This window comes from Streptomyces sp. STAM6 (assembly GCF_054963715.1).
On the sequence record NZ_JBUEFZ010000006.1, the window covers coordinates 1 to 56,180 of the forward strand.

General features: G+C 72.5%; 54 protein-coding genes (1 of these 54 running past the window's edge). 17 read left to right on the forward strand and 37 right to left on the reverse strand.

All coding sequences use genetic code 11. From position 1 onward, the window contains the following. The 9 genes from ACY34K_RS10335 to ACY34K_RS10375 form a co-directional block, all read right to left on the reverse strand. Positions 1–1,485 (reverse strand): condensation domain-containing protein (locus ACY34K_RS10335; protein ID WP_462745857.1); only part of this gene is annotated, 1,485 nt, incomplete at its 3' end. Between the two features lie 123 nt (positions 1,486–1,608). Further along, entirely contained in the window at positions 1,609–1,827 is a 219-nt protein-coding gene (locus ACY34K_RS10340; RefSeq protein ID WP_462745858.1) for an MbtH family protein, read from the reverse strand. Positions 1,828–2,064: 237 nt separating this feature from the next. Beyond that, positions 2,065–4,455, reverse strand: a complete 2,391-nt coding sequence (locus ACY34K_RS10345; protein WP_462745859.1) for an MMPL family transporter — start codon at positions 4,453–4,455, stop codon at positions 2,065–2,067. Between the two features lie 118 nt (positions 4,456–4,573). Continuing rightward, complete coding sequence (locus ACY34K_RS10350) at positions 4,574–4,843, reverse strand: hypothetical protein (protein ID WP_462745860.1); 270 nt, start codon at positions 4,841–4,843, stop codon at positions 4,574–4,576. Then, on the reverse strand, positions 4,840–5,160 hold the full coding sequence (locus ACY34K_RS10355) for an ArsR/SmtB family transcription factor (RefSeq protein WP_462745861.1): 321 nt from the start codon (positions 5,158–5,160) through the stop codon (positions 4,840–4,842). The genes ACY34K_RS10350 and ACY34K_RS10355 overlap by 4 nt, the downstream gene beginning before the upstream one ends. Positions 5,161–5,282: 122 nt before the next feature. Continuing rightward, the gene (locus ACY34K_RS10360) at positions 5,283–5,885 is read right to left on the reverse strand and encodes a DedA family protein (protein ID WP_462745862.1); all 603 of its coding nucleotides are present in this window, start codon (positions 5,883–5,885) and stop codon (positions 5,283–5,285) included. Positions 5,886–6,037: 152 nt separating this feature from the next. Beyond that, positions 6,038–6,793, reverse strand: coding sequence for a thioesterase II family protein (locus ACY34K_RS10365; RefSeq protein ID WP_462745863.1), 756 nt, complete (start codon positions 6,791–6,793; stop codon positions 6,038–6,040). Positions 6,794–6,842: 49 nt separating this feature from the next. Continuing rightward, positions 6,843–8,753, reverse strand: coding sequence for an acyl-CoA dehydrogenase family protein (locus tag ACY34K_RS10370; RefSeq protein WP_462745865.1), 1,911 nt, complete (start codon positions 8,751–8,753; stop codon positions 6,843–6,845). After that, positions 8,750–10,543, reverse strand: coding sequence for an acyl-CoA dehydrogenase (locus ACY34K_RS10375; protein WP_462745866.1), 1,794 nt, complete (start codon positions 10,541–10,543; stop codon positions 8,750–8,752). The genes ACY34K_RS10370 and ACY34K_RS10375 overlap by 4 nt, the downstream gene beginning before the upstream one ends. A gap of 273 nt (positions 10,544–10,816) precedes the next feature. Here ACY34K_RS10375 and ACY34K_RS10380 point away from each other — a divergent pair, with 273 nt between their 5' ends. The 8 genes from ACY34K_RS10380 to ACY34K_RS10415 all read left to right on the forward strand — a co-directional run bounded on the left by ACY34K_RS10380 (position 10,817) and on the right by ACY34K_RS10415 (position 17,923). After that, on the forward strand, positions 10,817–12,661 hold the full coding sequence (locus ACY34K_RS10380; protein ID WP_462745867.1) for an asparagine synthase-related protein: 1,845 nt from the start codon (positions 10,817–10,819) through the stop codon (positions 12,659–12,661). Then, entirely contained in the window at positions 12,642–12,899 is a 258-nt protein-coding gene (locus ACY34K_RS10385; RefSeq protein ID WP_462745868.1) for a lasso peptide biosynthesis PqqD family chaperone, read from the forward strand. The genes ACY34K_RS10380 and ACY34K_RS10385 overlap by 20 nt, the downstream gene beginning before the upstream one ends. Then, the gene (locus ACY34K_RS10390) at positions 12,896–13,360 is read left to right on the forward strand and encodes a lasso peptide biosynthesis B2 protein (RefSeq protein WP_462745869.1); all 465 of its coding nucleotides are present in this window, start codon (positions 12,896–12,898) and stop codon (positions 13,358–13,360) included. Before ACY34K_RS10385 ends, ACY34K_RS10390 begins: the two co-directional genes overlap by 4 nt. A 5-nt stretch (positions 13,361–13,365) precedes the next feature. Continuing rightward, positions 13,366–13,488: a lasso RiPP family leader peptide-containing protein gene (locus tag ACY34K_RS10395; RefSeq protein WP_462745870.1), complete on the forward strand. Its 123-nt coding sequence runs from the start codon at positions 13,366–13,368 to the stop codon at positions 13,486–13,488. A 60-nt stretch (positions 13,489–13,548) separates the two neighbouring features. Beyond that, a complete protein-coding gene (locus tag ACY34K_RS10400) occupies positions 13,549–13,671 on the forward strand; it encodes a keywimysin-related RiPP (RefSeq protein ID WP_462745871.1) in 123 nt (40 codons plus the stop codon). 92 nt (positions 13,672–13,763) lie between these two features. Beyond that, on the forward strand, positions 13,764–15,461 hold the full coding sequence (locus ACY34K_RS10405) for an ABC transporter ATP-binding protein (protein WP_462745872.1): 1,698 nt from the start codon (positions 13,764–13,766) through the stop codon (positions 15,459–15,461). Position 15,462: 1 nt separating this feature from the next. Beyond that, entirely contained in the window at positions 15,463–17,214 is a 1,752-nt protein-coding gene (locus ACY34K_RS10410; protein WP_462745873.1) for an ATP-binding cassette domain-containing protein, read from the forward strand. Positions 17,215–17,281: 67 nt separating this feature from the next. Next, entirely contained in the window at positions 17,282–17,923 is a 642-nt protein-coding gene (locus ACY34K_RS10415) for a response regulator transcription factor (protein WP_462745874.1), read from the forward strand. On the opposite strand, the gene ACY34K_RS10420 is transcribed toward ACY34K_RS10415, so the two are convergent. After that, positions 17,890–19,068 (reverse strand): hypothetical protein, encoded by a 1,179-nt coding sequence (locus tag ACY34K_RS10420; RefSeq protein ID WP_462745875.1) that lies wholly within the window; start codon positions 19,066–19,068, stop codon positions 17,890–17,892. The genes ACY34K_RS10415 and ACY34K_RS10420 overlap by 34 nt on opposite strands. Beyond that, positions 19,061–20,254 (reverse strand): sensor histidine kinase, encoded by a 1,194-nt coding sequence (locus ACY34K_RS10425; RefSeq protein ID WP_462745876.1) that lies wholly within the window; start codon positions 20,252–20,254, stop codon positions 19,061–19,063. The genes ACY34K_RS10420 and ACY34K_RS10425 overlap by 8 nt, the downstream gene beginning before the upstream one ends. A gap of 201 nt (positions 20,255–20,455) precedes the next feature. On the opposite strand from ACY34K_RS10425, the gene ACY34K_RS10430 reads away from it, so the two are divergent. Next, positions 20,456–22,279 carry an AfsR/SARP family transcriptional regulator gene (locus ACY34K_RS10430; protein ID WP_462745877.1) on the forward strand — a complete coding sequence of 608 codons (1,824 nt, stop codon included), beginning with the start codon at positions 20,456–20,458 and terminating at the stop codon, positions 22,277–22,279. Positions 22,280–22,382: 103 nt separating this feature from the next. After that, complete coding sequence (locus ACY34K_RS10435) at positions 22,383–23,669, forward strand: heparan-alpha-glucosaminide N-acetyltransferase domain-containing protein (protein ID WP_462745878.1); 1,287 nt, start codon at positions 22,383–22,385, stop codon at positions 23,667–23,669. On the opposite strand, the gene ACY34K_RS10440 is transcribed toward ACY34K_RS10435, so the two are convergent. From ACY34K_RS10440 to ACY34K_RS10545, 22 genes are all read right to left on the reverse strand, one after another. Further along, the gene (locus tag ACY34K_RS10440) at positions 23,659–25,194 is read right to left on the reverse strand and encodes a pyridoxal phosphate-dependent decarboxylase family protein (protein ID WP_462745879.1); all 1,536 of its coding nucleotides are present in this window, start codon (positions 25,192–25,194) and stop codon (positions 23,659–23,661) included. The two genes, ACY34K_RS10435 and ACY34K_RS10440, sit on opposite strands and share 11 nt — an antisense overlap. Before the next feature lie 56 nt (positions 25,195–25,250). Continuing rightward, positions 25,251–26,159 carry an EamA family transporter gene (locus ACY34K_RS10445; RefSeq protein WP_462745880.1) on the reverse strand — a complete coding sequence of 303 codons (909 nt, stop codon included), beginning with the start codon at positions 26,157–26,159 and terminating at the stop codon, positions 25,251–25,253. 40 nt (positions 26,160–26,199) lie between these two features. After that, a complete protein-coding gene (locus tag ACY34K_RS10450; protein WP_462745881.1) occupies positions 26,200–27,162 on the reverse strand; it encodes a quinone oxidoreductase family protein in 963 nt (320 codons plus the stop codon). Positions 27,163–27,169: 7 nt separating this feature from the next. Then, positions 27,170–28,633, reverse strand: a complete 1,464-nt coding sequence (locus ACY34K_RS10455; RefSeq protein WP_462745882.1) for a methylaspartate mutase — start codon at positions 28,631–28,633, stop codon at positions 27,170–27,172. Continuing rightward, complete coding sequence (locus ACY34K_RS10460) at positions 28,630–29,085, reverse strand: cobalamin-dependent protein (protein WP_462745883.1); 456 nt, start codon at positions 29,083–29,085, stop codon at positions 28,630–28,632. Before ACY34K_RS10460 ends, ACY34K_RS10455 begins: the two co-directional genes overlap by 4 nt. Before the next feature lie 22 nt (positions 29,086–29,107). After that, the gene (locus tag ACY34K_RS10465) at positions 29,108–30,253 is read right to left on the reverse strand and encodes a fatty acid desaturase (protein ID WP_462745884.1); all 1,146 of its coding nucleotides are present in this window, start codon (positions 30,251–30,253) and stop codon (positions 29,108–29,110) included. Positions 30,254–30,386: 133 nt separating this feature from the next. Next, positions 30,387–30,686, reverse strand: coding sequence for a hypothetical protein (locus ACY34K_RS10470; RefSeq protein WP_462745885.1), 300 nt, complete (start codon positions 30,684–30,686; stop codon positions 30,387–30,389). Continuing rightward, on the reverse strand, positions 30,683–31,582 hold the full coding sequence (locus ACY34K_RS10475) for an EamA family transporter (RefSeq protein ID WP_462745886.1): 900 nt from the start codon (positions 31,580–31,582) through the stop codon (positions 30,683–30,685). Before ACY34K_RS10475 ends, ACY34K_RS10470 begins: the two co-directional genes overlap by 4 nt. 48 nt (positions 31,583–31,630) lie before the next feature. Next, a complete protein-coding gene (locus ACY34K_RS10480) occupies positions 31,631–32,152 on the reverse strand; it encodes a flavin reductase family protein (protein WP_462745887.1) in 522 nt (173 codons plus the stop codon). 26 nt (positions 32,153–32,178) lie between these two features. Beyond that, the gene (locus ACY34K_RS10485) at positions 32,179–33,432 is read right to left on the reverse strand and encodes an MFS transporter (RefSeq protein WP_462745888.1); all 1,254 of its coding nucleotides are present in this window, start codon (positions 33,430–33,432) and stop codon (positions 32,179–32,181) included. Continuing rightward, positions 33,432–34,508 (reverse strand): LLM class flavin-dependent oxidoreductase, encoded by a 1,077-nt coding sequence (locus tag ACY34K_RS10490; protein ID WP_462745889.1) that lies wholly within the window; start codon positions 34,506–34,508, stop codon positions 33,432–33,434. Before ACY34K_RS10490 ends, ACY34K_RS10485 begins: the two co-directional genes overlap by 1 nt. A gap of 23 nt (positions 34,509–34,531) precedes the next feature. Then, complete coding sequence (locus ACY34K_RS10495; RefSeq protein WP_462745890.1) at positions 34,532–35,806, reverse strand: ATP-grasp domain-containing protein; 1,275 nt, start codon at positions 35,804–35,806, stop codon at positions 34,532–34,534. Then, on the reverse strand, positions 35,803–37,170 hold the full coding sequence (locus ACY34K_RS10500; RefSeq protein ID WP_462745891.1) for an ATP-grasp domain-containing protein: 1,368 nt from the start codon (positions 37,168–37,170) through the stop codon (positions 35,803–35,805). Before ACY34K_RS10500 ends, ACY34K_RS10495 begins: the two co-directional genes overlap by 4 nt. Before the next feature lie 20 nt (positions 37,171–37,190). Further along, positions 37,191–38,558: an ATP-grasp domain-containing protein gene (locus ACY34K_RS10505; RefSeq protein WP_462745892.1), complete on the reverse strand. Its 1,368-nt coding sequence runs from the start codon at positions 38,556–38,558 to the stop codon at positions 37,191–37,193. A 101-nt stretch (positions 38,559–38,659) separates the two neighbouring features. After that, positions 38,660–39,412: a hypothetical protein gene (locus tag ACY34K_RS10510; RefSeq protein WP_462745893.1), complete on the reverse strand. Its 753-nt coding sequence runs from the start codon at positions 39,410–39,412 to the stop codon at positions 38,660–38,662. A 25-nt stretch (positions 39,413–39,437) separates the two neighbouring features. Next, complete coding sequence (locus ACY34K_RS10515) at positions 39,438–39,737, reverse strand: 2Fe-2S iron-sulfur cluster-binding protein (protein ID WP_462745894.1); 300 nt, start codon at positions 39,735–39,737, stop codon at positions 39,438–39,440. 288 nt (positions 39,738–40,025) lie between these two features. Then, positions 40,026–41,051, reverse strand: a complete 1,026-nt coding sequence (locus tag ACY34K_RS10520; RefSeq protein ID WP_462745895.1) for an NAD(P)/FAD-dependent oxidoreductase — start codon at positions 41,049–41,051, stop codon at positions 40,026–40,028. 1 nt (position 41,052) lies between these two features. Then, the gene (locus tag ACY34K_RS10525) at positions 41,053–42,000 is read right to left on the reverse strand and encodes a 2-dehydropantoate 2-reductase (RefSeq protein WP_462745896.1); all 948 of its coding nucleotides are present in this window, start codon (positions 41,998–42,000) and stop codon (positions 41,053–41,055) included. Between the two features lie 183 nt (positions 42,001–42,183). Continuing rightward, the gene (locus tag ACY34K_RS10530; protein ID WP_462745897.1) at positions 42,184–42,792 is read right to left on the reverse strand and encodes a TetR family transcriptional regulator; all 609 of its coding nucleotides are present in this window, start codon (positions 42,790–42,792) and stop codon (positions 42,184–42,186) included. A gap of 256 nt (positions 42,793–43,048) precedes the next feature. Continuing rightward, on the reverse strand, positions 43,049–43,804 hold the full coding sequence (locus ACY34K_RS10535) for an SDR family NAD(P)-dependent oxidoreductase (protein ID WP_462745898.1): 756 nt from the start codon (positions 43,802–43,804) through the stop codon (positions 43,049–43,051). Position 43,805: 1 nt separating this feature from the next. Then, the gene (locus ACY34K_RS10540; protein WP_462745899.1) at positions 43,806–44,507 is read right to left on the reverse strand and encodes an HAD family hydrolase; all 702 of its coding nucleotides are present in this window, start codon (positions 44,505–44,507) and stop codon (positions 43,806–43,808) included. A 143-nt stretch (positions 44,508–44,650) separates the two neighbouring features. Then, positions 44,651–45,316, reverse strand: a complete 666-nt coding sequence (locus tag ACY34K_RS10545) for a ScbR family autoregulator-binding transcription factor (protein WP_462745900.1) — start codon at positions 45,314–45,316, stop codon at positions 44,651–44,653. A gap of 266 nt (positions 45,317–45,582) precedes the next feature. On the opposite strand from ACY34K_RS10545, the gene ACY34K_RS10550 reads away from it, so the two are divergent. Then, positions 45,583–46,530: a ScbA/BarX family gamma-butyrolactone biosynthesis protein gene (locus tag ACY34K_RS10550; protein WP_462745901.1), complete on the forward strand. Its 948-nt coding sequence runs from the start codon at positions 45,583–45,585 to the stop codon at positions 46,528–46,530. A 28-nt stretch (positions 46,531–46,558) separates the two neighbouring features. On the opposite strand, the gene ACY34K_RS10555 is transcribed toward ACY34K_RS10550, so the two are convergent. The 4 genes from ACY34K_RS10555 to ACY34K_RS10570 all read right to left on the reverse strand — a co-directional run bounded on the left by ACY34K_RS10555 (position 46,559) and on the right by ACY34K_RS10570 (position 49,618). Continuing rightward, positions 46,559–47,323 (reverse strand): SDR family NAD(P)-dependent oxidoreductase, encoded by a 765-nt coding sequence (locus ACY34K_RS10555; RefSeq protein WP_462745902.1) that lies wholly within the window; start codon positions 47,321–47,323, stop codon positions 46,559–46,561. Positions 47,324–47,329: 6 nt separating this feature from the next. Continuing rightward, on the reverse strand, positions 47,330–48,505 hold the full coding sequence (locus ACY34K_RS10560) for an MAB_1171c family putative transporter (protein WP_462745904.1): 1,176 nt from the start codon (positions 48,503–48,505) through the stop codon (positions 47,330–47,332). Beyond that, positions 48,498–49,022, reverse strand: coding sequence for a hypothetical protein (locus ACY34K_RS10565; RefSeq protein ID WP_462745905.1), 525 nt, complete (start codon positions 49,020–49,022; stop codon positions 48,498–48,500). Before ACY34K_RS10565 ends, ACY34K_RS10560 begins: the two co-directional genes overlap by 8 nt. Before the next feature lie 116 nt (positions 49,023–49,138). Then, the gene (locus tag ACY34K_RS10570) at positions 49,139–49,618 is read right to left on the reverse strand and encodes a hypothetical protein (protein ID WP_462745906.1); all 480 of its coding nucleotides are present in this window, start codon (positions 49,616–49,618) and stop codon (positions 49,139–49,141) included. Positions 49,619–50,095: 477 nt separating this feature from the next. Between ACY34K_RS10570 and ACY34K_RS10575 the strand changes: the two genes are divergently transcribed. The 6 genes in view from ACY34K_RS10575 to ACY34K_RS10600 are tightly spaced (at most 54 nt apart) and all read left to right on the forward strand, a layout consistent with a single transcriptional unit that may run on beyond the window. Further along, positions 50,096–51,559 (forward strand): MFS transporter, encoded by a 1,464-nt coding sequence (locus ACY34K_RS10575; protein WP_462745907.1) that lies wholly within the window; start codon positions 50,096–50,098, stop codon positions 51,557–51,559. Positions 51,560–51,613: 54 nt separating this feature from the next. Beyond that, positions 51,614–52,450: a nucleotidyltransferase domain-containing protein gene (locus tag ACY34K_RS10580; RefSeq protein WP_462745908.1), complete on the forward strand. Its 837-nt coding sequence runs from the start codon at positions 51,614–51,616 to the stop codon at positions 52,448–52,450. A gap of 44 nt (positions 52,451–52,494) precedes the next feature. Continuing rightward, positions 52,495–54,018, forward strand: a complete 1,524-nt coding sequence (locus ACY34K_RS10585) for a nucleotidyltransferase family protein (protein ID WP_462745909.1) — start codon at positions 52,495–52,497, stop codon at positions 54,016–54,018. Further along, entirely contained in the window at positions 54,015–55,253 is a 1,239-nt protein-coding gene (locus ACY34K_RS10590) for a class-II aminoacyl-tRNA synthetase family protein (protein ID WP_462745910.1), read from the forward strand. The genes ACY34K_RS10585 and ACY34K_RS10590 overlap by 4 nt, the downstream gene beginning before the upstream one ends. Next, positions 55,250–56,131: a YqcI/YcgG family protein gene (locus ACY34K_RS10595; RefSeq protein ID WP_462745911.1), complete on the forward strand. Its 882-nt coding sequence runs from the start codon at positions 55,250–55,252 to the stop codon at positions 56,129–56,131. The genes ACY34K_RS10590 and ACY34K_RS10595 overlap by 4 nt, the downstream gene beginning before the upstream one ends. Beyond that, positions 56,124–56,180, forward strand: partial view of a nucleoside-diphosphate kinase gene (locus tag ACY34K_RS10600; RefSeq protein ID WP_462745912.1) — the 5' portion only. 834 nt of this gene lie beyond the right edge of the window; the window shows 57 of its 891 coding nt (coding positions 1–57); the start codon lies at positions 56,124–56,126; its stop codon lies off the right edge, out of view. Before ACY34K_RS10595 ends, ACY34K_RS10600 begins: the two co-directional genes overlap by 8 nt.

The following is a 56,180-nucleotide window of genomic DNA, read 5'->3' on the forward strand; positions in this document are numbered from 1 at the left end:
ACGGGAGGTCCGCGGGCCGGCCGTGACGAGGGCCCGCTCGGTGTCGTCCAGGATGTCCAGCCGGGACAGCGGGGTGGTCTCGTCCTCGACGGCCTGCTGGAGGAGGCGCACGAAGTGCAGGGTCATGCGCCGCACGGTGTCCTGCTCGAAGAGCGAGGTGGCGTACACCAACTGGCCGTGGAAGGTGCCGTCGGCCGCGGAGTTGATCTGGAGTTCGAGGTCGCACTTGGCGACGGAGCCGGTCGCCGCGTGGGGCTCGATGGTCAGGCCCGGCAGCTCGACGCGGTCGGCGCCGCGCTCGTGCAGGGTGAACGCCACCTGGTAGAGCGGGGTGCGGGACATGTCCCGCTCGGGCTGGAGCTCGTCGACCAGGCGGGCGAAGGGCACGGACTGGTGGTCGTAGGCCTCGATCAGGTGGTCGCGGGCCTGCTCGATCAGCTCGGCGAACCGCGGGTCGCCGCGCCAGCTGCCACGCATCACGAGGTTGTTGATGCCGTAGCCGATCAGTCCCTGGAGTTCGGGACGGGTGCGGCCGGAGGCGACGGTGCCGACCGGGATGTCGCTCTGGCCGGTGTAGCGGGCGAGGAGCGCCTGGAAGGCGGGGAGCAGCACGGCGAAGGGCGTCGCGTTGTGTTTCAGCGCCAGTTTGTGGATCTTCTCCGAGAGCCCGTCGGGGAGGACGAAGGAGACGTCGGCGCCCTCGTGGGAGCGGTGGGCGGGGCGGGGCCGGTCGGCCGGCAGGTCGAGCGGGCCGATGCCGGCGAGCCGCTCGCGCCAGTGGTCCAGGTGCTTGTCGAAGGCCCCGTCGGCCTCCTGCGCGCGCTGCCAGGCGGCGTAGTCGGCGTACTGCACGGGCAGGGCGGGCAGCGACGGTTCACGTCCGGCGGTGAACGCCTCGTACAGGGCGCCGAGTTCGGTGACGAGGACGCGGGTGGACCAGGCGTCGAAGGCGATGTGGTGGAAGACGAGGCCGAGGATGTGGTCGTCGTCCCCGACCTTCAGCAGACGAGCCCGGACGGGCGTTTCGCGCTCCAGGTCGAAGGGGGTGCGGGCGGCCTCGGCGACGAGGGCCTCGGCACGCCGTTCCCGTTCGCCGGCGGGGATGTCGCGCTGATCGTCGAGGGGCAGCGGGACGGTCCGGGACGGGTCGACGACCTGGGCCGGCTCGCCGCCGGAGAGGGTGTAGCGGGTGCGCAGGATCTCGTGGCGCGCGAGCAGGGCGTTCCAGGCGTGCTCCAGGGCCTGGACGTCGAGCGTGCCGCGTATCCGGAAGGCGAGCGGCACCAGGTACTCGGCGCTGTCGGGGTCCAGCCGGTTGAGGAACCACATCTGCTGCTGCCCGAAGGACAGTCGCAAGGGTCCGGACCGGTCGGCGGGGGTGATGGCCGGGCGGCGGCCGCGTGAGCGTCCGCCGCCGAGCCGGTGCCGGAGGAGTTTCTCCTGAAGGGCGTCGACTTCGGTCTTCTTCTGCTTTTCGACGCTCATCTCTTCCAGTCCTCCTGCTGCCGCCGCTGTTGAAGTGACCCAAGGGTTTCCGACGATTCGTCGGCTGTTAGCGCAGTCGTGCCGGGACGGCGGGCCCGCCTTTCACGGGTCAGGCCCCCGCGGTCAGTTCGCCGCGGCCTGTTCCATGCGGCGGCGCAGGCTCAGGGGCCGCATGTCCGTCCATACCTCACCGATATGTGCAAGACATTCCGCGCGCTTGCCCTCGGTGCCCTCGGCTCGCCAGCCGGCGGGCAGTTCCCGGTCCGCCCACCAAATCGAGTACTGCTCCTCGTCGTTGACCACGACGCGGTAGATCTGGTCGTCGTCCAGCTCGTCAGCCATGAGAATTCCTTTGTCGAGAAACCGTCGATCAGCGGGAGTTCTGGTATTCCCCAATCTGTTCGAGCAGTTTTCTCGGCGACCCGATACTCCGTCTATACCGGAGCTATCCGGACGACGGGAGGCCCTCCGGCCCGCCCCCGATGCCGGTCGGGGGAGGTCCGGAGGGCCTCGTGGCGCGGGGCCGGGCGTCGGGCCCGTCCTGGGGGAAGGGACGGGCCCTCCCCGCGCCCGCGGCGGCTACCGCTGGTGTGCCGACCAGTCGGTGCGCGCGTGTTCGGCGGTTCCGGTGGTGTGCCTCGCGGCCTGGGCGCCGGTGGCGGCGGGCGCGGGGGGAACGGTCACGGGCTCGCCCTTGCCGGGCAGCCAGGAGAGCCAGTGCGGCAGGGTCCAGGCCCGCTCACCGAGCAGGGCCACGGCGGCGGGCAGCAGCACGCCGCGCACGAGGGTGGCGTCGATGAGGATGGCCACGGCCATGCCCACGCCCATCATCTTGTTCTCGATGGCGGACAGGGTGATGAAGACGGTGAACACCGCGGTCATGATGACGGCCGCGCTGGTGACGACGCCCGCGCTGGCGGCGATGCCTCCGACGACGGCCTCGCGGGAGGTGGCGCCGGCCAGCTTCCGCTCCCTGATCCGGCTGAGGATGAAGATGTGGTAGTCCATGCTCAGCCCGAACAGGACGACGAACATGAACAGCGGGAGCCAGCCGGCGACGCCTCCGTACGGGGTGAAGCCGAGCAGGGAGCTGAAGGCGCCGTCCTGGAACACCCAGGTCAGCACTCCGTACGCGGCTCCCATCGAGAGCAGGTTGAGGGCGATCGAGACCAGGGGGATGGCCACAGAGCGAAAGACCACCAGCAGCAGCCCGAGCGCCAGCACGAGCACGAATCCGATGACGAGCGCCGTGCGGCCACCGAGCTGTTCCTTGAAGTCCTCGGCGAACGCGGTGCGTCCGCCGACTGCGAAGTCGACGCCCTCGACGGTGCCGAGGGTCTGGGGCAGGGCGATCTCGCGCAGGGTCTCCAGGGCGTCGTTGGACACCTCGTCCGTGCCGGTGCCGGCGAGCGGGACGCGCACCATCAGCACGTCGTCGACGCGGACGGTCGAGACGGGGCCGGCGAGCCGGCCGCCGCTCTCGGTGATCTGTCCGTGCAGTTTGTCGACCGCCGCCAGTACCTCGGGGCTGTCCGGGCGTCCGCCGTCCTTGTTCCAGACGGCGACGCGGGCCGGCGTCGGGGCGCCGGGGAAGGACTCCTGCATGCGGATCGCGGCGTCCACCGTGGGGGCGCTGCGCGGCAGGCTGTTGACGACGGCGGCGTCCTGCAGGCGCATGTCGGTCATCGGAATCGCCATCACGAGCAGGACGAGGACGGCGGCGCCGCCCCACGCCTTCGGGCGGCGGACGACGGCGCCGGCGAGCCTGTGCCAGCCGCGGGACTCGGTGACGGTGGTGCGGCGCTTGCCGAGCCAGGGGATGCGGCCCTTGTCGACACGGTGGCCGAGGGCGGCGAGGACGGCCGGCAGGACGGTCACGGAGGCCAGCATGGACAGGCCGACCACGAGGGCGGTGCCGAGGGTGAGGCCGCGGAAGACGTCGAGGCCGCTGAAGAGGAGACCGCTGACGCAGACGATGACGGTGAGGCCGGAGACGGCGACGACATGACCGGAGGTGCGTGAGGCGATGTGCAGGGCCTCGGTGACGCTGCGGCCGGCGGCCCGCTCCTCGCGTTCCCTGCGCAGGTAGAACAGCGAGTAGTCGACACTGACGGCGACGCCGATCAGCAGGATCATCGAGGTGACGGCGCTGTTGACGGCGACCCACTGTTCGAGGACGGCGATGAGGCCGAAGGTGCCGGCGACGGTGGTGGCGGCCAGCAGCAGCGGGATCGACGCGGCGACGAGGGCGCCGAAGACGACGAGCAGGATGATGAGGGTGATCGGCAGCGAAGTGGTCTCCGCGCTGGCGAAGTCCTCCTTGATGGCGTCGTCGACGGCACGGGAGAGGCTCACGTCGCCGGCCTGGACGACGCGCACGTCCTTGTGGCGTTCGGCGACGGCGTGCACGGCCGCCACGACCGCGTCGAAGTGCGCGGTCATCTCCTCGTTGGGCCCGGCGACGAAGAAGGTGACCAGGCCCGAGCGGCCGTCGGCCGAGATCTGCCGCTCGGTGCCGGGCTTCGTCGGGGTGCGCAGTCCGGTGACCGCTCCGGGGGTCTTGCCGAATTCGGCCACGAGGTCCTCGGTGGCCGTGACGAGTGCCGGATTGTCCAGGAACCTGCCGCCGCTGTCGTCGAGCGGCTGGATGAGCACGTTCTCCAGGATCGGCTCGTAGTTCTTCTGGGCGTTCAGTACGCGCTTGACGGTGCCGGACTCGCCGGGGTCGTCGGTGTTGGCGCTGGGGCCGGAGACGAGGGAACTCGCGAGGACGGCGATGACGACGAGGGCCAGCCAGCCGCCGATCGCCAGACCGCGGTGGCGGATGGACCAGCCGGCGATCCGTTCGACGATCGCCCCCTGGCCGGCGCGGGCCGAGCCGCTTCGCTCTGTTTGGGAGCTTTCGGGCGTTGCGGAGGATAACGATGCGGTGCGGCCCTGTGTACGACGCTGCCTGCTTTTGCGCAGCATGAACTAAAGTCCTTCCCTGAAGGAGCGATCCGGTGAAAACTCGCCATCGGCGAGGGTGTTGCTTCTTCTCACCGGGCCGTCGAGTTGCCGCTCGACGGCCCGGTACTACCGCATCCGGCTACTCGACCTCCTTGAGGATTCGCTCGACCGAATGCATGCGGGTCTGGACGTCCGCCAGACGCCCGTCGATCCCGGCCAGCTGCTGCTCGATCACGTCCTGGTTGCGGATCGCCTTCTCGGCGAGGGTCCGGTATTCGTAATCACGCGCCAAGATCGCCCGGGCCCGCCAGGTCGCGGCCATGTTCCAGACGACAATGGTGACCACCACGATAACCATGCCGAAAATACCGACGGCGCCTACGACTTCCTGCCAGCCGTGGTAAGTCATGACGGGGGTCCTTTCTCACCGTCCTGCTGGACGGTGTCGTGCGAGCTGAGTGTCAGCACCGCAGCCGCGATCGTTTCCGGTGTCAGGTGAAGCACGAAGGGAGTCACTTCGTAGAACTTCATCGCCTTCCCGTCACTTGAGATCTCCAACTGTGCCGAGACCAGTCCGGCGGTCTCCAGCTTTCTCAAGTGGGCCTGCAGCAAAGCCCGGCTGATACCCAGCTCCCGAGCCAATTGGCTCACATAGTTGCGCCGGCGGGACAGTGCGGCCACCACCCGCAGGCGGTGCGGGTTGGCCAGCGTGGCCAGCACGTGCACCAGCTCGTCCCCGTCATGCGAAGGGATCCTCACAGCACCACACCGCACATGCAATGAGACGTTAGCAGGTGCCCAAACCCTTTTCCACCTGACTCGATCAAGCACATCCCCCGCCAACTCCCTCACTGCACCGTTCTGTTGAGGCGACGGCCGGCCAGACGCTGCACGGCCAGAGTGACCCCGGCGACCAGGAACGAGATCGCCGGACCGATGAGCAGCGACGCCGGTCCACCGTGGTTGAGCAACCGCCCGCCCAGGTATCCGAGCCCGATGGTGTACGAGACGAAGAGGGTCTCGGCGATGCCCGCCCCGAGGAGATACCTGCGGACGGGATAGCCGACCACCCCCGCGGTGAGGCCGCCGACGCCGCGCCCGGTGGGCACGAACCGCACGGCTATCACCGACGGCACTCCGTACCGCTGTAACCGGTCCGCGACCCACTCCAGCATCGAGCGCCGCCGGGCGTCGCGCGAAAGCCATTCCAGCGCACGCCCGCTCGACCTGCGCCCCACCCAGAAGACGGCGAGGTCGCCCAGGATCGCGCTGGTCAGGGGGATGAGCACCAGAAGGGGGAGGCTCAGGCTGCCCGTCGCTGCGAGCGCGCCCGCACCTGCCAGCACGGCCGAGTTGGGCACCATGGGAGGCGCGGTGACCAGGACGAGCAGCGCGTAGAACCAGTACGCGCAGTCCATGCCGACCAACTCCCTCGGGTTTGCTCGCGTCATCACCTGCATACAAACGCTGGCAGGTGCCACTCCGCAGTGCAATGCCCGGCGGACGAGCCCAGGGGTATCTACGAGCTAACCCCTAGGGGTGCGGAGGGACGGCCTCAGGGTGCCCCCGGACACCGGCGGGCGGGCCTGGCCGGGCGACTCAACTACCGCGTGGGCAAGCCGAGTTGTCGTAGGGTTCCGGTGAGGACGGAAATCAGCGCGGGCAGTGAGCGGTCGAAGTGGAAATGCCCTCCGGCGAGGGTGTGCACCTCGGCGCCGCCGATGGCGTAGTCCCTCCAGAGGGCGAGGTCCTCCGGCGTGACCGAGGGGTCCTCCTCGCCGCCGATCGCGATCAGCGGGCAGGTCAGTGGCGCGCCCGGCGCGTAGCGGTACTTCTCGACGAGCCGCAGGTCCCCGGAGAGCACGGGATAGGCGAGTTGCCACAGCTCCTCGTCGGCCTCCAGGGCCCGCGCGCCCTCGCCCCCCAGCTCGCGGAGGTACGCCCGCACCTCGTCCTCCTCGAACGTCAGGCCGCGGGGGCCGCGCGCGCCGGGCGCCTTGCAGGCGGAGACGAACAGGGCGGTCAGCGGGGAGGGGAAGCGCGGCCGGAGCCGCCGGGCCGTCTCGAAGGCCACGACACCGCCCATGCTGTGCCCGAAGAAGGCGGTGGGCCGGTCGAGGGGCGTCCCGATGTCCGCCGCGATCGCCTCGGCGAGCCCGGTGAGCGAACCGGGCGCCGGGGCGTCGTAGCGGTCCTGCCGTCCGGGGTACTGGACGGCGATCAGCTCGATCCATTCCGGCAGCAGCGCGGCCCAGCCGTGGAAGGTACTGGCCGCTCCCCCGGCGTGGGGGAAGCAGTAGAGCCGCGTCCGGGCCTGCGGGCGCGGCAGGAACCGCCGGAAGGGGGTGTCCTGGGTCATCGTGTTCTCCTGCACCATCGGGTCGCGGCGGGACGTCCGCCGCTGTCGTTCACGGGCGGGTGACTCCTGATCCGGGTCGGTGAGCGGTGGGTGCGCAGCAGCCGCACCGTCCGCGGGATGTCCGGGCCGGGGCGAGCGGGCCGCGGTGGAGGTCGAGGGCGAGGCGTTGCTCGGTCCGGAGTGCGAGTTCGGTGTGGAGCCGGCGCCGGACCGGTTCGGACAGCGGCGGCGGCCGGAGCCCCAGTCGGCAGGCCAGCCGGTGCAGGGCCGCGGTCACCCAGGCGGGGTCGCCCGTGAAGCCGGGTTCGGGCGTGTGCCGGGCGCTGTCCCAGAGGCCCAGGCAGGCGGCGGCCGCCACCAGGTGCGTCCAGCGGTCGGCAAGGGCGTGGGCGCACGGGTCGGCGGCGGCCGCCGCGTGGCTCTCGTACGGCGGGAGGGCCCGTGCCAGCGCCGTGACCCGGCGCAACTCGGCCACCAGCAGAGCGGTGAGCGTGCGGAGTTCGGGTGCGGCGCCCGGCTGCCGGCCGAGGGTGTGGTGGACGGCCGGGAGGACGCCGGTGAGGCTGTCGTCGGCGCCCCCGGCGGGGCCGGTCCGAGCGCGGTCGGGGCGGGCGGAACCGAGCCGTGTGAAGTCGAGCCGCGGCAGCGGCAGATCCGGACTCAGGACGCGGGTGAGCGGATCGTCCGGGTCCCGGTCGGCAGGGTGCCGGCCGGGAGGGGGCGAGGGACGGGCGGGCGCGGCCCTCTCCAGCGCGGGCAGCCACGCCCGTTCGGCCAGCAGGCCGAGCCGGGCGACGATCCGGGACGGGCGGGCCGTCCCGGTGCCCATGTGGGCGAGGGCGACACCGGGCAGGTCGCGGGCTGCCTTCTGGAAGACGGCGTAGGGGCCTTCGCGCAGCCGGCCGCACATGCCGAGGACGAGCGACAGGTCGTACGAGGCCTGCTGGAGCAGTGCGGGGACGAGGTGCCGCACGGCCGCGGACCGGACGCAGCTCTCCGCGGGCAGCAGATGCAGCGAGCGGGCGGAGACCGTCGTCAGGGCGTCGCAGACGAGCAGGTCGGTGAAGGCTCCGACCAGGGTGGCGCGGGCGTGTCCCGGGGTGGTGACCGGCCGGCCCCGTCGCGTCCGCTCACGGACGAACGCGACCGCGGTGCGCAGCAGGGTGTCCGCGACGCCGACGGCCATGCCGGGCAGGGCGGTGTCGGTGATCCCGAGGGTGGCGAGCACGGTCTCGTGCGCGGTGTCCGGCACGCCGAGGACGCTGTCGGCCGGTACGGGGCAGTCCCGGAACTCCAGGCCGCCGAGCAGCAGTCCGCGCAGCCCGGACGTGGGGAACCGGAGGTCCCGGGCGGACCGGTCCCAGGGCAGCGTCTTCAGATCGACGAACAGATGGGTGTGTCCTGGGCGGCCGCCGGCGCGACCGCCGGTGCGGGCGACCAGCACGGCGGCCTCGGCCCGTGCGGCGTTCCCGACGAACCGGCTGCCGCCGTCCAGGACGATCCGTCCCTCCCCGGCGGCGGCCGACAGGCCCGTGTCGGCCGGGTCGTCGCCGTACGAGAACTCCGGGACACCGGCGCAGAGGCGTTCCTCGGCGAGGAGGACGCGGGCGGCCCGGCGCTGCTGGCCCGGTGTGCCCGCGGCCCAGACCGCCAGCCCGGCGACGAAGCCGGACACGCCGTAGCCGAGGCCGAGCGTGCCGTCGCGCCGGAAGACACCGCGCATCAGCCGGACGAGCTCGTCGACGCGGTCGAAGCGACCGCCCAGGTGGCGGGGGACGAACTCGGCGTTCAGCCCGTACAGGCGCAGGAGCCGCTCCCCGGCGGCGAGCGGCTCCCCCCGTTCGTCGGCGTCGATCACGGCGGTGTGGCCGACAGGGTTGTGCGGGTCGCAGGGGTCGCCGAGCAGTCGTTCCAGTTCGGCGATGCGCCGCGCGACGGGTGTCGCCCGGCCGCGGGTCATCCGGTCTCCCCTCGGGGGGCGGGCGCCTGGTCCGGGACGAGCGAGAACGGCCGTCCGGCGCGGTACTGGGCGTCCAGGGCCGGCAGCAACCGGTCGAGGGCGGGACCGTCACGGCCCTCCGGGTCCCCCTGCCCGCCGGTCAGTTCGGCGGTGAGCCGGACCAGTACGGCCTCCAGCCAGATGCCGTCGGTCCAGAGCGGCGGCGTGGTGTCCCGGCCGAGACCCGGCCGGTTGTGCAGCCAGAGCTGGAGGGCCGCGGCCGCCGCGTACAGCAGGGCGTGGCGGCGGGCGAGGTCGAGGGAGTCGTCGGGGAGTTCGTCCCCGCCGGGCGGGCCTGTGGCACCGGCGGGCCGGTGGGCGGCGAGTTCGGCGTGCAGGCGGTCGGCGAGCGGGCCGAGCCGGGCCGCCCGGCCCGCGACGGCCCGCGGCACGGCGCCGGAGCGGCCGAGGGCGGCCATCCGTTCCACGGCGGACGGCAGGGCCTGGACGACGCTGTTGCCGGTGGCCGAACGGGCGCTGAACGCGGCCGGGTCGAAGGGGGGCAGGGGCGCGGACAGCCGGGCGGCGGCCGCGACGCCCGCCAGGTCCGCGCGCCGTTCACGGTAGCGGCCGGCCAGTACCGGGAACTGTGCGGTGAGCGCGGCCAGTCCGCCGATCGTGCCGCCGTGGAAGAGGCCGACGACCCGGTGGTCCCGCTCGGCCTTCTGGAACGTTCCGCCGGCGGCGTCGTGTTCGAGCAGCGCCCGGCTGCCCAGCACCTGCCGCAGCTCGCCCAGCGCCCGGTCGGTGAGCGTGGGGACGAGGTGTTTCACCGCCGCCGACGCGACGCTCAGCTCTCCGGGGAGGGTGTGCGCGCCGCGGACGGCGATCATGCTGACGGCCTCGGCGGCCAGCAGGTCGGCGTACGCCCCGGCGAGGACGCGGGACGTGGACGGGAGATCCGTGAGCCTGCGGCCGTGGAGCCGGGTGCGCCGGGCGGAGCCGAGGGTGAGCCGCAGGCCCTGGTCGAGCGCACCGAGCGAGAGGGCCGAGCAGACGGTACGGGCTGCCTGGAGGATCCCGCGGACGATTCCGGGGCCGGCGCCCTCGGCGCCGATCCGTGCCGCGGCGGGGAGCTGGGCGCCCTCGAAGACCAGACCGCCGAGGTCGGCGCCGCGCACACCGGCGGTGCGCACGGCCGGTGTGGTCCGCCAGCTCCCCGGCGCCAGCCGCTCCTTGTCGACCAGGAACAGGGTCGGTGCTCCCGGACCCGGGCCGGACGGCACGTGGGCGAGCAGACACACGAACCGGGCCCGGGTGGCGTTGTTGACGAAGTGCTTCCCGCCGTCGAGCCGGTATCCGCCCGAGGGGGTGCGGCGGGCGGTGACCCCCTCGGCCGACGGTTCCCCGCCGTGCTCGCGGTCGGTGACCGCCAGGCTGACGACGGCGCCCCCGGCGATGTGCGCGGCGAGTGCGCCGCCCCGTTCGGGCCCGGCGGCCGGCCAGACGCAGGCCGCGCCGAGACAGGTGGCGGCATAGCCGGTGGCGAGGGTGAGGTCGCGGCGGGAGAGCGCCCGCACCAGCTGCCAGATGTCGTCCGTGCCGCGCAGCGCGCCGCCGTGCCCGGCCGGCACGAACCAGCGCGGCAGGCCGAGACGGTCCAGCGCGCGGGCCGCCTCCTCGGGGAACTCCTCCGCCCGGTCCTGGGCCATCGCCCGGGCGGTCGACAGCGGGTGCCGGCGTTCGCGCGGGTCGCCGAGGCTCCGCTCCAGCCAGTCGGCGAAGCCCGGCGTGCTGTTGAGGGAGCCCACGTCAACTCCGTTGCCTAGGGGGAGAAGAGGCCGCCGGCCGGGGACGGCCGCCCGCGGCCAGCGTGATCTCCCCGGCTATAGGCCCGCTATACCGCCCGCTGCCTCCCCCTCCGCGGGCCGTCGCTCGGGCCTCGACACGGTGTCGCCGCAGGTCGGAGCGGTGGCACAGAGGTGCCACGGGAGTGCCACGCCAGTGCCACGGCCGCCCCTCACTCTGGATTCATCGCCACCGCGGCGAGCAGGACCGCGGGGAAGGCAGGAGGTCGAGGCATCGTGGACGGCTGGTTTTTCGTCGCACTCCCGGACAGCGAGGGAGCCGGGCACATCGCCCGTCGGCTCGCTCCGCTGGTCCCGCTGGTCTCCCGTCACGCGTCCGGCCGGCCCTTGCTCTACGCCACGGTGCCGCCGGGACGGTGCGTGACGGCCGAACGGGGCGGCGTACGCGCCGCGGTCGTCGGGACGTCGTCCGCGACCCCGGAACTGCTGGGCGCCGCGCTCGGACGCGTGGCGGGCACGGACGTCCTGGACGGCCTGGCGCACTCCCTGGCGGGCAGCTTCCATCTGCTCGTCGCTGACGGCGACCGGCTGCGGGTGCAGGGCTCGGCGAGCGGACTGCGCCGGGTGTTCCACGCCGTGATCGACGGCGTCCGCGTGGTCTGCGACCGGGCGGACGTGCTTGCCGGGCTCGGCGGCTTCCCGCTGGACGACACCGAGCTGGCGATCCGGCTGCTGCGGGTGCTTCCGCACCCCTTGGCCGAGGAGCCGATGTGGCAGGGCGTGTCCGCGGTGGATCCCGGATCGGCGCTGCTGGTGGACGCCGGGGGGCGGCAGGCCCGTACGGCCGTCTGGTGGCGGCGTCCGGAGCCGGAGCTCGACCGCCGGGCCGGCGCCCGCCGGCTGCGGGCCGCCCTGGAGGCGGCGGTGGACGTGCGGACGTCACCGGGCGGCACCGTGCACTGCGACCTCTCCGGAGGTCTGGACTCGACACCGTTGTGCTACCTGGCCTCCCGCGGCCGTGCGGACGTCGTGGCGACCACCATGTACAACGACGACCCCGGCGGCCGCGAGGACCTCGTCTGGGCCGGGCGCGCCCTGCCGAGCATGCCGGGCGTGCGGCACGACGTGGGCCTGCTGGACGACATGCCGCAGTTCTTCGAGGGCATGGACGGCATCGGCCAGCGGCTCGACGAGCCGACCCAGGCCTATCTGACCGCGCCCCGCATCGCCTACAGCATCGAAAGGGCGGCCGCCCGCGGCGCCGGGACGTACCTCAACGGTCTGGGCGGCGACCATCTGCTGCACGGTCTGCCGGTGTGGGACCACGCGCTGTTCCGGCGCCGACCGCTGCTCGCGCTGCGGCGGGTGCGGACCACGATGGCGCTCGACGACCGGCCGCTGCTGCCGGTGCTGCGGGAACTGCTGGACCGCGAGGGCTACCGCGCCTGGCTGCGCCGGACCGTGCGGGAGGCCCGCCGGGTCCGGGAGGTGAAGGCCGACCTGCGGATGGAGTGGGACCAGCCGGTCGCCCTGCCCCGCTGGCTGAGCCGGGACGCGGCCGCCGCGCTGCTGACCCGGCTGCGGCAACTCGCCGACGGGGCCGAGCCGCTCGGCCCGGACCGGGCCCGGCACGCGGAGCTCGCGATGGTGCGGGACGGCAGCCGGATCGTCCGCGGGACCCAGCAGTTCGCCGCGACGTTCTCCATGCCCTTCGAGGCGCCGTTCTTCGACGACCGGGTCGTCGAGGCGTGCTTCGCGGTACGCCACGAGGAACGCGACTCGCCCATGGAGTTCAAGCCTCTCGTCAAGGAGGCCATGCGGGGCGCCCTGCCGGACGCGTTCCTGCGGCGCAGCACGAAGATGGGCGGCAGCGTCCAGGCGGCCCGGGGCCTGCGCGACCACTGGCCGACCCTGCTCGAACTGATCGAGCAGTCTCCGCTGACCACCCGCGGAATCATCGACTTTTCCGCGCTGGCGGCCGGTGAGTCGCCCCAGTACATGGGGACGCGCGACGCGTTCCTCGACGCCACCGTCAACTGCGCGGTGTTCGCCCGGAACCACCTGGCCGGTGACCGCCGGCTCCACAGCGAGGAGGCCGCCCATGGGCGTGCGACTGCGTGACGATGTGTCCACGACCGAGACCGAGTACGGCCTGGTGGTCCTGGACGAACGCAGCGGCCGCTACTGGCAGCTCAGTTCGTCGGCGGCCCTGGTGATGGCCGCCCTGGCGCGGGGCGCCTCGGTCGACGAGGCCACCGCCGTGCTCACCGACCGCTACGAGGTGGGCGTGGAGCGGGCCCGCGGGGACGTCGAGGCGCTGATCGGTTCCCTGCGCGCGGCCGGACTGGTGGCGCGATGAGCATCCCCGTCCTGCCGGCCGACCCGGTCACGGTGCCGCTGCACCGCCGGCTGGTGACGCACGCGGCCGTCGCGGCGGCCCGGGTGCTCGCCCGGCGCCCGCCCCGGCAGATCCGCTCGGTCCTGGTGCGGCTCCGCCGCGGGGCCCGCCCGGCGACCGTGGCGGAGACGTCCCTGGCCCGCGACACGGTGCTCACGGTGAGCCCGCGGTGCTGCGGTTCACGCGCCTGCCTGGTGCGGTCGATCGCGACGGTCCTGCTGTGCCGGACCCGGTCGGTGTGGCCGACCTGGTGCGTGGGGGTGCTCAAGGCCCCGCCGTTCGCGGCGCACGCCTGGGTGGAGGCCGAGGGCGAGATGGTCGACGAGGCCACCGACGCCGCGTACTACACCCGGCTCATCACCATCGAGGCTTCCGCCGGACGACCGGCGGGACTGCACACGTCCAGAGGCGGAAGGAGGTGAGAGAGATGGAGAAGGAGATGTACGAGGCCCCCGTCGTGGTCGAACTCGGTTCCTTCGGCGAGGAGACCGGCATTTTCGGGATCCGCAACGGTGACGAGATCACCTGGTTCTTCGACACCTGGCAGTGACCCCGCGCTGAGGCCCACCGCCGTCGGCGCACCGGATCGACCGGGAAGGAGGTGACAACCATGGACAAGGACATCTACGAGGTGCCCGCGCTCGTCGAGCTCGGGGAGTTCACGGAGGAGACCGGTTTCTTCCGGAACGGGGCCAACGAGGCCTACTTCTTCTTCCAGAACCAGAACGACTGATCGAAGGTCGGCTGGTGAAGTGGACCGCCGGGTGCGGCGACCGCTCCGAGGAGCGGCTCGCCGCGCCCCGCGGCGAGCGAGGGGCATGAACCATGCGCGAGAGCGACCGGCTGCTGGCCGCGACGGTGGGGCGGAACAAGGCCCTGTTCACGGCACTCGCGGCGCTCTGCCTGGCCGAGACGGCCGCCGGGCTGCTGCTGCCGTACGCCCTGTCGGGTGCGATCGACGTCGTGCTCGGCCGGGCCTCGGGGACCGCCCCGTTCGTCCTGGTCTGCACGCTGCTGCTGGTCCTGTCGGGCGCTGAGATCGGCTCCCAGGTCACCGAGGCCCGGATGAAGGCCGTCACGACCGCCCGGCTGCGGCACGAGACGTTCGCCCGGATCTTCGGGCTCGGACTGGCGGGCCGCGACCGGTTCGGCGCGGGCGACCTGCTCAACCGTTCCACGGAGAGCACCGCGGAGGCGGGCGCCGCCGCCCCGAACCTGCTGCACGCGCTCTTCGCCGCCGTCACCGCCACCGGCGGGCTGGTTGCGCTCTTCCTCATCGACTGGCGGCTGGTGCTGGTCTTCGTCCTCGGAGTGCCGGCCGTGGGAGTGCTCGCGCGGATACTCATCCGCCGCACCACGACGCTGACGGGGCAGTACCAGCAGGCTCACGGGGAGCTGTCCGAACGGTTCGTCGACGCGATCGGCGGCGCCCGCACGATCCGCGCGTCGGCCACCCTGGACCGGGAGGTGGAGCGGGTCCTGGAGCCGCTCCCCCGGCTGCGCGCCGCGGGCGACGGCTTCTGGGAGGCCCAGCGCAGGGCGGGCTGGTACCTGTCGCTGCTGGCGCCGTCCCTGCACATCGGGGTGCTCGCCACCGCCGGCTACGGCGTGGTCGCCGGGCGGCTGACCCCGGGCCAACTGCTGGCGGCGCAGCTCTACCTGGTGTTCGCCATGCGTCTGCTGTCGCAGGTGGGCATCTTCGCGGAGCTGGGCCGGGTGCGCGGTTCGGCCGGGCGGCTGAGCGAGGTGTTCGCCGCTCCGCTGCCGCCCTCGGGACACGGCATCCTGCCCGCCGGGCCGGGAGCGCTGGCCCTGCGGGACGTCACCGTGGTGGCCGGCGGCCGGACCGTGCTGGACGGGGTCGACCTCGACGTGCCGGCCGGACGCACCCTGGCGGTGGTCGGCGCCTCGGGGGCGGGCAAGTCGACGCTGGCGCTGGTCGCCGGGGCGGCGCTGGCCCCCGACCGGGGGGAAGTGCGGCTCGACGGCACCGATCTGGCCACGGTCGACCGGGCGGAGGTGCGCGCGGCCGTGGCGTACGCCTTCGAGCGCCCCCATCTGCTCGGCGACACCGTGGCCGGGCTGATCGGCTACGGGGACCGGCCGGTGAGCGGCGCCGCCGTGGAGGCGGCCGCCCGCGCCGGCCGTGCCGACGGGTTCATCGGCCGACTGCCGCTGCGCTACCGCACACCGCTGGACGAACTCCGTTTGTCCGGAGGTGAGCTGCAACGGCTCGGGCTGGCGCGGGCGGTGTGCCGGGGAGCCCGGGTGGTGATCTTCGACGACGCGATGTCCAGTGTGGACACGGCGACCGAGAGCGAGATCGGCCGGGCCATGGACGAGGCGCTGAGCGGTACGACGCGGGTGGTCGTGGCACACCGGATCACCACCGCCGCCCGCGCGGACGCGGTGGCCTGGCTGGACCGGGGCCGGGTGCGCGCGGTCGGCCCGCACCGCCGGCTGCTCGGCGACCCCGCCTACCGCGCGGTGTTCGGCGCCGGCCCTGACAAGGGGGCGGGCTGAGATGTCCGTCCGCCCGTTGATCGTGCCGGTGCTGCGGTCGCACCGGCGGGCCCTGGGCCGGCTGGCCGCCTGGTCGGTGGTCGAGACGCTGCCGGTGCTGCTCTCGGGCACCCTGGTGGCGGCCGCTCTCGACCACGGTTTCCTCGCGGGCCGGCCGGTTCTTGGGCTGCTGCTCCTGCTGGCGTACGGGGCCACGCTGGTCGCCGGCACGCTGGGCACACGGCAGGCCATGCCGCACACGGCGGCGGTGGTGGAGTCGCTGCGCGAGGAGCTGACCCGGAAGGTGGTGCGCGCCGGGCTGCACCGCGCCGTCTATGCGGAGGGGGGCGGCCCGGCCGCGGCCGATGTGTCGGCCGTGGCCCGGGTGACCCGGCAGGTGGAGTCGGTCCGGCAGATCTCCGCGGGGCTGCTGCTGTCGCTGCGCAGTGTGGCGTTCAGCGTGGTCGCCGCGCTGGCCGGGCTGTTCTCGCTGCATCCGCTGCCGGCCGTGGTCGCGGGTGGTTCGGTGGCTCTGGCGTGTGCGCTCATGGCCCTGCTGGCGCCCCTGCTGAGGCGCCGCCATGTCGCCCTGCTGCGGGCGCAGGAGGAACTCGCGCGGCGGGCCGGACCGCATCTGTCCGGTATCCGGGACGTGGTGGCCTGCGGCGCCTGGGAGAGCGCGTCCCGGACGGTGGGCCTGCGGGTGGACGCCGAGGCGGCCGCGGCGGTGGCCGCCGCCCGCGCCGGGGCGGGGCGCGTCGCCGTCGTGGCCCTGGGCGCCCGGCTGCCGTTCGCGGTGGTACTGCTGTCGTCGGCCTGGGCGGTGCGGTCGGGGCTGCTGACGCCGGGCGCGCTGGTGGGGGTCATGGTGTATCTGCTGCAGGGCGTCGAGCCGGCGCTGCGCGCCCTGGTGCAGACCGTCGGCAACATGGGGCTGCAGGTGGCCGTGACGCTGCGCAGGCTGGCCGCCTTCGTCGACGTGCCGCCGCGCCGGCCCTCCGGCACCGCGGCGGTGACCGGCACCGGCATCGCGCTGAAGGAGGTGTCCTTCGCGTACGGGCCGCACGCCGAGCCGCTGTTCTCCCGGGTGACCCTGGACGTCCCGGACGGCTCGCACCTGGCGGTGGTCGGGCCGAGCGGGATCGGCAAGTCCACGCTCGCCCTGCTGATGGGCGGGATCGAGACGCCCGGCGGCGGTGTGGTGACGCTCGGGGGAACGCCGCTGCCGGAGCTCGCCGAGGACGAGCTGCGCCGCCACGTCGCCGTCGTCCCGCAGGAGGCGTACGTCTTCGCGGGCACGCTCCGCGAGAACCTGACCCAACTGGCCCCGGCCGCCTCGGACGCGGAGCTGGAGGACGCGGTCGCCGTGCTGGGCCTGGCGGACACGGTCGGCCGGCTCGGCGGCCTCGACGGTGTGATCGGCGGTTCGGGGCTCTCCCAGGGTGAGCGCCAACTGATCACCCTGGCGCGGGTGTTCCTGTCCGGGGCCCGGGTGGTGATCCTGGACGAGGCCACCTGCCATCTCGACCGGGCGGCCGAGGAACGGGCCGAGCGGGCCTTCGCCGCCCGCCCCGGCACCCTGGTCGTCGTGGCGCACCGCATCACCTCGGCGCTGCGCGCCGACCGGATCCTCGTCGTGGGCGAGGACGCGCTGACCATCGGCGGCCACGCCGAACTCCTCGCCACCTCACCCGAGTACGCGGCGCTCATCGGCCACTGGGAAGCGGCCGGACCACGGCCGGAAGACCTCCGGGGAGAGCGGACGCGCTTGTAGATTGGGAGCGGTCCGACCCGCCCGGTGCAGCGCGACATGAAGGCAGGGGCCTGTGACGAGAACCCGTGTGAGTGTCGTCCTGATCGACGACCACCCGGTGGTGCTTGCCGGTATCGAGTCCTGGTACGCCGCGTCGGCGGACCCCGAGGTGCGGGTGGTGGCCAAGGGGGCCGACCTCTCGGCCGCGACCACGGGCCCGGGCCGGGACGCGGACGTGGTGATCCTCGACCTGCAGCTGGCGACCGGCGTGCCGGCCTACGCCGAGCTGCGCCAACTCGTGGCGCGGCAGCGCCAGGTGATCGTCTACACCATGCAGGACAGCGCGCAGGCGGCACTGACATGCCTGGACATAGGGGCGTTCACGTATCTGACGAAGGCGGAGGGCGAGCGGCACCTGCTGCAGGCCACGGTGGCGGCCGCGGCGGGGGTGCCGTACACGCCTCCGGCGCTGGCGGGGGCGCTGGGCAGCGACACCCGGCGCGAGCGCCCGCACCTCGCCTCGCGGGAGGTCGAGGTGCTGCTGGAGTGGTTCCAGTCGGAGTCCAAGGCGATGGTCGCGGAGAGCCTCGGCATCTCGGTGCGTACGGTGAACACCTATCTGGACCGGGTACGGATCAAGTACGCGAACGCGGGCCGGCCGGCGACCACGAAGGCGAATCTGGTGGCGAAGGCCGTTCAGGACGGGCTGATCTCGCTCGAGGAGCTCTGACCGGCCGGGGTGCGGGCGGGAGACAGGGCGGGGGCGCCGTCGACGGCGTACACCGACTCCACCCACAGCCGGCCCTCGTCGCAGACCGCCCGGGTGCGCACGCCGGGGTCGGACGTGGGGGCGAGCTGGGCCTCGGGTCTGTCGATGACCACGCCGACCCGGACCTGCCCCGGGCCCCGGACCACGGTGGTGCGGGCGGTGCGTTCGGCCGCCGCCAGGGCGGCGAGCACCGGCTCGGTCAGTGCCTGCCGCACCGGTTTGGGCACCTCGACGGGGTCGCCACGGACGGCGAGGTGCACGCTGACGCCGTTGCGTTCGGCGACGTCGATGCAGGCCCGCAGTTCGTGGACGAGCGGGTCGGCGGCGTAGTCGTGCTCGGCGAACAGCCGGCGCAGCCGGGCGGCTTCGAGCGCGCAGCGGCGGCGAACGGATTCGTCGCGCGGGTCGAGCGTCCCGTCGGCCAGCCCGGCGAGCAGCGGCAGCACGGTGGTGTCCAGGTCGCGGTACCGGTCGCGCTGGTCGCTGTGGATGTGGGCGGCGACCGCGGCCTCCGTGCGGAGCCGCTCCTGCTCGCGCAGGGTGGCGCTCGCGCGGGCGGCCCGGTCCGCGAGCAGCCGCACGGCGAGCGCCACCGACACCTGGAACGTGCAGATGGCGAGTGCGCTCACGGCCATGCCGGCCGCCGCCGGCCGGGACGGTGCCCCGGACAGCAGCAGCTGGACGACGGTGAGGGTGAGGTGGCAGCCGAGGAACAGCCAGGTCGTGGCGCGGGGCCGGTCGAGCAGCAGCACGACGCCGAACCAGCCGACTTCGAGGAAGGACCAGTGGGCGTTGCCCATGAAGAACGCGACGGGCAGCTGACCGGTCGCGGTGAGCGACGCCGCGAAGGTGACGGTGACGGCCGCGCGCACCCAGGTCCGCGAGCGGCGCCGGCCGCGCAGTTCCTGCACGGTGTCGGCGACGAGGACGGCGGTGAGCAGGGCGTAGGACACGAGGTGGAGGGCCGGGCGGGGGTAGGCGTCGAGATGGGTGAGCAGCGCGGGCAGTGCGAGTCCGCAGTGCACGACCCCGACGATGAGGAGCCCCGCCAGGTGGAGTCCGTCGCGCATGCGCACTTCGATCTGCTCGGCGAGTGGTTCAGCCACGGGGCCACTCCAGTCGCACGGTGGTGCCCTCGCCGGGGCGCGACTCGACGGTGGCCCGGCCGCCGACGGTGTGCATGCGCCCGACGACGGACCTGGCGATCCCCTGCCGGTGGGCCGGGACGCGGTCCGGGTCGAAACCCGATCCGCGGTCCCGGACGGTGATCACGGTGCGGTCGCCGTCGCGTCGTGCGACGACCTCCGCGGCGGCGACTCCGGCGTGCCGGGTCACATTGCGCAGGGCCTCCCCCACGCTACCGCGCAGGGCGTCGGCGGCCGGGCGCCAGGCGGTGCCGAGAGCGGGGTCGAAGCGGGACGACACGTCCAGGGCGTGGGCGCCGATCTCCTCGGCGAGGAGGGCCGCGAGGTCCACGTCGTCCAGCCGTCCCTGTTCGGAGGTGAGGCGCTCCAGATCGCGCCGGGCCTGCTCGCGCAGGACCTCGGGTCCTATCCGTGAGCCGGGTACGGACGCCATGAGCACGGTGGCGCAGGCGGTGTCGTGCAGGGTCGCCAGATACTCCCGTTCGGCGGTGCGCCGGGCCTCGGCCACCTGCCACTGGAGCCGGGCGGTGGCGGCCTCGGCCGCGGCGGTGTCGGCGGCCCGGCTGCGCCGCAGCAGCAGCCGGTGGAAGCCGATGGACAGGGCGGACTGCACGAGCAGCCACAGCACGTTGGGCAGTGCCGGCCCCCAGCTGTCGGGGCGGTCGAGCACCACGCCCGCGAGGTCCGCGCCGGCGAGCAGCAGCGCGGCGAGCACGCCCGCCGTGCCGGGGTGGGTGAGCTGGTAGCCGACGGCCACCACACTGACGCTGACGAGGATCCAGGTGTTGCCGTGCAGGGTCTGGCTCGCGGGGACGGTGTACGCCTGGCTGAGACAGAGCCCCGTGACGAGGGTGAGGTCGGCGGCGGTGAGCAGCCGGGGGTACCGTCCGGACCGTATCCACCCGAAGTACGCCACGGACCAGGCGATCGCGACGGCCGCCAGCGCCGCCGCGACGGGCAGGCCGGCCACCGGCATGGCCGCCACGGCGAGCACGGCGCACGCGCTCACCACGACGAGCCGCAGCCACCCGGACATCATCCGGGCGAATCCCATGAATTCGAGCTCCATGGGGCCGGGACCGGCGACCTGGGCGCCGGTGGGTGCGGGTGGGGGCTTCGCGGTCCGCGGGACGGGGTCAGTGATCACCGCAGCCGATGATGCAGCCCCACCGGCCCGGCGCGTAAGGACAGTTTGCGACATGTGGGTCGAACGACCGTCACACCGCCGACGGCGCCGGCGCTAGCGTGTGGTACGGCACCACCCGGCGGCGGAGCCGACCACTTCACCGGCCGGGACGCACGGCGCGGCCGGCGGGAGAGCGCCGCCGCGACACAAGGGGGACGGCGAGTGCACACGATCGTGGTACGCCTGCTGGGCGCACTGGAAGTGACGTACGGAACGACGCGGCTGGCGGTTCCGGCCGGCCGGCCGAGGACGCTGCTGGCGGCTCTGGCGCTGCGGCACGGGGAGCTCGTGCCGGTCGACGAGATCGCCGAGCGGCTGTGGGGGGACGATCCGCCGAGGGCCGCGCGGACGACGATCAGGGGGCACGTCAAGAGGTTGCGGCGGGTGCTGGACTCCGCGCACGGGGGCGTGGAGTCGGTGGTGCAGGGGGAGCGCGGCGGATACCGGCTGAGCGGTGAGCGGGTGACCGTCGACGCGACGGAGTTCCGCGAGCGGGTGCGCCGGGCGGCGGTGGCGGGGGCGTCCTCGGGGCCGGCCGCCGAGGCGGCGGAGCTGGACGGGGCGCTGGCGCTGTGGCGGGGGCCGGCGCTGGCGGGGGTCAGCGCCCCGTCCCTCCACCGCGATGTCGTGCCGTCGCTGGAGGAGCTGCGGCTGCGGGCCGTGCACCGGCGGGTGCGGATCGGCCTGGAGCGGGAGGACCCGGGAGCGCACATCCCGAGGCTGCGCGAGACGCTGGCCCTGGATCCGCTCCAGGAGCGGTTCTGGGCGCAGTTGATCCTCGCCCTGTACCGGTCGGGCCGTCCGGCCGAGGCGCTGCGCGAGTACGAACGGTGCCGCCGGCTGCTCGCCGACCGGCTGGGCGTGGACCCGGGGGCGGAGCTGCGCGAGCTGCACCGGCTGATCCTGGAGGGCGGGCTGCCCGGGCCGGCCGCTCAGGCGTCTGCCGGTCCGGTCGCCGGTGGCCGGTATGTGCCCCGGCAGCTCCCGGCGGGCGATGTGCCCTTCGTCGGCCGGTCCGCCGAACTGGCCGCCCTGGACGGGGCGCTGCTGGGCGCCGGGGGGCCCGCGGGGGAGTTCCCCGGGCGTGTGGTGCTGCTGGACGGCCCGGCCGGGGTGGGCAAGACCGCGCTGGCGGTCCACTGGGCCAACCGCAGGCAGGAGCGTTTCCCCGACGGCCAGATCTATCTGGATCTCGACGGGTTCAGCGCGCGGCGGCCGATGGGCCCGGCGGACGCGCTGCGGGCCCTGCTGGTGGGGCTCGGGGCGTCCGGGGACGATCTGCCGTCCGGCACCTACGAGCGGAGCGCGCTGCTGCGCAGTGCGCTGGCGGGGCGGCGGGTGCTGCTCGTTCTGGACAACGTGCTGGCTCCGGAACAGATCCGGCCGCTGCTGCCGGGCCCCACGGGCACGGCGCTGGTGACCAGCCGTGACCAGCTGCGGGGCCTGGTGGTGCGCAACGGCGCCCGGCGGCTGACCCTGGCGCCGTTCGCCCCCGGTGAGGCGGCCGCGTTGCTGGACGCGCTGCTCGCGGGCCGGCGCCGGGCCGAGCCGGACGCCCTGCGCGAACTGGCGGCGCTGTGCGGCGGTCTGCCGCTGGCGCTGCGGATCCTGGCGGAACGGGCGGCGCTGCGGCCCGAGGTGAGCCTGGCGCGGCTGGTGGCGGAGGTCCGCGGGGGGTGCGAGCCGCTGGGAACGTTCCGGCTCGGCGAGGACAGTACGGACCTGCGCACGGTGGTGTCGTGGTCGCTGCGGGGGCTGACCGACGCGGCGGCGCGGTTGCACGAGGTGCTGGCGCAGAGCGGCGGGGTCCCGATGGGGGCCGCGGACGCGGCGGCGGCGCTGGGCGTCCCCGAGGACACGGCGGCGGCGCTGCTGGACGAGCTGGTCCGGGTTCATCTCGTGGAGCGGCACGGCGCGGACCACTACCGGCTGCCGGTGGTGTTCCTCGCGGGCCGCCGGCCGGCCGCGGTCAGCGTCTGCGCGTAGCCGCGAGCCCCGGGAGGCAACCCCCCGGGTCCGGGCCCCCTCCTCCTCTACGTATACAAATAGAGCGACAATACGACGAAGGACCCGGGGGCGGATCAGCAAGGTGACCCAGGCATCCACGGCGACGAAGCCGGCCAGGACGACGGTGCCGGCCGGGGCGAGTGCGCCACGACAACGGCTGCTCAGCGTGGACGTCGCCCGCGCCGTCGCCGTCTTCGCCATGTTCGCCGCGCACATCGGCCCGCCGGTGAAGCACGAAGGGGCGGGTTATCTGCTGGTCGCGTTCGACGGACGGGCCCCCGCGATCTTCACTCTGATCGCGGGCCTCTCGCTCACGCTGTCCCGCGGCGGCACCCGGCCGCGCCCGGCGCCGGCCGGGGCGTGGGGCGCGACGCTCGTCAAGTGCGCCGTGCTGGCGTTGCTCGGACTGGCGCTGACGGAGCTGCGATCGGGGATCGCGGTCATCCTCACGTTCTTCGCGCTGTACTTCCTGGCCGCCGAACCGCTCGCGCGGTTGCGCACCCGGCCGCTGATCGCGGTCGCCGCCGCGTCGGTGGTCCTCGGGCCGCTCCTGTCGTACGTCCTCGGGCCGTACTTCGGCTACCGGGTCGCCGGCCGCGGCCGCTACCCCGGCTTCGAGGCCGTCACCAGCTGGTCCGGCTTCACCGGCGCGCTGGACACCCTGCTGCTGTCCGGCGCCTATCCCTGGCTGACCTACTTCCCGTACGTGGTCGTGGGCATGGCCCTGGGCCGGATCGCCGACCTGCGCCGGCCGGGAGCCGCCCGCCGTCTCCTGGGCTGGGGGGCGCTGACCACGCTCGCCGGGCACGGCCTGTCCGCCCTGGCCCTCGGGCCGGGCGGCGGACGCGAGGCGCTGCTGCGGGCCGTCGCCCACAGCCACCCCCTCGCGGTGAACGCCCCCGACCCGGTGCAGGCCGTGCTCGCGAAACAGGCCGGAGCGATACCCAGTACCTCCTGGGCCTGGCTGCTGGTCGACGCCCCCTACAGCCAGACCCCCTTCGAGACCCTCGGCAACATCGGCGCGAGCCTGCTGCTGCTCGGTCTCGCCGTCGCCGCCTGCCACCTCAGGGCCCTGGAGACGCTGCTGCGCCCGCTGGCCGTCGTCGGGACGATGGCGTTGTCGGTGTACGCGGTGCACGTCGTCGCCCGGGCCGAACTGCGGCCCCTGCACGGCTGGGAGACGCTGGGCGCCTTCTGCGCGGTCTCGCTCGTCGCGTGCGCCGTCTGGGCGCTGGTCTTCCGCGCCACTCCCCTGCGGCGGGGGCCGCTGGAGTGGGCGCTGCACATGATGATGCCCCGGCCGAAGAAGAAGCCGGCGGCGGAGCCTGCGCCGGAGTCCGGACGGCCCCGCCGGGACGTCAGTTCCTGACGGTGGCGTTGCGCACCTCTTCCGCGGCCGCCGTGATGTCGCCCAGCAGAGCGTCGATCTCGGCGGTCGTGGTGGCCGGGTTGAGGAAGCACAGCTTCAGGTGCACCTGGAGCTCGCCGTCCGGGCGGCGGATCTTCGTGCGGGCGAGGAGTGCCCGGCCCTCCGCCATCAGATGCCGGCGCACGGCGGCGTTCCAGGCGCTCTCGTCCGCGACCGGGTCGCCGTCCGCCGCCCGGCAGCGGAAGACGACGGTGCTGAGCACCGGGTCGGCGACGAGATCGAGGTCGGGGCTCTGCGCGATCCGCCCGGCGGCGTGGCGGGCCTGTGCGTGGCAGGCGTCGACCCAGTCGCCCATACCCTTCTTCCCGACCGCCAGCAGCGAGGCCGCGATCTTGAGGGCGTCGGAACGGCGGGTGGTCTGCAGGGAGGTGCCCAGCAGGGCGGTGTATCCGGCGGCCTCGTCGTCCGGCGGGTTGAGGTAGACGGCCTGCTGGGTGAGGGGGCTCATCCGCTCCTGGTCGCGCACCAGCAGAATGCTGGAGGAGGCCGGGGCCCAGCCGAACTTGTGCAGGTCGAACGCGATCGAGTCGCACGCGGACAGCCCGTCGAGCAGGGGGGCGAGCGACGGCGAGAACAGCGCCCCTATGCCGTACGCCGCGTCGACGTGCAGCCACACCCCGCGCTCGCCGCAGAGCGCGGCGAGTTCGGGCAGCGGGTCGAACGACCCGTGGTCCGTGGTTCCCGCGGTCGCGACCAGGGCGACCGGGATCTCGTCGGGGGCGAACGCGTCGAGGATCCGCCGCGCCTCGTCGGGGAGCATCCGGCCGATGCCGTCGACGGGGACCTTGACCACGGCGTCACGGCCGAGGCCGAGGAAACCGGCCGCGCGGGCGACGGAGAAGTGCGCGGCCGCCGAGCACAGGATGCGCGGCCGCACCGCCCGTCCCGTGAGCCCGCCGTGGGAGACGTCGCCGCCGGGGGTGTCGCGCAGCGCGTGGTCGCGGCTGAGCAGCAGCCCCATCAGGTTGGAGATGCTGCCGCCGGGCGTCAGCGTTCCGGCGGCGTTGTCGCCGTAGCCCACCCAGGAGGCCATCTCGCCGATGAGCCGGCGCTCCAGTTCCAGGGCGAAGGGGCCGCTCTCCCAGGAGTGCAGCGACTGGTTGAGGACGGCGACGAGCAGTTCGGCGGCGGCCGCTGCGGGCGTGGGCGCGCACTGCATCCGGGAGACGGCCGCCGGGTGGGTCAGATCGGCGGCGAAGGCCGCGTACGCGTCGAAGAGTTCCGTGACCCGGTCCTCCCCCGGGTCGCTGGTCAGGAAGCCGTCCCCGCGGACGGTGTCCCGGACCGCGGCGATCGCCGCCTCGGGGCCGCCGGCCGCGACCGGGCCGCCGCGCTTGACGGCCGCGGCGGAGACCGCTTCGAGGGCCGAGTCCACCAGCGTGCGCAGTTGCCGCAGACCGTCGGGGGTGCCGGCCAGGGCGGGGGGCTCGGCCAGGGCGGTCGTCCCGGTGGGCGTGTCGTTCACTGATCGCATCCTTCTGTCGGTTCTGGGTGGGGGTGGGCGTGGCCTGCGGCCGGGTTTCACGGGTCCTTGCGGGTGCCGCGGATGACGCCGATCGACGCGGTGACGACGGCCGCGAGCCCGAGGACCTGTCCGGGGGTGAGGGTCTCGTGCAGCACGACCAGCGCGACGAGCGCGCCGATCGCCGGTTCCAGGCTCAGCAGGACGCCGAAGACGAGCGCCGACACCCGGCGCAGCGTCTCCATCTCGCAGGTGTAGGGCACGAGGGAGGACAGCATCGCGACGCCGAACCCGAAGGCGAGGACCCAGGGGTCGGCCAGTGCCGCGCCACCCTCGGCGAGCCCGAACGGCAGCGCGCACAGGGTGCCGAAGGCCATGGCCAGGGCGAGGCCGCCGCCGCCCGGCAGTACCGCCCCGACCCGTGCGGACAGCGGAACGTACGACCCCCAGAACACCGCACAGGCGCAGGCGATCAGCATGCCGGTCATGCCGGCGGCGCCGCCCTGCCAGCCCAGCAGGGCGATGCCCGCGCCGGCCAGCACGGTCCAGAGCCGGTCGCGCGCCCGGCGGGAGGCGAGGGCCGCGACCATGAGCGGTCCCGCCATGCCGACCGTGAGCGCCACCCCGACCGGCATCCGGGCCATGGCCAGGTAGAAGCAGATGTTCATGCCGGCGATGGTGATGCCGAGACCGGCCACCGAGGCGGCGGTCCGCCGGTCCATGCGTACCGACGGCCGCCACCACAGCAGCAGGACGGCGGCGGCGAAGCCGAGTCTGAGGACGGTCATGGCGGCCGGGCCCACCGTGCCGAACAGCTGCTTGGCGAAGGCGGCGCCCAGTTGGGTGCTGACCATCCCGATCAGCATGAGCGCGGGGGCGGGGACCAGGCCGAGGCCTCTGGCCCCGCCTGCCGCGTCCGTGGCCACACCCTCGGTGGACTTCGCCACCACACCGGCTTCGACACTCATGGCAAACCTTCCTCTACTCGTCACACGCCGCCGCGCCGGGTCACGGCGTCAGCAGGACCTTCCCGGTGGTGCCCCGGCTCTCCAGCAGTTCGTGCGCCCGCGCGGCCTCGGACAGCGGCAGCTCCAGCTGGACCCGCGGCCTGACGACGCCCTCGGCGACCCGGCCGAAGAGCTCGGCGGCCGCGGCGCGCAGGGACGCCGTGTCGGGGACGTGGTCGGCGAGGGACGGCCGGGTCAGCTGGAGCGAGCCGGCCGTGCGGAGCCGTTCGACGTCGATCGCGCCCACGGGGCCGCTGGAGAGCCCGCAGACGACCAGCCGGCCACGGCGGCGCAGCGACGTCAGGCTGGTGTCGAAGGTGTCGGCGCCGACCGAGTCGTAGACGACGTGCGCCCCTTCGCCACCGGTGAGTTCACGCACCCGCTCGTCGAACCCGGGGTACAGCAGGGCGTGGTGGGCGCCCGCCTCCAGGGCGGTCCGCCGCTTCTCCTCGCCGGACGTGACGGCGACGACCGTCGCTCCGCGGTGTGCCGCGAGCTGCACCAGGAGACGGCCGAGGCCGCCGGCCGCGGCGAGGACGACCACGGTCTCACCGGCGGCCACCGGGTGGGTGGTGTGGGTGAGGTAGTGCGCGGCCAGGCCCTGCAGCAGGACGGCGGCGGCGTCGCGGAGTTCGACACCGTCGGGCACCGGGACCAGCTTGCCGGCCGGGACGGCGGTGTACTCGGCGTAGGCGCCGAGCTGGGTGGCGTAGGCGACCCGGTCCCCGACGGCGATGTCCTCGACACCCTCGCCGACCGCGGTGACGGTGCCGGCCGCCTCCTGACCGGGGGTGAAGGGACGGGCGGTGGGATAGGTGCCGTTGCGGAAGTAGACGTCGATGAAGTTGAGGCCGATCGCGGCGTTGCGCACCACGACTTCGCCCGCCGCGGGGGTGGGTTCGGCCAGTACGGTCGGGGTGAGAGTGTCGGAGCCGCCGGTTTCGGTCACCTGGATCGCGCGCATGGATTCCTCACTTGGCCTGGGGGGTTCGTGCTCGGACCTCGGCACCGTATCCGGCGCGCGGTGCCGTCTCCTCGGTCTCGTGGAAGAGGTTCCGGAAGTAGTTGATGTCTCCGGTGAGCCCGGCCAGCAGCGAGCCGAGGCCCGGGTCGAGGTCCTGTCGGGCGTGCAGGAGTTCCTCGTTGCGGCGGCGGTTGGCCTGCGAGAACGGCAGGGAGCCGGAGGAGAGGTAGCGGATGGCGCCCTCGGCGTCCCGCCGCGGGATGAGGTCGGACCTGGCGTACCGGCTGGCGCTGAACGGGATGTCCAGCGTGCCCTCGGCGAAGGCCTCGGCGACGGCCTCGATCAGGTCCGGGCGCTCCAGGAGGGGATCGACGAGGTCGGCGACCTCGGCGAGGATCCACTCCATCTCCTCGGCGACCCGGGTGTCGTCGGCGGAGAGGAAGCCGAGCAGGGGGGAGTTGGCACGGTCGGCGAGGCGCAGCCCCTCCACGTTCGCCCGGGTGTCGGGGATGCCGTACGCCTCCTGGTAGGTCTTGGTGATCAGCTTGGAGGCGCCGCCGAGCCGGGCGACGACCGCGCCGTAGAGGATGAGGTCCTCGGCGTTGCCGCGCTGCCGGGGGAAGACGCCCATGAACTCGTGCAGGACGGCGTGCACTTGGACACCGGCGGGCAGGTAGCGCTCGGCCAGCACCGGGATGCAGCGCAGCGCCGCGATGTCCTGGGCGAGGTGACCCCCCTGGGGGTAGGCCACGGAGACGCAGCGCACCCCTGCGCGGGCCGCCAGGACCGCTTCGACGACGCTGATCGCGAGGCTGATGGAGGGCGGCACGAGGACGGCCGTGAGGGTGCCGAACAGTTCCCGGTCGATGATCACGCCGTGGTCGGCGAGTTCGCCGCAGCGGCGGTCGACGTCCTGCCAGGCGCCGAGTGACTCGGCGAGCGGCACGGCCTTGGAGTAGGGCAGGTTGTACGAGATGCCGCCGCCCTCGAAGGAGGTGATGCCGGAGGCGACCGAGACGTCGAACAGCGCCCTGGCGTCCGGTGAGCCGTGCCGGATCTCCAGGGGCGCGGCGACCGACTCGTTGAGTTCCCTGCCCCGCCGCCAGCCGTGGGCGACCAGCGGGTAGCCGTTGAGGTCGGTGGGCCGGAGGTTGAGGGTGCGCAGTGCTTCCTCGAACCGCTTGAGCCGGGTGTGCGAGTCGATGGTGAGGGTGAGGATGTCGGGGTGGGCCTCGGCCTCCAGGGTGGTCAGCAGGTTCCGCATCTCGTCGTGGCCGCCGACGCCGCAGCGTGGCTGGATGGCGACCCGGCCCGCCGCGCGGCAGGCCTCGAGGACCTCGGCCGCCGTGGGCTTGCCGAGCGAGGCGATGTAGGCGGCGGACTGCGCGGCCGTCGGCAGGGCCGTGTCCCCCGAGGGGCCCTTCCCGGCACGGCCGCCGAGAAGGGCCAGGGGCTCGTGGGACCTGGTCATGAGGCCGCGAGGAGGTGGGCGGTCCGCTCGCGCTCCCGCCGCGCGCGCAGTTCGTCGAGGAGGGCCGGGAGTTCGGCCGGGTCGGACAGGATGTGGTCGACGCCGAGCGCGTAGAGGCGCTCGTGGGCCGACGCGTCCTTGTGGCTGCCGACGGAGAGGTTGCCGCCGACGACGACCGGGCAGGCGATCCGGCCGGACCGCTTGGCGTCGGCCAGGCCGCGCAGGTCCTCGTGGACATGGCCGTTGAGGCTGCCGATGATGACGGCTTCGGCGTCCGGGTGCTCCTCGCAGGCGGCCGCGAACTCCTCGACGGGGGTGCAGGTGCCGAGGTTGACGACGTCGAAGCCGATGCCGCGCAGCGAGTAGGCGATGAGGTGGTTGGCCACGGCGTGGCTGTCGCTGGCCGCCACGCCGAGGATCACTGTGCGAGGTGCTGAGTGCTGGTTCCGCATTGAAAGATTCCTCGTCCCACGCTCAGTCGTCGAAAGCGGCGAACAGTTCGCGCTTGCTGACCGACTTCAGACGGTTGATGTCGTACTCCTGGGCGTCGGCGCCGGACAGCGAGTCGAAGACGTGGCTGATGGCGGGTACGAGGCCCCAGACCTCGTGGTACTGCGGCCAGCCCTGGTGGCCGGTGTCGATGTCCTGCTGGCGGGCGAAGATGTAGTTCGCCCAGTCCTTCGCGGCCGGGTACCGGTGGTGGTAGTCGTGCACCACGGTGTCGCCGGTGAGGACGAGGTAGCGGGACGGTGCGTGCAGGAGGACGAGCCGCAGCGTCCACCGGCTCCAGGCCGCCAGCCGGCGCCCGAGGGGGAGGGCGGCGGACGGCACGGGATCGCCGATGAAGATGGCGTTGGTCAGGCTGGAGAAGTACTCCCGGCCGTGGCGCACCTCCACCCCCGGCTCGGGGAAGGTGTGCTTCACGCACAGCCGCAGGGTGTTGCTGATCTGGAACAGCGGGATCAGCGGCACGAACCAGACGACCAGCAGGGCCTGCCAGGTACCGGTCAGCACGGAGGCGGTGACGGCCGCGCCGTACAGCGCGAGCGCCGAGACCCGCTCGCTGCGCGCGGACTCGCTCCAGAACGACCGGGCGCGGGAGACCGCGAAGGCGAAGTGGAAGCGTGGGGAGACCAGTTTGCCGAGCAGCCGGTGCCACATCTGGCGGCGCGTCATGCCCGGGTGCATGCCGAGGCTGACGAGGAACGCCTGGACGGTGGGGTCCTTGAGGGTCATGTGCCCGGCGGCATGATGGTCGCGGACGTGTTCACGGCTGTAGCGCTGGAAGTTCTGGATGATCAGCAGGCTGGAGACGGCGTGCCCGATGGCGCGGTCCGCCTTCCGCCGCTTGTACATGTTCCGGTGCGAGCACTGGTGGTAGATCATCATGCGCAGGTTGCGCATACCGTGCAGGGTGATCGCCCAGCCCGGCAGGAGCAGCAGCAGCCCGCCGCCGCCGAGCGCCAGCGCCAGGGTGCTGACCAGGACGCCGGCGACCAGGGAGGACGTCGCCGTGGCCAGGTGCAGGGTGGGGGTCCAGCGCAAGGACGCCTGTCCCGGCAGTGCCTTGCCCGTGAAAAGGGTCAGGGGATATTGCAGCACTCCGGGCAGAGCCGCCATGGACTCGCGGGGATCGAGCTGTGAAACGACAGGTACACCGACACTCCGGATTTCGGAGTTGGTCGCCGACACAAGGACTCCTATCAGCTCCGAGTTTGTTTTCTCTGTGTTCTGGTGGTGCGGGCGCCGCGCCTCAGACGGAGACGGCTCTCAGGTCCGTGGGGCGGGAATTGAGCCGGACGCCGACCGAGCAGGGCACCACAGCGGTGGCGCGGGCCGGTTCGCCCGGGCCGGCCGGGCCGGTTCCGGTGAGCAGGGTCTCGCCGAGCTCGCCGGCGTGTTCCGGGCCGAGGACTATTTCCACGTAATCACCCCCCTCGGCGGGGCTCTTGCCGTCTCTGATGAGTACGTGGAGCGTGACGTTTCCGCCCTGGTCGAGCGAGAGGGAAACCGTTCCGTCGACGACCCCGGGAATCATTGCGTGCCGGCTCATTGGACCCCTTCCAGACGGCGTGGCCCCTTGAGAGCGGCGGCGACCCGGTTTCCGTAGAGACCGACGACCAGGCCGAGCACGATCAGGGCCATGGACAGCAACTTGAACGGTGAAATCCGCTCGTCGAAGATCAGCACCGACCCGACCAGGCCGAAGATCGGTACGAGGAGGGAGAGCGGCGCCACGGTGGAGACCGGGTACTCCCGGAGCAGCCAGTTCCAGACCCAGTAGGCGAAGACGGTGTTCGGGTAGGCCTGGAAGAGGATCGAGAGGACCGCGACGAGATCGAGCTGGGACGCCAGGTTCTCGAAGCCGGTGGAGCCGCCCGTCGCGTAGCTCAGGGCGAACAGCGGTATGGGCGAGAACAGGCTGGACCACACCAGGAAGGCAAGGACGTCCGCCGGCTTCGACTTCTTCAGCACGACGTTCGCCACGCTCCAGGCGACCGCCCCGAGGAGGACGAGCGCGACGCCGGCGGCGGTGACGCTGCCGTCGGTGACGAAGGCGACGCACAGCAGGCCGAAGAGGGCGACGGCGATCCCGGCGTACTGGAAGCCGGAGACCTTCTCACCGAAGACGAAGGCGCCGAGCAGGATCGTCATGAAGGCGCTGAACTGGAGCACCAGCGAGGCCACGCCGGAGGAGAGACCGGTCGCGATGCCGAGGTTCACCACCCCCCACAGCCCGACGCCGAAGACCAGGCCGTATCCGGCGATGACGCGCCACGGCACGTCGGGCTTCCTGAGGAAGAAGACCGCGGGCAGCGCACAGAGCAGGAAGCGGAGGCCCGCGAGGACGAACGGGTCTACGGCACCCAGACCGATCTTGATCACCGAGAAGTTGACGCCCCAGATGGCGGTGATCAGAACGGCGAGCAGTACGTGGGGGATCTTCACGGGGATCCTGCACTCCTGTGGATCGGACGGATGGACGGGGGCCGCGGGTCAGGAGGCGGCCGGGCTCCTGGTGGAGCAGAAGGCGCGGCGGTACCAGAGCAGGGGCTGGGCGCCGCCGCCGGTGCGTACACCGGTCAGTTCGCCGATCACCAGCTGGTGGTCGCCGACCGGTATCCGTTCGGCCGTCGTGCACAGGAACGCCGCGTTCGCGCCCACCAGGTGGGGCAGTCCGGACCCCGGCCAGGTGCCGAAGTCGTGCTCGGCGAACCGGTCCACGCCGCGGGTGGCGAACCGGCGGGCCACATCGGCGTGCTGCTCGCCCAGGACGTTGATCACGAAGCCCGCCGACCCGGTCAGCGCCTCCCGGCAGCTGGAGTCGTTCGACAGGCCCACCAGGACGAGGGGCGGTTCGAGGGACACGGAGGTCACGGAGCTGGCGGTGAAGCCACGGCGGCGCCCCTGGGCGTCGACGGTGGTCACCACGGTCAGCGGTGCCGCCAGCAGCGACATGGCCTCGCGGAAGGCCGCCGCGTCCACCGGCCGCGGCGCGGTCTCGATCAGCGTGTTCACGACTTCCTCTTTCATGTCGAGGCCGGTCAGGCCTCGGCCGGTACGGGGACGCTCTCGCGGGCGGCGAGTGCCGTGCGGAAGCTGCGCACGGTCAGCGGGAGGAAGACCGCGCCGAAGGCACTGAGCAGCAGCGCGAGGACCGCGACGAGCCGCTGCGGGCCGACCGAGGAGCCGAATGCGCTGATGAGCAGACCCCCGATGGGGAAGGACAGCAGGTTGAGGAGGAAGAACGGCCCCATGACCTTCCCCAGGTGTTCCTTGGGGATGACCCGCACCCGCTGGGTGCGGTTGAAGATGTTGAAGTAGGCGACTCCGGACATGCCCAGGACGAACGCCGGCGCGTAGACGGCGAAGGACGGGGCGAGGCCGAGGGTCAGCAGGGCGGCGCAGAGCACGACGTAGCCGAGGACTCCGACGAACCGCACGTCGAACCTCTTGAGCAGCAGCGGCGTGAGCATCAGATTGATGAAGCCGGTGATGCCGACGAACATGTTGAGCAGCGCGAACGACGACTCCGGGGCCTCGAACACTCCGGTGACCACGGCGGCGTTCGCACCCAGCAGGGTGGCGAACACCAGGTTGATCGAGAAGTTCAGGCATGCCAGCAGCACCACCGGCCGGTTGCCGATGAGCAGCCGCCAGCCCAGGGCGAGTTCGGCGAGCGTGGTGCGTACGGCGCCGGCGTTCTCGGTGGTCGCGGGACGGCTGCCCGCCACGCGCGGCAGCGGCAGCCAGCACAGTGCGGCGGTCGCGAACATCGCGGCGGCGAGTCCCAGCAGCCACACCTTGCCCAGGAAGACCACGGCCGCCATGGCGAGGCCGGGGCCCAGCGCGGTGGCCAGCAGCTCGGTGTTCTGCACCAGCGCCTGCGTCCTGGCCAGGTCGTCGCCCTTGGCAAGCTGGGGGACCACCTTCTCGATGGACATGCGCACCGGCGCGACCAGGGTGGCCAGCAGGGCGCCGTTGGCCATGAGGACCGCGGTGGTCCAGGACGGGGCAGCCAGGCAGAGCAGGACGGTGACGGCGAGCACGGCGGCGCGGGCGGTGTTGGCCCGTGAGAAGAGCCGGGCGCCCCCGTCGCGGTCGGCGATCAGGCCCGCGAAGGGGTAGGCCAGGAGGCAGGGAAGCCACTCGATCGCGTAGGCGATTCCCAGGGTCGAGACGTTCTTGGTGTCCTGGAAGATCAGCAGGGGGACACTGAACAGCACCACCTGCTCCGCCATCAGTCCGAGCAGCACCCCGCCGGCGAACAGTGACCGGCGCGCGCGTTCCGAGGCCATCAGCGGGCCGCCGACCGGGCCGGGACGCGCTGTTCGAGCGCGCGTACGCGAGGAACCACCCGGGTGAAGAAGTGGCGCATCTCGTCGCGGGCGGGCCAGCCGGAGAAGATGAACTGGCCGACGCCGGCGGCCTTGTACTCCATCAGGGCCGCGGCGACCTCGTCGTAGCTGCCGACCAGGCACAGTGCGGGACCGCCCCGGTAGGCGACGGCTCCGGACCAGAGCACCGGGGACAACCAGCCGTGGTCGGCCTGCTCGGCGAGCCGGAAGGAGTTCTTCACGGCCTGCGAGTCGGCGGACGCCACGAACCGGGCGACGTGATCACGGTGCGCCTCGTCCGTCTCGCTCATCACCTCCGCCAGGTCGGCCAGCGCCTCCTCGCGGGTCTCGCGGGCCAGGACCTGCATGCGCAACCCGACTTCCGTGGCCTGTCCGAGGAAGGGCCCGGTCACCTTGGCGATCTCCTCGGGGGTGTCGCCGTACCGGAACCAGCAGTCGCCGTAGGCGACGGCGGTCTGCTGGGCGACGGCGGAGGCACCGCTGATGTAGATCTCGGGTCGGCCGCCGCCCTGGAAGCCGAGACCGAGCCGGGCGTCCTCGAGCCGGTAGTGCCGCCCCCGGTACGAGAAGGGGGTCTCGCCGCGCCAGAAGCGGTGCAGGATGTCGAGGAACTCGTCGGCGCGCGCGTACCGGTCGTCGTGGGCGAGGAAGTCGCCGTAGTAGGCCTGTTCGGCGGGGGATATGCCGGCGACGACGTTCAGCGCGATCCGGCCTTCGGACATCCACGACAGCGTGTTCACGATCTGGGTGAACAGCGTCGGGGACAGCAGTCCCGGACGGTAGGCGAGGATGAACTTGACCCTCTGTGTCTCGCGGGCGAGGGCCGCGATGATCGGCAGCGGGTCGGGCAGGCTGTAGCTCTGCGCCATCAGCAGGGACTCGACGCCGAGGGCGTCGGCCTCCTGTGCGTACTCGATCGCGCCGTCGAGGTCGAGCAGGTCGGACCGGTACTTCGCGGTCGACTTCTTCTGGCCGCTGTCCAGCGATGAGCCCCAGTGGAACCGGAGTTCGTCCATGGCTGTTCTCTGCTTTCCTGTAGTCACATGCTCGCGGAACCGGCCGTCGCCCGCCGCGCCGCCGTCTCCGGCAGGGACGTGCGCAGGCGCAGGGAGGCGAAGAGGCGCACCATCCACTGCCGGGTCTCCTCGGGGGAGCCGGTCCGGACGATGCCGGCGAGTGCCGTCTCGTGCGCGCCGTAGGTGATGTGGTCGGGCATCGACTCCCCGGCGGGGAGTTCGTGCCAGGTGACGGCCTCCGGGGCGTCCCGGAACCCCTCGGCTCCGTCGAACCCCTCGAAGACACGGCCGGCGAGGTGGTGTCCGGGGTGGACGAACCAGCCGTACCAGGAGCGGTCCGCCGCCGGCCCGGGCAGCAGGCCGGCGACGGACTCCCCGAGGAGGATGCGCAGCTCCCACGAGGGCAGGTGGATGCCGGTGGCCAGTTCGAAGGTGGCGGCCACATCGGCTCCGCCGACCCGGTTGCCGACCTCCAGGAAGACCAGGTCGTCGCCGTCGGTGATGGCTTCGAGGTGGAAGCTGCCGTCCTCGATGCGGACGGCCTCCAGGGCGCGTGCCACCCAGGCGCGGGCGTCGTCGGTCAGTTCGATCTGGTACGAGCCCATCGGGGTGCCCTGGGCGTAGGCGAGGCAGGTGCCCTCATAGGCGCTCGCGCCCATGGCCAGGACACGGCCGCGTTCGACCAGGCCGTCGAAGTGCAGGATCGTTCCGTCGACGAACTCCTCGACCTGGAACGCGTCCGTGCGGCCGTCCTCGTCCAGGTCGGTCACACCGGAGCGCCGTGCGGTGACGGCCTCGTAGGCCTCCTCGGCGCTGCCGAAGACCACGACGTCGACGCTGGACGCGCCGCGGTGCGGCTTGAGCACGGTCGCTCCGGTCCAGCCGCAGGCTCCCCTGTTCTCCAGGAAGTCGGCCAGCGGCGAGAAGCGCGGGACGCGCAGCCCGGCCTCCGCGACGGCACTCTTCATGAGCACCTTGTCGCGCGCCAGCATCACCTGGTCGGCCCCGGGGCCCTCGACCCCGTACCGCTCGCGCAGCCGGGCGGCGTCGAGCAGTTCGTACTCCGACATCGAGACGACGCGGTCGAAGCGCCTCGGCTCCCTGGCCAGCCAGGCGCACGCCTCTTCGAAGGGCGCCTGGTCGCCGGGCCGTTCGACGCGCGTGCAGCGCAGCCCGGCCGGAAGGGTGTCGAGAGCACGGCGGGTGCCGAAGTAGGTCACGTCGTGCTGCTCGTGGTCGATGCCACGGTGGTACTCGATCTTGGGATAGGGGACGCGGTGGAGGACGAGTATGTTCATCGCAGTACTTCCAGCTCGGGCTTCGGGGCCGGGTACACCGCGGGCACCGGCTGCTCGACGTGGTGGCAGGCGCGGTCCAGCGCGGCCGGCCAGGCGCCCCGCAGGGTGTGCACGACATCGCGCGTCGCGACCCGGTCCGTGTGCAGCACGACGCAGCCCTGTGCGGTGAAGTCGGCGTTGTCGCGGGGTACGGAGTGCACGTACCGGCGCTCGGGGGAGAGCCAGCCGAACTCCTGGGCGGACAGTTCGTGCGCGGCGAGCCCGTGGTGGGCCCGCGTCGCGGCGACGGCGTCCTCGAAGGGGGTGGCGCCGGGCAGTACGTCGCCGGGGCCGAAGTTGCGGTCACTGCCGACCCCCAGCATCACCGTGGCCGCGGAGCGGGCCGGTGCGGGCAGTCCGGCTCCGGCGGGCCGGCCGAAGGCCGCGTCGACCCAGCTCTCGTAGAGGTCGGTGCCGTGCACCCAGTGGGCCAGGGACCAGATCTTCATTCCGGCCGGCCGGCGGTTGGGTTCGACGACCGCGGCGTACCTGCCGTCGTCACTGAGCTTGATCTCGTTGTGGAACGGACCGTCGCACTGGCCGACCAGCCAGTTGGCCAGCCGTCCGGTGCGCTCCAGGGTGCCGCGTTCGACGTCACTGAGGCGGGCCGGCAGAACCTGGGCGACCTCCACCGGGTAGCGCCCGGTGGCGCTGACCTTCTCGGTCAGGAAGGACAGGTGTCCCAGCCCGTCGTAGGAGTACTCACGCCGGTACGGAATGACCGTCTCGCAGATGACACCCTGGTCGAGGTAGGGCAGGACCTCCGCGAAGGCGGCGGCGATGTCGTCGCCGGGCCGCACCACGACGACGCCGCGGTTGTTGCCCTCCTTGGTCGGCTTGACGACGAAGCCGTCCGGGTGCCGCTCGGCGAAGGCGTACAGCGCGTCCACCGAGCGGACCTCGGTGAAGTCCGGCACGAGGACCCGCTGGGCGGTGAGCAGATCGCGGTGGCGGGCCTCGGCGCGCCGGTACTCGAGCTTGCAGAAGGCGCCGGCGGCGAGGAGCGGCGAGTCGACGGCGAGGCCGAGGCGCCGCAGCAGGACGGCGCCGCTCTCCACGGCGTTGTCCGAGAAGACGATGCCGGCGGCGAACTCGTCCCGCCGGGGCCCGAGGAGCTTCTCCGCCGCCTCGGCGAAGTCGCTCCGCAGGGGGTCGAGGTCGATCACCTCGTCGCAGATCCGGGTGTCCGTCTCGGTCGGGTCCGGGCGGACGAGGGTGACGGCGGCGTGGTGGCGGGTCCGTGCGTACTCCGCCATGTGCCGCACGTCGGCGACGCGGGTCAGGTTGTAGTCGATGATCAAGAACCTCGTCGAAGGTTCCGGCATGGTGAGCCTCCTGGGTTCTGTCAGAGGTCCGGCGTGGCGTCCGCGTAGTCCACTTCGATGGCCGTCTCGGACGCCCGCGCCAGTTCGGGGAGCAAGGTGTCGCTCTCCTCGGCCGGGAACCGCCAGAGCAGCTGCCCGAGGAAGACCTCGCGCGACGTGGAGTCGACGACGTCCCCGGGCCGGAGCAGGATCTGCGTGACGACGGGGGCGAGCGGCAGGTCGTCGCGCAGGCCGATCCGCTCGATGCGGCCCTTGTCCGCGAAGAAGACCCGGAAGAAGGTCGCGTCGCGGTGGGGCGGGGTGCCGTCGTCGGTGTACGAGAGGTCGCGCAGCCGGCGGTCGAAGGCGTCGGCCCGGTGCGCGTCCCCGCCGGGCGTCCGGGACAGCAGCGCGTCGATCCAGAGGTCGAGCATGCCGGCCGTGCCGTTCAGCGCTCCGACGCTGTGGGAGATCAGGCTGCCGCCGACGCGGGGGTTGACCTCGATCAGGTCCCAGCGCGTTCCGTCGTGGCGGGCCTCGATGTGGAAGCAGCCCCAGTCGAGTTCGAGGTGGCTCAGCAGGTCGCGGACCCAGCCGATGCCCGATGCGCGCTCGCCGGGGCCGATGCTGCGGGGCGGGCTGGTGCAGGCGTTCTCCAGGACGGTGTCCGCGGTCTCGGTGACCTCGCACTTCTCGTGGACGGCGACCACGTGCGCGGTGCCGTCGACGACGATGACCTCGAAGCTGAACTCCCTTCCGGGCACGTAGTCCTCGACGAGGAACGTCAGCCCGGCGTCGCCGAAGGCGGAGGCGAAGACGGTGTCGTTGCGGGCGTCGTCCGCGATCCGTTCGATGTCCCACCAGGTCGTCTCGGGCGACAACGGGAAGGCGCCGTAGGAGGCGATGCCGCTCACCGGCTTGACGAACTTGCGCCGTCCGTCGGCCCGGTGGACGGCGAGCGACTCCGGGGTGAGTTCGGCGGCCCGTGCCCGGGACAGTCCCGCGTCGGCCAGCCGGTTGCGGACCTCGAGCTTGTCGCGCAGTCCGAGGATCTGCTTCGGGTCCAGGTCCGGGACTCCGAGGAGGGAGTTAGCGTAGGCCATCAGATGGCGGTAGCCCTCCCAGACGGTCAGGCAGCACAGGACGTTCTCGCCGCGCTCGCGCAGTGCGCCGAGACAGGCGTCGATGTCCGCCTCGCCGAGTTCGTGACGTGTCGTCGTCGTCACGTCGTCGGCCAGTTCGCGCAAGGCGCGCGGCCGGTCCCGCTGGTGCTCGGGCAACGGCAGCGAGGACAGCACGAAGGTCTTCACATCGCGGGAGCCCAACACCTCCGTGAGGTCCTCCATGAAGGAGAAACCGACGTGGCTGAGAAGGAGCACTCCCCCGGCTGTTGCGGTGGCCGGCTGCATGATGTTTTCCCCTTTTCCCCTGTTCGTGTCCGGCCTCGCCGAGGTCCGCGGCAGGCGTGGCGCGCACGCACGCCGTGCCTGCCGCGGCACGCCTCGCAGGCTCAGCCGGCGATCTTTTCGGCGACCGGCAGCGTGTTCTCGTACAGCTCCTTGAAGTACAGGGCCAGGATCGTCTGGTGCTCCTGGAGGTACTTCCGCAGCGACTCGATGTCGTTCTCGTCGCGGATCAGGAAACGCAGCGCCGCCCAGACCTCGCCCGGGTGGTCGTCATTGATGTCGGTGTGCGAGTGGCTGATCTGGCCACCGATGTTCTTCTCGCCGACCGAGTCCTTCAGCGCGACGAGCTTGCGCGGCTCCAGCTTCACGTTCACGTATTCGACGAGGTACGAGTACGCGACGACGCCGAGCGGGCCCTCGTGGTCGAGCAGGTAGGAGAAGTACCCGGAGAGCAGCTTGGTGGAGAGGTAGGGCTCGATCGAGAGGAACTCCTCGCGCGACACCCCGACCTTCTCCAGGTCGGCGATGAAGAGCTCGTCGTGGAGCATCTCCTCCTGCTCGTAGTTGGCCCAGATCTGCGCCGCCTGCGGGCTGCGCTTGGCGATCTCCACCAGGGCCCGCGACTCGGCGACCCGCAGCAGCCGGATGCGCCACGCCGTCTCGACGAGGTGGCGCTTGTAGTACTCGGAATCGACGTTCTTGCCCTCGAGGTGGGCGGCGGCCGGAACGGTCGCGTACCAGTCCTCGATCTGCTGGTCGATCTGCTTGTCCATGTCGGCGCGCAGCTCGGCGGACGCGGCGGCGCTCAGGAACGGGGTACCGGCCTCGTACCCCACGTTGCTCACTCGGTTGGGCATGTCACTCCCCTTGTGTCGTATGGCTTTACTGGTCGTCCGCGACCCGGACGGTCGCAGCGTTCATGAGGCGGCACTGGCAGGCCAGCCGGTAGTTCCCGTCGGTCCTGCCGAGGTCCTCGAGGAAGTCGGTCTCCTCGGGATCCATGTCGCCGAGTGCGTCGAAGCCGTCGAGGACCTCGATCACGCAGGCGCCGCACGCTCCTGACTGACACCCGAACGGAATGACCCGCTGCGAGGTCTCGTACTCGATTTCCGTGAGGGGTGAGCCCGCCGGCAGGAGGATTTCCAGGCCTTGCGGCATCAGGGTCAGTTTGTTGAGAACCATTGCTTGGGGGCTCCCTGTGGGCATGTCGAATTCCCAGCCGTGGGGGGTGGGATCGGTTCGGATGTTTCCGGGGTACGGCGATGGCGGGGCCGCGCCGCGCCGGGATCGCCGTGCGGGCGCGGCACCGCGCCGTACCGCGCCGTGTCGGCGCCGTACCGTCGCGCGCCCTGCCGATGCGCGCACGTTCTTCTCGCGCGCCGTTCCGCCGTGTGGCGCCGCGCGCGCCCCTGACTCCGCGCGCGTGCCCGTGTTCCGTGCCGCCGTGCCGTCGTCGGCCGGTGAGCGCCCTCAGACGAGGGCGGGGGCGGGGGCGGGCAGGGGTACGTCGGGGGCGGGCACCGCGTCGGAGGAGTGCCCGGGTGCCAGGCGCTCGCCCGGCCGCAGGGCCACGGCCGCGTGGTTGACCGCGGTGGCGGCCTCGCCGAAGCCCACCGAGATCAGGGGCACCCGGCCGGGGTAGGTACACCCGTCCCCGGCCGCGTAGACCAGGGGCAGGTTGGTCCGCATGGTCGCGTCGACCCGGATCTGCCGGTACTCCAGTTCGATGCCCCAGTCGGCGATCGGCCCGAGGTTGGCGGAGAAGCCGAGGGCGGCGATCAACGACCGGGCGGGCAGGGTCAGCACCTCGTCGCCGCGGCGCACCTCGACCGCTTCGAGCCACGGGTCGCCGACGCACCGGGTGACCTGGGCGTCGGTGAGGACGCGTACGGGCGCGGCGTACAGCTGCCGCACGCTGTGCTCGTGGGCGCGGAAGGCGGCACGGCGGTGGACCAGGGTCACCGACCGGGCGATGGGGGCGAGGGCGAGTGCCCAGTCCACGGCGCTGTCGCCGCCGCCGGCCACCACCACGTCCCGGCCGCGGTGGTCGTCCAGCCGGGGGACGTGGTACATCACTCCCCGGCCTTCGTGGCCGACCGTGGCCGGCAGCTTGCGCGGGACGAACTTGCCGAGGCCGGCGGTGATGAGGACGGCGCGGGCGTGCACGCGGCTGCCCGCGTCCGTCTCCAGCCGCCAGCCCGGATCGGTCCGGGTGAGGGTGGTCGCGGTCTGCCCGAGGAGGTGGCGCGGTGCGAACGGGGCCGCCTGCCGGACCAGGTTGTCGATGAGGTCGCGGCCCTTGACCGCGGGGTGCGCGGCGACGTCGTAGAGCAGCTTCTCCGGGTACATCGCGGACACCTGGCCGCCGACGTGCGGCAGGGCGTCGACCACGGCGGTGGTCAGACCGCGGAATCCGGCGTAGTACGCGCCGTAGAGTCCGGCGGGGCCGGCGCCCACGATGGCGAGGTCGACGGTCGTGTCGGTGTCTGAGGTCATGTCAGGCCCCCTCGCCCGGACGGGTTGCGGCGCCCGTGCGCGACTCGCGCACGCCGAGCACCTCGTACAGGAAGCCGTTGACCGGCGTGGGGACGCCGCTCTCGGCGCCGAGGCGGACGACCGCGCCCGTCCAGGCCTCCAGTTCGGAGGGGAGGCCGGCGAGGATGTCGCGCTGGAGCGAAGACGTGCCGGCGGCCGGCTGGGCGTCGACGAAGTCCAGTGAGGTGCGCACGATGTCGTCGGGCAGCTTCACGTCCCTGGCCCGGGCGAGCCGCTCGATCTCGGTCATGGCGTCGATCAGGAGGCGGCGCGTGCCGGGGCGGGTGCGCAGTTCGCCGATGCTCGCGTCCGCGGCGGCGCCCAGGCCGCCGAACGGGACGACGAAGAGGAACTTGGCCCACAGCTCGGCCCATATGTCATCGACCCGGCCGCCCTTGACCCCGGCCTTGTCGAGCGCGGTGTGGAGCCGACGGGCGCGCTCCGAGGGCCGGTTGTCCCACTCGCCGAAGCCCAGGGAGCCGAGGCCGCCGATGTGGCGCACCCGGCCGGGGCCGTCGAGGAAGGTGATGATCTTGGCGATGCCGGGGAGGACGGCGTCCCGGCCGACCACCTCGGCGACCCGGTCCGGCGCCTCCACCCCGTTCTGCAGGGTCACCACCGCGGTACCGGGGCCCACGAGCGGCGGCAACGCCTCCAGCGCGGCGTCCAGTTGCCAGGTCTTGACGCAGAGCAGGACGTAGTCGACGGCTCCGACATCGGCGCTGTCGCCGGTCGCCCGCACCGGGGCGACGGTGAAGTCGCCGTCCGGGCTCCGCACGGTCAGTCCGGCCGCGCGGAGAGCGTCCAGGTGCGCGCCCCTCGCGACGAAGTGGACCTCCTGGCCGGTGGCCGCGAGGCGGCCACCGAAGTAGCCACCGATACCACCTGCCCCCACAACCGCGATCCTCACGGTCCTCCCCCGTTTCCCGTGTCCGTCCTCCGCGGGCGGCACATGCGTACGCCCGCGCCCTCGCAGGAGACGCCGCGCTCCTTGGAGCCCTCGGAGCCGCCTGCGGTTCAAGACCATACAGAACGCTCGCTATGTTTTCTAGGGAAATCTCTCGCACATCTCCGCGAGCGGCAGCGCGCACGGTCAGACAGCCGGGGCGGCCGCCCCGCCCAGCACCACCCGCCACAGACCCTCCAGTTGGGCCGCCGCGCCCGGCAGTGAACCGCCCGCCGTCCCGGCGGGCCCCCCGGACGCCGTGCGGACGCACGCCTCCACGCCGGCCACCAGATGCACGGCCAGGGCGGCCACGGCCTGCGGGTCGACGCCGGCCCGCAGCTCGCCGCCCCGGCCCGCCTCGGCGAGCAGCTCCCGCACCACGGGCAGCCAGATGTCGGTCCAGGCGGCGGAGCCCGGACAGTCACGGTCCAGCCGGGCGGCGGAACGCACCACGACGTCCGCCTCCAGCAGACGGGCGAGCCCGACGGTCAGCCGGACCACCGAGCCCAGAGCGGGACCCCTTCCCTCCACCGCCTCCTCCACGCGGACGCGCGTGAGCGTGCGGGCATCGGCGCGCACCGCGTCGGCCAGGTCACCCTTGGAGCCGAAGTGAAAGGTCAGGGCACCCATGGACACCTTGGCCGACTGGCAGATCCGCGCCAGCGTGGCCCTGTCGTAGCCGTTCCTGTCGATCTCGGCGGCCGCCGCCCGGACCAGATCCCTGCGTGTGCGCTCGGACCTCTGCTGAATCCCCATGCCTCACCCTCCAGCGGCGCTCGGCACTGACCGCCGATCGACGCGGGGCCGGATGGGTACCCGACGGCCAGAAGTTTGCTGACAGGGGAAAATGAAAGCAAACGTTCTGTATATTTTCCCAGGGGCGTGGAGCCCACGCCGCCATCACGGCCGGATCCGAACGGTCCCGCGCCCGTACGGCGAAGGGGCGGCCCCGTCCGGGGCCGCCCCTCCACCCACCGTCCGCCCGGCAGTCCGGGCCCGGCGCACCCCGCCGTCACACGGCGGTTCGGCCCCCGTCGACGGGAATCGCGGCACCGGTCACGAACGCCGCGCGGTCACTGCACAACCAGGCCGCCGCCTGCGCCACCTCGCTGGGCGAGGCCATGCGGCCGCGCAGGGTGTGCGCCACGAAACGCCGCTCCAGCTGCGGCGACGCGGCGATCAGCCCGTCCATCATCTCGGTTCGCGTACTGCCCACGACCAGGGCGTTGACCCGGACGTCCCGCCCGCCGTACTCCTGCGCGGCCGCCTTGGTCAGCCCGATCACGGCGTGCTTGGCGGCCACGTACGCGGCGGAGGCGCTGGTGGCCCGTACGCCGGCGACACTGGAGGTGTTCACCACCGATCCGCCGGAACCGGAGGCGAGCATCACCGGGATCTGATGGCGCAGACAGTTCCATACGCCCCGCACGTTGACGTCCATGGTCCGGGCGTACACCTCGTCGCTGACCTTGTGCAGCTCGTCCCCGGCCGTCGCGTAACCCGCGTTGTTGAACGCGGCGTTCAGTGTGCCGAAGGTGTCGACGGCGGTCGCGACCGCCCGTTCCACGTCCCCGGACGAGGTCACATCGCCCTCCACGGCCACGGCACGTCCGCCCGCGGAGCGGATCTCCGCCACGATGCGCGCGAGGCGGTCCCCGCGGCGCGCCATGAGCACGACGGCCGCCCCCTCCTCGGCGAACATCCGGGCCGCCGCGGCACCTATCCCGCTGGACGCCCCGGTGATCATGGCGACCTTCCCGGTCAGCACGTCAGTCCCGCCACACTTCGCCGGTGGCGGCCTCGCGGTCCACGGTGAGCAGCAGCTCGTCGTCGATGGCGTCCAGCGTGCTCACCATGTGCCGCACCCCGGCCTCGCGCATCAGCAACGGCTGGTGGCTGTGCTCGAAGTCGGTGGGGTGGCCGATGAAGGGGACCCCGAGCTCCCGGGCGACGCGCGCGACGTTCGCCACGTCGTCGATGAACAGCGCCTGGTCGTACTCCAGTCCGAAGTACTCGGTGACGATTTCGTGGAGGCCGGGCCGGAACGCGTCGGTGCATATGTAGCCGGGCTCGTCGAAGAGCGCCGCGTGGGCACCGAGGAACGCGTCGAAGTGGTCCTTGGCGAGCCCGCCGTAGCAGACGGTCCGCAGGCCGGCCGCGCGCAGCCGCTCCAGCAGGGCCACCGCGCCGTCGACCACGCACACCGGGTGCGTCTCCAGATACCGGGCGCGCTCCTCGAAGTAGAGGTCCAGCGCCTCTTCGGTGGTCATGGCGGGTTCGCCGATCGCGTCGGCGAGGAGCCGGCCCGCGATCCGCCGGGGCTGCGAGAAGATGCTGCGCTCCACCTCCGCGGTGTACGCACAGCCCCTGCTGACCAGGAAGTGGTGGATGACCGGGCTGAAAGTGTCGTTGAGCAGGACACCGTCGATGTTGACCGCTGCCAGGCGCAGCCGGCTGAGCCTGTGAACCATGTCTTTCCCCCTGCGGGCGATGGCGCCGGCCGAGCCGGCGCCGACGGTTGTGCCGCGTCGGCGTGCGGCACATCCGCAGCACCTTACTCGCGGGTCGGAAACCGGCCCGCCGGGGGTGATCAAGAAGCGTCGGTGACCCGGTGTCAGCTCTCGGCAGTGACGTCCTTGCGGGCTGCCGCGGCCTCGATGACCGGCTTCACACGTGCGGGGTTCACCTCGGTACGGGCGATCACGGCCGGTACGGCGATACCGGGGAGCAGCAGCCGCCACATGCGCACCACCCGTTCCGGCAGGTCGGCCCGTTCGCTCGCCACGGCGGCATACATCTGCATGCCCGTGCAGGACTCGACGACGAGCTCGGCCAGCTCCCCGGGCTCGACCCCGGCCTGAAGCTCCCCCTTGTCCTGGGCGAGCTTCAGGCAGTCCTCCATGATCTGGGCCCACTCCCGGTAGGGAGCGGCGTCCCGCACACCGAAGGACTCCTGCTCGCCGGTGAGCCGGACACCGGCCCGGAGCAGCGGGTCCACCTGGAGCTGGTGCGCCCAGATCATGGTGATGTCCACCAGCCGCTGGAGGCCCTGGGAGTCCAGCAGCGGCACGATCGAGTCCGGCTGGGCGTTCATGACCGCCCGGGCCAGGCCTTCCTTCGAGCTGAAGTGGAAGTACAGGGCGCCCGCCGTGACGCCGGCCCGCTGGAGGATGCGGCTGATGCTCGAGCCGGCGAAGCCGTACTGGTCGAAGACCTCCGCGGCCGCGCGCAGGATCGCCTCGCGTGTCTGTACAGCCCGTTCTTGTTTCGGCCGCCCCATAGCACGCGCCTCCTTCATGTGAATGTAACGTTCCTTATATTACGACGCTGGCTGCATAGGCCATCCACCGCCTTCGACTTCTTCAAGTCCGCCAGAAATGGCCGGTTTTACCGCCGATCACTCTGCGTTACTTGACGTGACTGTGACCGGGCCTTTACTTGTGCTTGACCTAAAACAAAACGAGCACTCTTTATGTTGTGGGCACGACACGCAGCGCATTGCGCTCCAGCAGGTGCAAATCCTGACGTCAGCCAAGGGGGAACGGAATGACCGTCACTGCTCAGGACCCTTGCTCCAGACCGGAACTGTCCCGCGTGGCGGGCCGGGTGCCACGGGAGTACGTACACAAGACGGCAGAAGCCGAGGTCCTGCTGACCGGCTGCCGCGCCACCGGCCCCGACGCCTTCCGCATCACCGCGCGCTGGCCGGGCGACCACGGGTTCTACGGTCCGGTCCACGGCCTGCACGATCCGCTGCTCGCCGCGGAATCGGTGCGCCAGGCGGTTCCGTTGCTCAGCCACGTCGCCTATGACGCGCCGTTCGGGCACAAGCAGTCCTGGGACCACTTCCGCTACGCCCTCGATCCGGCCGCCCTCGCGGTCACCGCGGAGCCGGCCGAGATCGAACTGCACGTCTCCTGCACCGAGGTCGTCCGTCGCGCGGGCCGGCTGGCCTCCCTCACCATGAAGGTCGACCTCGTCCGTGACGGCGCCCCGTTCGGCGAGGCGGAGCTCGGCTTCCACAACCATCCGCCGGCCATCTACCGCCGCCTGCGCGGGCGTTACGCGGACCTCGCCCAGGCCACCGCACGAGCGGTCCCGCTCGCACCTCCGGTCGCTCCCCGCACCGTGGCCCGTGAGCGGTTCGCCGATGTCGTCCTGTCCGCCACCGACTCCCCGTCCCGCAGCCAGCTGCGCGTGGACCTCACCCACCCGGCGCTCTTCGACCACCCGGTCGACCACGTCCCCGGGATGCTGCTGCTCGAGGCCGCACGCCAGGGCGCCCACGCGGCGGCGCATCCGGTGCCGACGGTCGCCGTCGGCATGGAGGCCGTCTTCCACCGCTACGCGGAGCTGGACGCCCCGTGCTGGATCCGCTCCGAGCGCGCCCCGGACGACCCCCTGGGCAGGCGGCAGGTCCGCGTCACCGCCGAACAGAACGAGCAGTCTCTCTTCACCTCCACCACGACGCTGGCCGCAGCGCCCCACCACTGAACGCGGGCTCGACGGCCGCGGCCGGCCGCTACTCCGGGGGCCTGCGGGAGCGGGCCAGCCGGGCGGCCACGGTGCGCGGCAGGTGCCGCGCCGCCAGGGCGTACGCCTTGTACTGCCAGCCCGTGATGCTGAGCGGCCTGCCCAGGCCCAGGTCCTTCATGGCCTGGGCCACCACCCGGTCCGCGTCCAGCCAGGCCCACGACGGCACCGAGCCGACGTCCATCCCGGCCCGCTGCTGGAACTCGGTACGGGTGAAGCCGGGGCAGAGCGCCAGGACCCGGACCCCGTGCGGGGCGAGGTCCACGCGCAGGGACTCGCTGAAACCGTTGATCCACGCCTTCGCGGCACCGTAGGTCCCGGCGGGCAGCAGCCCGGCGACGGACGAGACGTTCACGACGGCGCCCCGCTTCCGGCCGGTCATTCCGGGCACGGCCGCGTGGGTGAGCCGGAGCGGGACGCGGACCAGCAGGTCCAGCATCCGTTCCTCGTCGGCGATCGGGCTGTGCGGGAACGGCGCGGGCAGTCCGAAGCCCGCGTTGTTCACCAGGACGTCGACCGGCCGGCCGGGCACGGCCAGGCGCTCCTCGACCGTCCGGCACTGCGCCGGGTCGAGGAGATCGGCCGCAAGCACCTCGACGGTGCTGCCGTAGCGCGTCCTCAACTCCTCGGCCGTGCGCCGCAGGCGCGCCTCGTCACGGGCGACCAGGACGAGGTCGCACCCCTTGTCCGCGAACCCGCGGGCGAAGGCCGCGCCGATACCCGCGGTCGCTCCGGTGATCAGTACCGTGGTCATGGAAGTTCAAGCGCTTTCGGAGAGGTCCGGTCGGGTGGCGAAGGTCCGTGCGGGGGCGGAGACGTAGGCGCGCGCCATGTCGAGGAGGAACGCCTTCTCCCCTTCGAGATCTCCGTTGTCGAAGCTGACGCCTCCAGGGGCGGAGTGCCGCTGGGGCCCTCCGGCCAGTTTGGCGGTGCGCGCGCCCCTGAGCACACACGCGAGCACCGCCGCGTCGGCCTTGGCGCGGGACACGCCCGCCTCGGCCACATGGCGTCGCGCCTGCGCCCAGCTGCCCTCGGGCGCGTAGTCGTTGAGGACGAGGATGGCGTCCCGGGTCTCGATGACCCTGCGGTAGATGAGCAGGTCGCGCGGGACCGGGGGCCACAGGACCTCGAGAATCCTGGTGCGCGTCTCGGTCAGCGCCACGTGCGGTACGGCGTCCACCAGGTCGCGCCAGACGGGCCACAGGCGCCACGCGGTCACGATGTGCGCGACCGTGCGGCCGGCGGTGAGGACGGAGGGCACGAGGATGGCCGCCGCCCGGAACAGGCCGTGCAGATTCATCAGCAGGGGCATCAGGGGCATGAACCACTCGACACCCAGGAGGAGCCGCAGGAACAGGCCCAGCCAGTAGAGCCCCGCGAGTGAGGTCCCCAGTGCGAACAGGTGGAGGCTCACCGTGAGCGAGCGGGTGTGCGCACGCCAGCCGTACCGCCAGCAGACGTAGACACAGGCGGCGTTGGCGGCGAGATGGGACGCCATCAGCAACAGCCAGTAGGGGAACGAGAAGACCGGGTCCCCGGCGCCGGGCGGCATGCCGTGCGGGCCGTGCGCGGGGGCCAGCGCGTCGAGCACGGGCAGAGCGACGAGCGCGAGGCCCGTCGCGGCGCACACGCCGGCCCGGAGGCGGCGCCCGCCGGTCGAGGAGGCCACGAAGTAGAGCACGGCGCCGGCCGACAGCACCCCGAACATGTTCTTCGCGAGCGAGACGGGATGGGGGGAGCCGGAGAGCCGGGTCAGGAGGGCGAGTCCGGCCGGGGAGTGCAGGGTCATGGCGGCGGTCGCGGTGACCACGGCCAGCCACAGTCCGCGCTGCTGGGGGGAGCGCACCACCCCGGGCAGGCGGACCAGGACGGCGAACCAGAGGCAGAGGATGGCGGGGTAGGTGAGCGATCGTCCGAGTTCGCTCAGTTCACTCATCGTCGCGTGCCTCTATCCCCAGGGCCGCTCCCAGTTTGCCGGTGACGCTGCGCGGCCGCTCCGGGGCCGACTGGTCCGCGCTGGTGCGGATGAGGCTCGCGAGCATCTCCGCCTCCTGCTCCTGGCGGGTGGTGTAGTTGGTACGGCCGAGGAGACGGGTCACCAGTCCGGGGTCCAGGTCGGGCAGCAGGCCCCCCACCACGTCGGTGTACGCCACGTCGTCCACCGCGTGGTGGTTGAAGAGCAGGTGGCCCAGTTCGTGGAGCACGATGTGCTCCTGGTGCACGCGGGAGGTCTGGCTCTCGTAGAAGATGTGGTCGTCGGTCTCGGTGGCGAGCCACACGCCGCACGCACCGGCCGAAGAGGCTCCCGGCGGCAGGGGATGCAGATGGATCCCCCTGCCGCGCTGCCGGGCGATGTTGCGGCACAGGGCGTCCGCCGAGAACGGCCGGGGGAAGTCGATCCCGTCGACCACGGCCTGACAACGCTGTCGCAGTCTGACATACCGGTGCGGCATGGGTTCTTCCCTGGCCTTCCTCGGGCAACGCCGATAGGCGTTCGTGCAGTGGGGCACTGGGCTTTCACCTCCCGTCAGCTTGTCATCCGCACGGAGAGATGCCGTGTGCGCGTGACCTAGGTGTCCGTGGGCGGGTTCTCCCCCGCGGAAGAACCGATATCGGGCAGTTCCTGCACCTTGCGGGCCTCGTTCACCATGGTCAGCAGGGCGTCCAGGCTGGCCGGGGAGAGGCCTTCGGCCCGCAGCGCAAGGTTGCGGATCTTGATGTCCCGCAGGGCGGTGGCCAGTGCCAGCTGGGCTCTGACGCGCTCCGAGACCTCTTCGTTGAGGAAGTACTCCGGAGGCACTCCGAAGAACTGGGCGAGGACGTCGAGCTGTTCCAGGGTGACATTGCGCTTCTTGCCCGTGGCCAGCTCCCACAGATACGTCCCGGAGATCGCGCCCCCGGTCGTCTCGCGGATCTCCTTGGCCAGCCGGGCGTAGCCGGGTCTCTTCCGTTCGTCGGGGTAGATCGCCTGGATCAGCTCGTTGAGCCGTTGATCGAACTTCCGCAACAGCGGACGGTCGGACTCATGACGTGCCGATCCGCTGCCCATGGGCCATCCCTCGTATCGGGTCCGCGTCCGGGCCAGGTGCCCCGGCGCGGACGATCAGTGCATGCGTACATGGATATCGATCTACGCCGGGACCTGACAAGCATGATCTCGGCCAGCCCCTCCCCTGTGGGGGCCGGCCTCAACTATCCATTTTAGCGGATGGGTTGACAGTAAATCATCCGCCTCACTAGCGTTCCGACGCAACGCAAGTCGGTGTTCATTCCACGTTGGCGCACGCTTCGCCCGAGCCTCCCCGACCAGGGCCCGGGCCCGCTGAACCCCGATCTCCCCGCCCGGTGCCGTACGCACTCCTCGACACGGGTGATCCGGCGTATCGGCGCGTGTGCCGCAATTCGGCAGCCGTCCCAGGGGGCCACCCGATGCGGAGATCCAGACCGTCCACTCGTCCATGGCAGGCGCGGCGAACGCGCCGTGGTGCTCGTGTTCCTGTGAGGCTGCGGAAGGGAGCCCTCAACGATGACGGAGAACGACGGACGTGAACGCGGCCGATTAGGCCTGACCTCGAAGCTCGGCCTGGTCGGGGAACGGGACTTCGGCTGCCTCTGGGGCGCCCGCACCATCTCGCACCTCGGTGACTACGCCTTCCGGATCGCCTTCGCCACGTACATCATCGGCGAGACGAGGTCACCCAACGTCCTCGCGGTCTCGGTGGCCGTCCTGGTCGTACCCTCCCTGGTCTTCTACCTGCTCGGCGGCGCGGTGAGCGACCGCGTCACCTCCCGGCGCACGGTGATGGTCGTCGCCGACGTGGCACGCTTCGTGATCACCGCACTGCTGGCCCTGGGAGTGGCCACCACCGACAGCATCCCGCTGCTCGTGGGGCTCGCCCTCCTCGTCAGCGTCGGCGAGGGCTTCTTCCGGCCGGCCTCCTTCGCCTTCATGAAGGACATCGTCCCCAGGCACCGGCTGGTCGGCGCCAACTCCGCGATGTCGATCAGCCAGCAGATCGGCATCATCGGCGGGCCGCTGCTCGGCGGCGCCCTGGTCGGCCTCGCCGGCCCGGCTCTCGCCTTCGCCTTCGACGCGGTCACCTTCCTCCTCTCCGGAGTGCTGATCCTGCTGATCCGACGGCCGGGCACCGGCCGTGCCCCGGGCGCCGGAGGGACGGCGGCGAGCGGCACCGGCCCGTCCCGGGGCGCCCGGGGGGTGCTGGGCGACGTCGGCGAGGGACTGAAGTACATCCGCGGCCAGGGCTGGCTGATGGTCAGCCTGACCGTCGGGCCCGGAGCGAACGCGCTGTTCGCGGGCGTCCTCGCCGTGACCGTCCCCCTCATCATGGCGCCGGGTGGCGGCCCGGACGCCGGATTCCTCGGCTGGTACTACGCCATGCAGGCGGTGGGCGCGCTGACGGGAGCGGTGCTGCTCGGCCGTCTGACGTTCACCCGGCTGGGCCGGCCGCTCTTCACCATCCTCGGGCTGATGGGCGTCTCGCTCGCCGTGGTCGGCGCGCTGGGCAGGACACCGGTGACCTTCGCCATGGCGTTCGCCTACGGCCTGGGGCTGCACATCTTCAACACGCTGTACCGCACGCTCCTGCACGAGAAGGTGCCGGACTCGATGACCGGCCGGGTCAGCAGTGTCTCCGACCTCGCCTTCAACGGCGCCATGCCGCTGGGCCAGATGGTCATCGGTCCGCTGGCCGTCGCGTTCACCGCCGAGGGGGCCACGCTCGGGGCCGGTGCGGTGGCGGCGCTCGTCTGCTTCTCCGCGACCCTCGCGCCGGGCATCCGCACGCTCCGGCGCGACCCGCACGGCGGGGAGCCGCACACGGACCCGGGCCCGGAGACGGACCCCGAGTCGCGGTCGAGGACGGCGCCGTTGCCGGTGCCGGAGGAGCGCGGGGAGGCACCGCTTCACCCGGGCCCCGAGCCGGACACGGCTCCGGCGACGGTGAAGGACCAGGACAGCCGGCTCCGCTGAGGGAAGGACCAGGACACCTTGTCCATGCGAGTGTTCGACACGCTGAGCAGACACATGCCAGAGGCACTTTCCGGCTACGGAATACGCCCCGACGATCTGCGCCCCCTGGAGAACTTCGGCCCCCGGGACTCCGTGTTCCTGGTGGGCTCCTACGCCCGCGGCGAGGCGACGGCCTCCTCCGACCTCGACCTGGCCGTCCTGTGCGACCGGCCGCCGGCCCGGGCCGCGGGTACCCGCGGCTATCCGTCCGTCGTCGGCGACACGGTCGTCGCGGCGGAGGTGAACGGCCTCGTCCTGACGGTGGAGTACATCCGTCGTGGTGTACTGCGGAGGATTTCGGAGGTGCTGGCCGCGATACCCGGCACACCCGACAGCCCCAGCCTCGGAAACCTGGGCACGCTGGAACTGCGCACCGTCGAGCGTGTCGGCACGGGGATCGTTCTGCAACAGGCCCCCGGAGACGCCGGACTGATCGACGGACTCGACCTGGACAAGGCCCGCGCCAACAAGGCGGCCCTGGCCTTCCTGATCGCCATGGGCCATCTGCGGGCCGCGACCGCGCCCGGCGCGGACCGCGGAATGCGTGCCCTGCGTCTGCGGGAAGCGGCACAGGACCTGCTGATCGCCGAGGTCAACGCGGCGGGTGTGCTGACCTTCGACAGCAAGCACCTGGTCCGCCGCGCCACCCTGCTGACCACCGGGCACGCCCGCCGGCTGCTGGACGTCCTGAGCGGCCCGGAAACCCCGCCGGACGAACTGGAGCGCCGGCTGCGCGCCGCCGCGGACGAGTTCCTGGTCCGTGCCGGCGACGAGCCGCGACGGGCGCTCATCACCGATCTCCTGCGGCCGGTCATGCCCGATCTGAGCGCGGCACGGTCGACCGCAGCCTGACCCCCCTTTCTTCCCCCCCCACCCTTTCCGAGGAGGAATGCACCGTGGTGCGCAGTCCCGTGTCCTCCACCGTGGCAGCTGTGGTCGCCGGAGTCACAGGGAACGGCACGGCACTCGACGACGAGAAGTCGTTCGACGTGCCGCTGCTCGATCTCGGAGTGGACTCCCTGCGACTGGTACGCCTCGTCGCCGAACTGGAGGCCGTATTCGGATTCACCTTCGACAGAAGTGACCTCGTCCCGCACCGATTCGCCACCCTGCGGTCGGTCTGCGAACTCGTCGAGCGCCACAGCCGGGAGGCCGCCGCGGCGGACCCGGCCGGCGCCCCGGGAAGCTCCCCCACTCCCGGCCGAGACCCGTCCGCCACCTCACCGGCCACCCCACCGGCCGCGCCGTACACCGGAGCAAGCGCCCCTACCCCTGCCGCACGACCCGAGGATGCCCTGGAGCCGGCGCACGCCGGCTTCCCGGTCGAAGGCCGGCTCCTCATGCTCACCGCACGCACCAGGATGACCCCCGCGCAGACCGCCCTCGCGCGGGAGCTCATCCACGACCCCTCCCACGGCCTCGACCGCGGCGCGTTCGTCGAACTCGCCGCCCGCCACCGGGTCGTCAATCTGGTCGCCCGCAGCCTCGACCGCGAGCGGCTGATGCCCAAGGACCCCGTCATGCACGCGCTGCTGCGCGGCTCCTACCTCTACAACACCCACCGCAACCACGGCCTGCGCACCGAACTCGCCCTGTTGTTGCGCGAGTTCGGCACGCACGGGGTCAACGCCGTCGTACGCAAGGGCACCTACCTGTCGAACAGCTTCTATCCCGACCCGGGACTGCGGTACATGGTCGATCTCGACCTCTACGTCCCCGACGAGGAGATGGACCGCTACTGCGCCCTGATGACGAGCCTGGGCTACACCCAGGGCAGCAAGTCGGCCAACGGCCGCGTCATCGAACCGATGTCCCGCGACGAGGAGGTCTTCTCCCGGCTGCACGAATCGGCCCTTCCGCCTTTCTGGCGACTCACCAGTGACCCCTATGTCGACATCTTCGGCATCGACGCCAGCCACAATGTGATGCCCCCGACCAGCGGGAAGAGCCTGCCCGCCGCGGACATCCTGGAGCGGGCGCACCGCGGCCGGGTCGCCGGTGAGGACGTCTGGATCCCCAGTGCCGAGGACATGCTGCTCGACCTGGGTGTGCACCTGTACCGCGAGGCCACCTGGATCTGCTCCATCGAGGCCGGCAAGGACATCTGCCTGATCCGGTTCGTCGACATCGTCGAGTGGATCCGGGGCATGCGCGACCGGATCGACACGGGCCGGGTCGTGGACCTGGCGCGGCGGTACGACCTCGCGCCCGAGCTCTACTACGGGCTGCACCACACCGACGTCCTCTACCCAGGTGTGGTGGACGCGGCCCTGCTGGACGGTCTGCGCCCGGGCGACCTCGGCTATCTGGACGAGTACGGTCTCCTCGACCGCAGGCCAACCACCTGGGACGCGCCCTTCCTCGACCGCGTCTTCGATCCGGGCCACGGTGCCGGCGTCTCACTCGGGGCACCGGCATGACCAGTACGGGATTACCGGCACCGGCCGCCGCGGAACCGGCAGGGGCGGCGGCGCCACCGCCCGCGCCGCCGGGCACCACACGGGTCTGGCTCAGCCCCCGGGAACTCGACCCGGCCGCACGGCGCGCGTTCGGCGACATGGTCCCCTACTGTCTGCCCGGCGTGTCCGAGCACGTCCTCACCCGGGGCGCCAAGCCGGCCGTGCACTTCACCGTCGGGGAGGGGGGTGACGGGGACCGGGTGGTACGCCTGCTCGACGAGGCGCTGGCCCGTACCGCGGTACCGGCCGCCCCGGCGAAGGAGGCCCTGCTCGACCGGTGGGACCTGCCGGTGCGGCCACGGGGCGAGCACCCCGCCGACCTGCGCCCCGTCGGCGAGGGGCTCTTCGTCGGCGGCCCCGGGCTCGCCCGGCTCGCCACGGCCCTGGAGAACGCGGTGCTCGGGCTCGCCGCCAGGAACGGGGCGGCGGAATTCCTCGTGCCGCACCTCGTGTCGTGGGAGACGCTGGAGCGCGCCGGCTATGCCCGGCACTTCCCCCAGCACGTCACCGCCTGCCGGGTCGTCGGCCCCGACCTGGACGCCCTCGACCGGTTCGCGGCGGCGGAGGGGCGGGCGGAGCGCGGCGCCGAGCTGCGGGATGCGGACGTCTGCGTCGCTCCCGCCGTCTGCCTGCACCTGTTCGCCGGGCTGGCGTCCTCGACGCTGAGCACCCCGCTCGTGGCCACCGCGCGCGGCGCCTGCGGGCGGTACGAGGCCGGGGCCGGCGGCGCCACCACTCGTCTGTGGTCCTTCACCATGCGTGAACTGGTGTACGTGGGCGACCACACCGGGGCAGAAACGTTTCGCCAGAATCTGCTCGACGCCTTGGCCCGGTTGGCCGACGCCCTCGGCCTGCCGTGCCGGATCGAGTCCGCGAGCGACCCGTTCTTCATCGCCGAACGCTCGCGCATGACCGGCTTCCAGGAGAAGTTCGAGGTCAAGTACGAGTTGCGCGGCCGGCTCGCCTCCGACGGCACCGCCGTCGCCGTCAGCTCGCTCAACTGCCACGACCAGCACTTCGGCGCCGCGTTCGACATCCGGCTGCCGGACGGCTCCCCGGCCCACTCGGTGTGCGCCGGCTTCGGCCTCGACCGGTGGGCGCAGTGGCTGTACGGCTGGCTCGGGGACGACCCGGGGCACTGGCCCCCGCTCCTGCGCGAACACGCACACGAACCGAGCACATGGGAGAGCCCGTGAAGGTCGATGCGCCGACGCCGCTGATGTCCACCGCCGACATGTCCCGGCTGCGCCCCGGAGAGCCGCCCCTGGCCTGGCTCCCCGGCGTGTACGCCACCTTCGCCGAGAAGCTGCTCGCTCCCGAGGCCTACCCCTGCCACTTCGGCGTGCAGGGCCAGCAGCGGGGCCACAACTGGTTCGCGGCGCTCGATCCCGGGGCGCCCGCGAGCCACGGCGTCGACGCCCTGGTGACGACGCTGCTCGCCTTCCGCGAGCAGGCGTGGTCCGGGCCCAAGCGCCAGTCCCTCGTCCTGTTCGCGGGGCCGCCGGACCCGCACGCCGAACTGGCCGAACACCACACGCGGTTCTGGTCGCTGCTGTCCGCCCTCACCGCACGCGACCCCGCCCCCTGGCCGGAGAACCTGCCGCGCGACCCCGCCGACCCCCGCTGGCAGTGGTGCTTCGCCGGGGAGCCCTGGTTCGTCTTCGCCGCGGCGCCCGGACACCGGGCGCGCCGCAGCCGTGACCTCGGCCCGTGTCTGACGCTGGTCTTCCAGACCGGCCGGGTCTTCCAGGGCATCGGGGGATCCACCGTCGCCGGACAGGCGGCGAAGCGGCGGATCCGCGGCCGGCTGGAGGACTACGACACGGTGGGCCCCCACCCGGCGCTCGGCGACGCTCTCCTGTCCTCGCAGTACAAGTGGCGCCAGTACGCCCTGCCCGACGACCAGACCGTCGCCGCCGAGACCTCCTGCCCCTTCACGGCGGCCGCCCGGGAGACCGCGGCCCCCGGCGGAGACACCCCCGCCGGCACCCCGGGGCCCGGCGGCGCCACGGCCCCCGGCCCCACACCCCCGCGTCCCGTGACCGACCCCGAGAAGGAGGCCGTCCATGGCTGAGCAGGAATTCTGGTCACGGCACGTCTTCGTGCTGATCAGCTCCGACACC

What these genes read in the sequence shown, in the direction of transcription:
- ACY34K_RS10470 (WP_462745885.1), bottom strand. Translation starts at nt 30,686, where the DNA reads ATGAGCCGGCACGCAATGATTCCCGGGGTCGTCGACGGAACGGTTTCC.
- ACY34K_RS10565 (WP_462745905.1), bottom strand. Translation starts at nt 49,022, where the DNA reads ATGCCGCACCGGTATGTCAGACTGCGACAGCGTTGTCAGGCCGTGGTC.
- ACY34K_RS10405 (WP_462745872.1), top strand. Translation starts at nt 13,764, where the DNA reads ATGCGCGAGAGCGACCGGCTGCTGGCCGCGACGGTGGGGCGGAACAAG.
- ACY34K_RS10450 (WP_462745881.1), bottom strand. Translation starts at nt 27,162, where the DNA reads ATGCGCGCGATCCAGGTGACCGAAACCGGCGGCTCCGACACTCTCACC.
- ACY34K_RS10365 (WP_462745863.1), bottom strand. Translation starts at nt 6,793, where the DNA reads ATGACCCAGGACACCCCCTTCCGGCGGTTCCTGCCGCGCCCGCAGGCC.
- ACY34K_RS10390 (WP_462745869.1), top strand. Translation starts at nt 12,896, where the DNA reads ATGAGCATCCCCGTCCTGCCGGCCGACCCGGTCACGGTGCCGCTGCAC.
- ACY34K_RS10410 (WP_462745873.1), top strand. Translation starts at nt 15,463, where the DNA reads ATGTCCGTCCGCCCGTTGATCGTGCCGGTGCTGCGGTCGCACCGGCGG.
- ACY34K_RS10560 (WP_462745904.1), bottom strand. Translation starts at nt 48,505, where the DNA reads ATGAGTGAACTGAGCGAACTCGGACGATCGCTCACCTACCCCGCCATC.
- ACY34K_RS10465 (WP_462745884.1), bottom strand. Translation starts at nt 30,253, where the DNA reads ATGGCGGCTCTGCCCGGAGTGCTGCAATATCCCCTGACCCTTTTCACG.
- ACY34K_RS10345 (WP_462745859.1), bottom strand. Translation starts at nt 4,455, where the DNA reads ATGCTGCGCAAAAGCAGGCAGCGTCGTACACAGGGCCGCACCGCATCG.
- ACY34K_RS10510 (WP_462745893.1), bottom strand. Translation starts at nt 39,412, where the DNA reads ATGCCCAACCGAGTGAGCAACGTGGGGTACGAGGCCGGTACCCCGTTC.
- ACY34K_RS10445 (WP_462745880.1), bottom strand. Translation starts at nt 26,159, where the DNA reads ATGAGTGTCGAAGCCGGTGTGGTGGCGAAGTCCACCGAGGGTGTGGCC.
- ACY34K_RS10400 (WP_462745871.1), top strand. Translation starts at nt 13,549, where the DNA reads ATGGACAAGGACATCTACGAGGTGCCCGCGCTCGTCGAGCTCGGGGAG.
- ACY34K_RS10340 (WP_462745858.1), bottom strand. Translation starts at nt 1,827, where the DNA reads ATGGCTGACGAGCTGGACGACGACCAGATCTACCGCGTCGTGGTCAAC.
- ACY34K_RS10350 (WP_462745860.1), bottom strand. Translation starts at nt 4,843, where the DNA reads ATGACTTACCACGGCTGGCAGGAAGTCGTAGGCGCCGTCGGTATTTTC.
- ACY34K_RS10455 (WP_462745882.1), bottom strand. Translation starts at nt 28,633, where the DNA reads ATGACCAGGTCCCACGAGCCCCTGGCCCTTCTCGGCGGCCGTGCCGGG.
- ACY34K_RS10570 (WP_462745906.1), bottom strand. Translation starts at nt 49,618, where the DNA reads ATGGGCAGCGGATCGGCACGTCATGAGTCCGACCGTCCGCTGTTGCGG.
- ACY34K_RS10540 (WP_462745899.1), bottom strand. Translation starts at nt 44,507, where the DNA reads ATGGTTCACAGGCTCAGCCGGCTGCGCCTGGCAGCGGTCAACATCGAC.
- ACY34K_RS10395 (WP_462745870.1), top strand. Translation starts at nt 13,366, where the DNA reads ATGGAGAAGGAGATGTACGAGGCCCCCGTCGTGGTCGAACTCGGTTCC.
- ACY34K_RS10530 (WP_462745897.1), bottom strand. Translation starts at nt 42,792, where the DNA reads ATGGGGATTCAGCAGAGGTCCGAGCGCACACGCAGGGATCTGGTCCGG.
- ACY34K_RS10460 (WP_462745883.1), bottom strand. Translation starts at nt 29,085, where the DNA reads ATGCGGAACCAGCACTCAGCACCTCGCACAGTGATCCTCGGCGTGGCG.
- ACY34K_RS10580 (WP_462745908.1), top strand. Translation starts at nt 51,614, where the DNA reads ATGCCAGAGGCACTTTCCGGCTACGGAATACGCCCCGACGATCTGCGC.
- ACY34K_RS10490 (WP_462745889.1), bottom strand. Translation starts at nt 34,508, where the DNA reads ATGGACGAACTCCGGTTCCACTGGGGCTCATCGCTGGACAGCGGCCAG.
- ACY34K_RS10545 (WP_462745900.1), bottom strand. Translation starts at nt 45,316, where the DNA reads ATGGGGCGGCCGAAACAAGAACGGGCTGTACAGACACGCGAGGCGATC.
- ACY34K_RS10515 (WP_462745894.1), bottom strand. Translation starts at nt 39,737, where the DNA reads ATGGTTCTCAACAAACTGACCCTGATGCCGCAAGGCCTGGAAATCCTC.
- ACY34K_RS10590 (WP_462745910.1), top strand. Translation starts at nt 54,015, where the DNA reads ATGACCAGTACGGGATTACCGGCACCGGCCGCCGCGGAACCGGCAGGG.
- ACY34K_RS10495 (WP_462745890.1), bottom strand. Translation starts at nt 35,806, where the DNA reads ATGAACATACTCGTCCTCCACCGCGTCCCCTATCCCAAGATCGAGTAC.
- ACY34K_RS10485 (WP_462745888.1), bottom strand. Translation starts at nt 33,432, where the DNA reads ATGGCCTCGGAACGCGCGCGCCGGTCACTGTTCGCCGGCGGGGTGCTG.
- ACY34K_RS10555 (WP_462745902.1), bottom strand. Translation starts at nt 47,323, where the DNA reads ATGACCACGGTACTGATCACCGGAGCGACCGCGGGTATCGGCGCGGCC.
- ACY34K_RS10575 (WP_462745907.1), top strand. Translation starts at nt 50,096, where the DNA reads ATGACGGAGAACGACGGACGTGAACGCGGCCGATTAGGCCTGACCTCG.
- ACY34K_RS10520 (WP_462745895.1), bottom strand. Translation starts at nt 41,051, where the DNA reads ATGACCTCAGACACCGACACGACCGTCGACCTCGCCATCGTGGGCGCC.
- ACY34K_RS10370 (WP_462745865.1), bottom strand. Translation starts at nt 8,753, where the DNA reads ATGACCCGCGGCCGGGCGACACCCGTCGCGCGGCGCATCGCCGAACTG.
- ACY34K_RS10385 (WP_462745868.1), top strand. Translation starts at nt 12,642, where the DNA reads ATGGGCGTGCGACTGCGTGACGATGTGTCCACGACCGAGACCGAGTAC.
- ACY34K_RS10550 (WP_462745901.1), top strand. Translation starts at nt 45,583, where the DNA reads ATGACCGTCACTGCTCAGGACCCTTGCTCCAGACCGGAACTGTCCCGC.
- ACY34K_RS10500 (WP_462745891.1), bottom strand. Translation starts at nt 37,170, where the DNA reads ATGCCGGAACCTTCGACGAGGTTCTTGATCATCGACTACAACCTGACC.
- ACY34K_RS10505 (WP_462745892.1), bottom strand. Translation starts at nt 38,558, where the DNA reads ATGCAGCCGGCCACCGCAACAGCCGGGGGAGTGCTCCTTCTCAGCCAC.
- ACY34K_RS10360 (WP_462745862.1), bottom strand. Translation starts at nt 5,885, where the DNA reads ATGACGCGAGCAAACCCGAGGGAGTTGGTCGGCATGGACTGCGCGTAC.